We start from the raw sequence: 56,042 nt of genomic DNA, 5'->3' as shown, positions 1-56,042 counted from the left end.
TGTCCACCTTCGCGCGCAGGCGGCTGATATGCACGTCGATCACATTGGTCTGCGGGTCAAAATGGAAGTCCCACACCGATTCAAGCAGCATGGTGCGCGTGACAATCTGCCCGGCATGCTGCATCAGATAGGCCAGCAGCCTAAACTCGCGCGGCTGCAGCTGCAAGGCCTGGCCGCCACGCTCGGCATTGCGCGTCATCAGGTTGATGCGCAAATCTGCCACGAGCATCTCACGCGGCTTGTCGACCGTTTGCAAGCGGCGCGTCAACGCCTCGATGCGCGCCACCAGTTCGGAAAACGCAAACGGCTTGGACAGGTAATCGTCCCCGCCAGCCTTCAGGCCCCGCACCCGCTCGTCGATAGAGGACAGCGCGCTGAGCACGAGCACCGGCGTGTGCTTGCCCATGGCCCGCAAGGCCTGCACGATCTTGAGGCCGTCAAAGTCGTCGGGCAGCATGCGGTCCAGCACGATCGCATCCCAGTCCTGCCCCACGGCCAGCGCCAGCCCACGCAGGCCGTCATGGCAGACGCTGACCTGCGCACCTTGCTGGCGCAGGCCGTCCGCCATGAAGCCCGCATTCAGCGGGTCATCTTCAATGATCAGATAACGGTGGTTGGACAAGCTGCAGGCGACTCCCATGGCTGAAACTATACCTGTGACAGCAGGCCCCAGCGATGCATGTGCACCCACAGCGCCTGCGATGCAACAGACGGGCTCAGGGCTGCACCTGCGGCATGTTGCCGCTCGCCACCCGCAGCCGCCACTGGGCATCCAGCATGTCCTTGACCAGATCGAGGTGGTCCATGCGGCGCTCGCGCAAGGTATCCAGCACGTCGATAAGTTCCAGCACATTGCTCTTGCCCAGCTGGTAGGAATCCTGGGCCATGCGCCGCAGCTGATCGAGCTGCGACAGCGCATCCGACTCGAAGGCCGCCAGCGCATCGTTGGCCATGCGCAGCTGCTGCAGGCTGCGCCACAGTTCTGCCTGCGCTGCGACCTCGGCGGCCTCCTGCTTGTACTGCGCCTGCATCTCGTCCGCACGGGCCTTGTCAATCGCGCCCTGCTTGCGGTCAAACAGCGGAATATCCACCGACACGCCAACGATGCCATAGCGGCCATCCTGCCGGTGGTTGACGCGGGTGTAGCTCAGCGAAGGCGTGGGAATGGCTTCGCGCTGCTGCAGCGCAATCTGCTGGCGCGACTGCTCCAGGTCGGCCGCCGCGGCCTTCAATGCCGGCAGGCGGCTGCGTGCCTGTTCCCACAGTGCTTCACTGCTGGCATAGGCCGCCAGGTCCATTGGCTTGAGCGAGCCTATGGCCACCGGCTCCCAGCGTGGCAGCGAGGCCAGTGCGGCCATCTTGCTGGCCGCATCTTTCAGCGCGGCCTCTGCCTTGCGGATCTGCACATCCATCTGCGCGACCTGCAGCACAATGCGGGCGCCGTCGTACTGGCTGCGCGCGCCTGCCTCGATCTGGCCCTTGACGATCCGGGCCGCGCCCATCAGATCATCGCGGGCGGCCTGCCACAGCGCCAGCCGCCGCTGCGCCACCAGTACCTCGTTGAAGGCCGTGGCGCCCTCGCTGAGCGCATCCTGCACGCTGGCCTCCAACTGCGCTGCGGCCACATCCTCGGCCTGGCGTGCGGTTTTCACGCGCTGGCTCAACTGGCCAAAAATCGGCAGCGGTTGCTGGATGCCCAGGTCCTTTTCCTGCCGCTGCCGGCTGGCCGATACGGTGGGGTTGGGCCAGGTGCCCGCCGTCGTGGTGTCGGCCCGGGCTGCGGCCATGCGCGTGCGCTCGGCCTTGATGCGCGCGCTGTTGCGCGCTAGCAGTTGCAGGTACTCGTTCAGGCTGACCGAGGCGGGCGCAGCCTGCACCCCCACCGGGGTCGGCTGTCCATCGGCAACGGTGGGCAGCTGGGCAGTGGCCATGCCGCCGGACAGGGCCAGCAGCAGCGCCAGGCACAGGGCTCGTGGCAGGGGTTTAGAGGGCCGAACGCTCATCTTCTTCTTCCTGGGTCATCATGGTTTTGGGGCCCAGCGCGGCGTACAGCACCGGCAGCAGCACCAGGGCGATCAGCGGCAGCACCATCATGCCGCCCACAATCACCGACGCAAAAGGGCGTTGGGTTTCACTGCCCACACCGGTAGACATGGCCATGGGCAGCAGGCCCAGCAGCGCCAGCAGAGCCACCAGAATGACCGAACGCATGCGCTCGGCCGCACCCTCCACCAACGCGGGCAACAGTGCCACACCAGCGCGGCGGCGCTCCTCCACACTGGACAGCACCAGCAAGCCCACCAAGGCCACCTGGCCCAGCAGCGCAATAAAGCCGATGGCCGCACTGATCGACAGCTCGATATGCGTCACATGCAAGGCCACGACGCCGCCCACCATCGCAAACGGCGCGCAGAGCATGATCACGCCCGCGCTGCGCGCCCGCCCCAGTGCACCGAACAGCAGCGCATACACGATCAGCAGCGACAGCGGCACCACCACCTTCAGGCGCGCGGCAGCGCGCTGCTGGTTTTCCCATTCGCCGCCCCAGACGGCGGTGTAGCCTTCGGGCATCTTCACGTTCTGGGAGAACGCCGCCAGCGTGTCCTTCACCACCGAGCCGATGTCCCGCCCTTCCACGTTGAACTTCAGTGCCATGTAGCGTGCATTGCCTTCGCGGAAGATGGAGGAGTTGCCGATGGCCACCTGCACGTCCGCCAGCGCATGCAACGGGAACGACTGGCCCTTGGGTGTGGGAATGGCGATGTCGCGGATACGGGCCTCGTCCATGCGGTTCACATAAGGCAGGCGCACACGCACGGGCACCGGGTACTGCCCTTCCCAGAGCGTGGTGACGATATCGCCGGCCAAGGCCATCTCCAGCGTCTTTTGCGCGGTATCCATATCGATGCCATGGCGCGCCAGCGCATCGCGGTTGAAGGTGACATGGACCTGCGGCGCCGGCGCATCGCGGTACAGGCCCAGGTCGACCACACCGGCAATCGGCTGCACCACCTCCAGGGTCTTTTGCAGCAGCGCGCGCAGTTGCGGAATTTCCGGCCCGAAGACCTTGAGCACCACCTGGCCACGCGCACCCGAGCTCGACTCCTCGACGCTGTCGCGGATCGGCTGGGCAAAGTTGAAGGCCACGCCAGGTATCTCGCGCAGGCTCTCGCGCATCTGCTCGATCAGCTGCGGCTTGGTCAGGCCCGGGGTCCATTGCCCATGGGGTTTGAGGCGCACCAGCACCTTGGCCAGGTTCAGGGTTTCGTTGTCGGTGCCCGATTCGGGACGCCCCTGCTCCGAGATGACCGAGACCACCTCCGGGTACTGGCCCAGGCGCATGCGCACATCGCGCAGCACTTCCTGGCCCTTTTCCAGCGATATGGATGCCGGCATTTCCACCAGCACATAGGCATCGCCCTCGTCGAGCTCCGGCAGAAACTCCGTGCCCAGCCAGCGCCCCGAGTATCCGGCCACGGCCAGGACCACCACGGCCACCAGCGCCACCAGCCAGCGCGCACGCGCCGACTGCAGCACCTGGCCCACCCAGCGCTCATAGCCGTGCTGCGCCTGCTCGAACAGCCTGGGCTCCTCCACCATCACATGCCTGGGCTTGAGCAGCAGGGCGCAGAGCGCAGGCACCAGGCCCATCGCAAACACCAGCGCCCCCAGCAGCGCGAAGGTATAGGTCATCGCCAGCGGGCGGAAGATGCGGCCTTCGATGCTCTGCAGCGAGAACACCGGGATCAGCGCCGCAATCACGATCGCCATCGCAAACAGAGTGGGCTTAGCCACCGCCACGGCTGAATCGATGATGATGTGACGCATGTCGGCCTGGGTTTGCGGCTTGCGCTGGCGGGCGTTGCGGATGATGTTCTCGGCCAGCACCACCGCGCCATCGACCATGATGCCGAAGTCGATGGCCCCCATCGAGATGAGGTTGGCAGGCATGCCCAGCCAGTGCAGCCCGATGAAGGCGACCAGCAGCGACAGCGGAATCACCGTGGCCACGATGATGGAGCCGCGCAGGCTGCGCAGCACCAGCCACAGCACGCTGACGATCAGCACCGCGCCAAACAGCAGGTTGTGCTGCACGGTGTCCAGGGTGTGGCCCACCAGCGTGGATCGGTCATAACTCGTCACCAGCTTCATGCCTTCGGGCAGTTCGCCGCCATTGAGCTGGTCCACCTTGAGGTGGATCTGGTCGAGCACCAGCGAGGGGTTCTCGCCCCGCTTGAGCAGCACGATGCCTTCGACCACATCGTCGTGCTCATCCATGCCCACCGAGCCCTGGCGCGGCGTGTGCGACTGGAACACCCGCGCCACATCACCAATCGTCACCGCCTGCTCGCCGCGCATAGCGACCACCACGCGCTGGATATCTTCGGGCTTGCCCAACAGGCCGATGCCGCGCACGATCAGCGATTGCTCGCCCCGGCGCAGCAGGCCGCCGCCGACATTGCGGTTGGACTTGGCCAGCGCATCGCCCACCTCTTCCAGCGAGATGTCGAGGCTGTAGAGCTTTTGCGGGTCGACCTCGACATGGAACTCCTTGACGAAGCCGCCGATGCTGACGATATCGGCCACGCCCTGGATCTGCTTAAGCACCCGGGTGACATGCCATTCCTGCTCGGTGCGCAGCTGGGCCAAGGTGTGGCGGTCGCTTTGCAGGCGGTAGTAGTAGATCTTGCCCAGCGGCGTGTAGTCGGGCGCCATCTGGGGCGTCACGCCTTGCGGCAGATCGGCCTGCGGCAGGCGCTGCGCCACTTCGGCGCGGGCTTTGAAGCTGTCGGCGTTGTCATCGAACACGAGGTTGATCATCGACAGGCCGAAGTAGCTCTCCGAGCGCAGCGACATCAGGCCCGGCGTGCCGTTGAGCTCGCGCTCCAGCGGCTGGGTGACCTGGCGCTCCACCTCTTCGGGCGCAAGGCCGGGGGCTTGGGCAATCACACCCACCTGGACGTTGGTCACATCCGGATAGGCCTCGATGGCGGTGTGCAGGTAGGAATAGATGCCGTAGATGGCAATCAGCAAGGTGGCGCACAGCGCCAGCATGCGGCGGTGTACGACGAAGGAAATCAAGGAACGCAGCACGGTGGTGGTCCTGCTTACAGCATCTGGCTGGCGGCGCCGTCCAGCAGCAAACCGCCGCGGACCACAATGCGGTCTCCGGCCTGGAGGCCGCTTTGTACCGGCACCATGCCGCGCAGCGGCTGGCCCAGCACCACGGTGCGCGCCTCAAAGACGGCATCCCCGGCCTGCACAAAGACCAACGAGCGGTCGCCATCCTTGATCAGCACGGCAGTCACCGGAATCAGCATCTGCTGCGTGGCGGCCAGCGGAATCTCCACCGAAGCCTGCATGCCCGGGCGCAATCCAGCGGGTTGCGCCTTCAGGTCGATCAGCACGGTGGCGCGGCGCGATTCCTTGTCGAGCACCGCGCCAATGTTGCGCACCGTACCCTGCGTGGCCACGGCCAGTTGCTGCACCTTCACCACTGCATCGGCGCCCAGATGGATGCCGGCCAGATCGCCCTCAAAGGCATCGGCCACGATGCGCATGGCGCCCGGATCGCCCACCAAAAAAAGCGCCGCGCCCGACTCCGCTGCCGCACCGGGCACGGCATGGCGCTCCGCAATCACGCCGGCACGCGGCGCACGCAGCACGATCTTGTCGCCGCTGCCGCTGCCCAGCAAGGCGGCCACGCCCTGCGCGCGCGCCAGCTCCTGCGCGGTTTCACGCAGCTTGGACTGCGCCGCACGCAGTTCCATCTCCACGCCCACGCCCTTGGCCAGCATGGTGCGCTGGCGCTGCTCCTCCACCACCGCCAGTTCCTTGGCGGTGCGCGCAGCCTCCACCTCGTAGCGGATGCGCAAGGCCTCCGGGCTGACCAGGGTAGCCAGCGTGTCGCCAAGCTGCACCTTGTCCCCCACCTGCACGTTGACGGTCACCACCCGCCCTTCGACCGGAATGGCGACAGCCGCCACCTTGTCGTCCTGGAAGGCCACGCGCGCGGGCATGGCCACGGTTTGCGCCGCGCCAGACTGGCTCAGGCTGACGATGTCGAGCATCTTCAACGATGCGGGCTGCAGCCTTACCTGGCCGGGTGCCAGGGCAGCGGCCTTGGCGCGGTCAGATTGTGCCTCCGGGGCAGCGGCATCGCTTCTGCCGCTGCAGCCAGACAATGCCAGCACCAGGCTGGCGGCCGTGGTGGCCCAGACCAGCCCCCGGCCGGTGTGGGAGTTGAAGAGAGATCGCATGCTTGCCCCTGGTGTTCTGTGTGTTCATGTCGCCGCGTGGCGCGGGCTCCATGCTAGACAGACACCGGGGGGCGTGGCATTACCGACGCATTACCATTTGGTTAGGTGGACCGAGAGGTTGGCGACTTGCCTCACTGCCCGCTGCCAGCGCCACAGGCAGACTGCACCCGGGTCGCATTGGCAGGTTGCAGCAGCGCCACCAGCCCACAGGCGAGGGCGCCCTGCCAGTGCACATAGTCATGCCCCGTGCTGTGCTCCCGCTGGGTCACCGGGTAGCCTTGGGTCCGCAGCACTTCGCCCAGTTCACGGCTGGTCTCCAGAATGCCTGCCTGCCCGCCGCGTGCGCTTTCATAGCGGCCCGCATCCAGGTAGAAGCGAACGTTCTGGCGGGGCGCTGTCGCCCACCAGCGCGCCATCGCATTGGGCGCTTCGGCCTCCGGCGCCCACCAGTAGGAACCGGACAGGCTCAGCACATTGCCAAAGCGTTCCGGATGGCGCAGCGCCATATAGCTCGATGCCAGGCCGCCATAGCTGGAGCCGGCAATCACTGTGCGTGCGGCGGGCACATCCAGCCCCTGCGTGGCCAGCCAGGGCATCAGCTGCAGCCCCATGAAATCGGCAAATGCCGGGTTGGGCGGCAGCTCGGTATTGCGCAGCTCGCTGCTGGCATTGGCCACCAGCACCACGGCCGTGGCCGGGATCAAGCCCTGCGCCTGCAGCCGCTCCACGATCTGCGGCGTGGGCACCTGGCGCAGATAGGCATGGGCATCGAACAGCACCAGCAAGGCGCGCTGGTCCTGCGGGGTCTGGGCCCAGCCCGCAGGGCGGTAGATCCAGACATCGCGGCCATGGCCCAGGGCCGCCGAATGCAGCCAGTGGCGCTGCAGATCGCCCGGCAACGGCCCGTTGGCCGGCTGCGACCAGGGCTGCGCGGGCGCATCGGGCAGCTGCAGCACCGAGCGGCCCTGGTAATTGTCCACCGCTGCAGCGCCATCTTCCGACGCGGCCCAGCTGCGCGGGTTCAACGGATCGCGCTGCAAGGTCGCCAGAATGCTGCGGCGCTGCTCGGTCGCCGTGCCGTCGATGCCGGGGACATCGGGCGCCATGCCGTAGCTCAGGCGCGCATCGCTGGGCATCACAAAGCTGCTCCACCACACATCCGAGCGGCCCAGGCGCTGCAGCGATTCATGGTTGCCCGAGGGGCTGCCAAACAGGCGCACGCTGTGCTGCGCGCCGCGCCACAGAAAAGTCACCAGCCTCTCCTGGCCGCTCCAGGGCTCCACCAACGGCGTTCCGCGCTGGGCCATCTCCTGCCAGAAAGCATCAGTGGTGCCGCCACGTTCCAGATCGTGCGCCAAGGCCTGCAGGCGCGGGCTTTGCAGCGGCTTGTTGGGCAAGGCCACCGGTGGGTCGGCACGCGGGGCCCAGGCGCGTTGGATCTCTAGGCGGTAGTAGCCTGCGGCCGCCTGCACAGGCAGCTGGCCGGCCTCTGCACTGCTGCTGGCATAGGCCACCGCCGGCTGCGCATTCCAGTGCAACAGCAACTGCTCGCCCGCCTGGGCCTGCCAGGTGATGCCCTCGCCCACGCCATCACTGCGCAGCAGGCGGCGCAGATGCCGGCCTGCCGCATCTTGCAGATCCAGCTGCACACCACGGCCATCGACCTCCGCGCGCACCACGCTGCCGGCGGGCACCTGCAGCGCGTCGAGCTGCCAGCGCTGCTCTGCGCCAGGGGCCAACTGGCCTTGCACCGTCTGCCCGATGCGCAGCAGCTGCGCAGGCGCTGGGCGCTCGGGTGCGCTGGCGCAGCCGCCCAGCACGATCAGCGCCAGCGCTGCGCTGGCAGCGAGCCCGCGCAGACGCGATGGTGGCAGTACAAAGGCGCTGGGCGCTTGGGGAGCATGGCGATCATGGATACTCATGGACAAACAACGGCAAACAGGCCGGCGGCCCTTGCTGGGCATGGGGCCGCTGGCCGGGGAAGAAGGGAAAGATGCGAAGAAAAAACCCACTCCTAAAAGTTAGAAATGGGAATTATTCGCAATTGATACTAGCACAGCGCCTGCGCTGCCAGATCCACCAACTTGCTTGACGAGCCATGTCCCACCGACGATACCCCTGGACCCCGGCCCTCGCCGCGGCCTGTTTGCTGTGCAGCCTGGCCGCCGGCGCGCAGACCGCCAGCAGCGAAACCAGCACCACCGAGCGCGAGATTCAATCGCTGTTCAAGGCCTTGCAGCAGTCGGGCTGTGAATTTTCCCGCAATGGCCAGTGGTACAGCGCCAGCGAGGCCAGCGCGCATTTGCAGCGCAAGTACAGCTACCTGCAAAAAAGAGATTTGGCGCCCACGGCCGAGGCCTTTATTGCGCGCGCGGCCAGCCAAAGCAGCATGTCGGGCAAGCCCTATCTGGTGCGTTGCCCAGGCCAGCCGGAAGTGCGCAGCCAGCAATGGTTTGAGGCCCAGCTGGCCCAGGCACGCACGGCGCAGTAGCGGCATTGCGCCGCTACTCGTTTTTTCTTAGCTGCTTTGCTTAAGCGAACAGCTTGGCCAGTGCTTCGCCCGGTTCATCGGCGCGCATAAAGGCCTCGCCCACCAGGAAGGCGTGGATGCCGGCATCGCGCAAGGTCTTGACATCGTCCGGGCTGGCAATGCCCGACTCGGTCACCAGCAGGCGGTCGGCAGGCACCTGCTTTTGCAGATCCAAGGTGGTCTGGATGCTGACTTCAAACGTGCGCAGATCGCGGTTGTTGATGCCGATCAGCGGCGTCTTGAGCTTGAGCGCACGCGCCAGCTCGGCGCCGTCATGCACCTCGACCAGCACGGCCATGTCCAGGCTGCGTGCAATCTGCTCCATTTCGGCCATCTGGGCGTCGTCCAGGCAGGCGGCGATCAGCAGCACGCAGTCGGCACCCATCGCGCGGGATTCATAGATCTGGTAGGGATCGACCATGAAATCCTTGCGCAGCACCGGCAGCAAGGTGCTGGCGCGGGCCTGCTTCAGAAAATCCGGCTCGCCCTGGAAGAACTGGCGGTCGGTCAGCACCGACAGGCAGGCGGCGCTGGTCTTGCCGTCGCCCACCATGTAGCTCTGGGCAATGTCGGCCGGGTCAAAATCGGCACGGATCACGCCCTTGCTGGGGCTGGCCTTTTTCACCTCGGCGATCACCGCGGCCTGGCCTTGGGCGATCTTGGCGCGCAGCGCGCCGACAAAGTCACGGGTCAGCACACGGCTTTCGGCGTCGCGGCGCATCACCTCAAAGGGGCTGCGCTTTTTGGCCTCGGCCACTTCGATGCGCTTGGCCTCACAGATTTTTTTCAGAATATCGGACATGTGTTTTCCTTGGTTGGGAGGCCGGCTCAGGCGGCAAGCCGGCGCGTCAGGGCCACGAGGTCCTGCAGCTTTTGCAAGGCCGCGCCGCTGTCGATCGCAGCGCGGGCGCGCTGCAGGCCGTCTTCGATCGAACTGGCCACATTGGCCGCATAGAGCGCAGCACCGGCATTGAGGCAGACGATATCGCGCGCGGGGCCTTGCTCGCCTTGCAGGATGCCCATCAGCATCGCCTTGGACTGTTCGGCATTGTCGACGCGGAACGCGCGCGTGCCCACCATTTGGATACCGAAGTCTTCCGGATGGATCTGGTACTCGCGCACCACGCCGTCCTTGAGCTCGCCCACCAGGGTGCTGGCACCCAGGCTGATCTCGTCGAGGCCATCACGGCCATAGACGACGATCGCATGCTCGGCGCCCAGGCGCTGCAGTGCGCGCACCTGGATGCCGACCAGGTCTTCGTGGAAGACGCCCATCAGGATATTGGGCGCGCTGGCCGGGTTGGTCAGGGGCCCGAGGATATTGAAGATGGTGCGCACGCCCAGTTCCTTGCGGACCGGGGCCACGTTCTTCATCGCCGGGTGGTGGTTGGGCGCAAACATGAAGCCGATGCCCACCTCGGCAATGCTCTGGGCGATCTGCTCGGGGCTCAGCTGGATGTTGACACCCAGTGCTTCCATCGCATCGGCACTGCCCGATTTGCTGGAGACGCTGCGCCCGCCATGCTTGCTGACCTTGCCACCGGCAGCGGCAATGACAAACACCGAGCAGGTCGAGATGTTGAAGGTGTTGGCACCATCGCCACCGGTGCCGACGATGTCGACCAAATGCTGGCGATCGGCCACATGGACCTTGTTGGAGAACTCGCGCATCACCTGGGCGGCAGCGCTGATCTCGCCAATGGTTTCCTTCTTGACGCGCAGGCCGGTCAGGATGGCGGCGGTCATCACCGGGGAGAGCTCGCCCTGCATGATCATGCGCATCAGGTGCAGCATCTCGTCGTGGAAGATTTCGCGGTGCTCGATGGTGCGCTGCAGCGCTTCTTGGGGAGTAATCGACATGGAGTTTCTCGCTGTATCAGGGGTCAGGCGCCGGGCTTGTCGGTCAGCGCCAGCTTGAGGCCAAAGCCAATGAACATGGCGCCGGCCGCGCGGTCGAGCCAATGCAGGCGCTGGCGCAACCCGCCCGCGCGCCGGGCCATTCCGGCACCCATCCCCACCCAGAGCATATTGACGGGGATGGCGTTCAGGTTGAAGAGCAGGCCCAGCGCGGCAAAGGCCAGGCTCTTGTGGGCATAGTCGGCAGCGATGAACTGCGGAATAAAGGCCAGAAAGAAGATCGCAACCTTGGGGTTCAGCACGTTGGTCCAGAAGCCGCCCCAGAAGATGCGCGCCAGAGGCGTGCCCGGCTCTGCCAGAGCCGTTGCGTTACCGGCAGGCGACAGCGGCTTGCTGTTGTTTTTGCTACGCAGCATCTGCAGGCCCATCCACAGCAGGTAGGCCGCGCCCAGCCACTTGAGTACGCCAAAGGCGGTGGCCGAGGCGGCCAGCAATGCGCCAACACCCAGCGCAGCAGCCGTCACATGCACCATGCAGCCAGCGGTGATACCGGCGCTGGCCACCAAGCCGGCACGCCAGCCCTGGCGCGCTGCATGGCTGAGCATGTAGAACACGTCCGGGCCCGGGGTGAGGTTGAGCAGCCAGCCAGCTGCGATGAACATCAGCAACTGGTGCGGCTCGGCCATCAGCGCTGCTCCAGAAAGTTCTTCAGCATCGCATGGCCATGTTCGGTGAGGATGCTCTCGGGATGGAACTGCACGCCCTGGATCGGCAGGCTGTTGTGGCGCACGCCCTGGATTTCGCCATCTTCACTGGTCGCCGTCACTTCCAGGCAATCGGGGCAGCTGCTGCGCTCGATCACCAGCGAGTGGTAGCGGTTGACGGTGAATTGCGCCGGCAGACCGGCAAACACGCCTTCTTGCGTGGTCGTGATCACGCTGGTCTTGCCATGCATTTGCTGCACGGCACGCACCACCTTGCCGCCAAAGGCCGCGCCAATGGCCTGGTGGCCCAGGCATACGCCCAAAATAGGCAGCTTGCCGGCAAAGTGCTGGATTGCCGCGATGGAGATACCGGCTTCGGCCGGCGAGCAGGGACCGGGCGAGATGACCAGCCAATCGGGCTGGTGGGCAGCGATGGCCTCGAGCGAGGTTTCGTCATTGCGCACCACCACGACCTCGACCCCCAACTCACCGAAGTACTGCACGATGTTGTAGGTGAAGCTGTCGTAGTTATCGACCATCAACAGTTTTTTCATCGTCACTCCCGGGGTTTGCCGCCCGCTTGCAAGCGGGCCAGTTCGCGGTGTTCGTAGGCGATGTAGGCTTCCATCATCGCGCGGTAGATGGCCTCGATCACATCGGGTTGGCCGCCTTCGAGCGCCGCGCGTTCGCGTACGCGGCTGACGATGGTCTCGATGCGCTCTTCATCACGCACCAGCGCGGGGTTGTTCTTGACCTTGGCAGCCTGGGTCATGTAGCCGCCGCGCTCCACCAGCAGGGGCACCAGGATGTCGTCGAGCGCATTCACATTGCGGCGCACGTCGGCCATGGTGTTGCAGTCTTCTACTTTGTCGATAGCGCGGGTCATTCCAGTCCTTCCTCAACGAGTTCGGCCGCGCGCAGCAGTGCGCGGGCCTTGTGTTCGGTCTCTTTCCATTCCAGCTCGGGCACCGAGTCGGCGACCACGCCAGCCGCCGCCTGCACATAGAGCATGCCGTCCTTGATGACGCCGGTGCGGATCGCAATGGCCAGGTCCATGTCGCCGGCAAAGCTCAGGTAGCCGCAGGCCCCACCATAGATACCGCGCTTGACCGGCTCGAGCTGGTCGATGACTTCCATCGCATGCACCTTGGGCGCACCCGACAGGGTGCCGGCCGGAAACGTGGCCTTGAGCACGTCCATGCTGGTCATACCGTCCTTCAAAATGCCCTCGACATTGCTGACGATGTGCATCACATGGCTGTAGCGCTCCACCGCGAAGGCCTCGGTCACCTTGACGGAGCCGGTCTTGGCAATGCGGCCGATGTCGTTGCGCGCCAGGTCGATCAGCATCACGTGCTCGGCGCGCTCCTTGGGGTCGTTCACCAGCTCCTGCTCGGTGGCCTTGTCCTTTTCCGGCGTTGCAGCGCGCGGCCGCGTGCCGGCCAGCGGGCGGATGGTGATCTTCTGCCCTTCCTCGACCTGCTCCTGGCGCACCAGAATCTCGGGGCTGGCCCCTACCACCTGGAAATCCCCAAAGTGGTAGTAGTACATATAGGGGCTGGGGTTGAGCGAGCGCAGCGCGCGGTACAGCGACAGCGGGTTCTCGGTGTAGCGCTTCTGGATGCGCTGGCCCACCTGCACCTGCATGAAGTCGCCGGCGGCAATCATCTCCTTGGCCTCCAGTACAGCCTGGAGGTAATCGGCCTTGGCAAAGCTGCGCTCGGACGGGTAGCTGTCACCGGCCTTGATTTGCGGCACGCTGACCGAGTAGCGCAGCTGCTCCTTGAGCTGGCGCACGCGCTTCTTGGCCTTGGAATAGGCCTCGGCCTCGGCCGGGTTGGCGTAGACAATCAGGTAGAGCTTGCCCGAGAGGTTGTCGATGACAGCGACCTCTTCGCACTGCAGCAGCAGGATGTCGGGCGTGCCCAGGGTGTCGGGCGGGCAGCTGTTCTCGAGCTTCTTCTCGATGTAGCGCACCGCGTCATACCCGAAATACCCCGCCAGACCGCCGCAAAAGCGCGGCAGACCGGGCGACAGCGCGACCTTGAAGCGCTTTTGGTAGTCGGCAATGAAATCCAGCGGATTGCCCGCATGGGTCTCGACCACCTGGCCATCGGTCACCACCTCGGTGCGGGCATCGGCGCCAAAGCCACTGGCGCGCAGCAGGCTGCGGGCAGGCAGGCCGATAAAGCTGTAACGGCCAAAACGCTCGCCTCCGACCACGGATTCGAGCAGAAAGCTGTGCTTGCCATCGTCATGCGTGTGGCAGAGCTTGAGGTACAGGGAGAGAGGGGTTTCCAGATCCGCAAACGCTTCTGCGACCAGAGGAATGCGGTTGTAGCCTTGGTTGGCCAGACTTTTGAATTCGAGTTCGGTGATCACGAAGAACCATCCCCAGCTTGAGCAGCGCACGCTGGATGTGTGCGTATCGTGCGCTGCAGTTCATCTTTGGTGGGCTGGCCTTGCAACCAGCCCTCGGGCGCACGCTGGGGCGTGTTACCCAGCGGCAATCAAACAGGCATAGATACAGGCTTACGCCAGGGCCAAGCTCCCCGGTCGGAACGACCTGTAATGACTGCGTGATGGATGAACATGGCGCCTAGTGTAGCAAACGAAACCACAAACGACGGTGTAAAAACCAGAAAACCGGGGATTTCAGCGCGGCAAGCCCGCCGCCGTCCCCTGCCCGGTCTGCAGACTGCCCCGCTGCAGCCGCTGGTGCTGGCAGCGCCTGGGCTGCAAAGCGCCCACCAAGGTATCGACGACCTGCTGCGCCTTGGCCGAGTTGTCGCCCGAGAAGTTGCAGACGTAGACATCGAGCGTGACATGGCCCAGCTCCGGCCAGGTGTGGATCGCCACATGCGACTCGGCCAGCAAAACCACGCCGGTCACACCACCGGGCTGGCCGTTGTGGCCGGGAAACGGCACCCAGCTGTCATGCATGCGCGTCAGCCCCGCATCGGCCACCGCCTGGTTGCACAGCGCAGCGAGCGCCTGCGCATCGACCAGCCAGGCCGCTGGGCACTGGCAGTCATACAGGTCGGCGGTCAGGTGCAGTCCGTCCACAGAAAGCGGCCTCAGGCCTGCAGCTCGCTGAGCGCATCGACATAGCCGGCCGCTGCCACCTGGCGAATCGGCTGGCCGTGGTTGTAGCCATAGCTGACCAGCACCACCGGGCAGCCGGCGTTGTGCGCTGCCTCGGCATCGTTGCTGCTGTCGCCCACCATCAAGGTCTGGGCCGGCTTGCTGCCCAGCGCCTCGCAGGTCTTGAGCAGCGGCAGCGGATCGGGCTTCTTGCGCTCGAACGAGTCACCGCCAAACACATGGTCAAAATAGCCGCGCAGCCCCTTGGCGCGCAGCAGCGGCTCGGCAAACGACAGCGGCTTGTTGGTCAGGCACGCCATCTTCAGCCCCTTGGAGCGCCATTGCGCCAGCCCCTTCTCCACCCCGTCATACACGCGGGAGAAACGGCCATTGATCGCCAGGTAGTGGTGCTGGTAGCGCTCCCAGGCCTGGGCATAACGGTTGTCGATCTCGGTGGCCGGCACTGGCTGGCCGCTCGCTTGGTGCACCTGGGCCAGCACATGGGTCAGCACCGCGCGCAGCAGATGCTCCGACCCCTTGCCCACCATCGGCTCGATGGTCTGCACATCGATCACCGGCAGCTGCAGATCCGCCAGCATGCGGTTGAGCGCCTCGGCAAAATCCCCCATGGTGTCGACCATGGTGCCGTCCAGGTCGACGATGACGGCTTCGCAGCGCTGCAGGGTTTTGTTTACATCAGTCATGACACATTCTTTCGGGCCCAGCCGGCGATTGTGCCGCAGATCCCGATCAGCTGATGCCGCATTGAATGCGGTCCGCCGCTTGTCGCACGCGGATAGCCACTTGTCGTCCAGCACCCCTTATTTGCAAAGTATTACTTATGATTCATTTCATGAATTATGGGCATTCGTCACTGCAGCGGCGGGCATCTGGCTTTACCGCGATAGAGCTTTTGGTGGTCATTGCCATCGTGGCGGTTCTCGCGTCGCTGGCAGCACCCAGCTTCAAGGGCTTGATGGAGCGCTGGCGGGTACGCAGCGCTGTGGAAGATCTGCAATCCACGCTCTATTTCGCACGCTCTGAAGCCATTCGGCGTGCAGGGGATGTCGTCATCGTCAAAAAGGCCAATGGCAATGACTGCACGACTGCGAGCGCTGATGCGCAATGGGGCTGCGGCTGGCTGGTATTTCCGGATGTCAATCGCGACGGCTCACAAAGCGGTGATGCCGAAACGACGCTCCGGCAGACCAATGCATCTCCCCGCACGGAGATTGAAGTGAGTGCTGCGGGCACCACGATGACCGGCAAGATCCGTGTGGATCGGTGGGGGAGTTTCAGCAATAACGGCGCATCTGCGCTCACTTTTCGCGCTTGGCCGCAAGGTTCGAGCAGCAGCAATTCCGCAGCCCAGACCCTATGCATCCAGGCCGGCGGCTTGATCAGGCGGTTGAACTCCGGGACTGCAAGCTGCTCCTGACCCCGCTTTTCCAACCTCGCTCAGCGCATGCAGCGCTTGCGAGCTCAGACACAGAAAGAAGTCCTATGCGCCGGTTGACGAGAATCTCTGCCGCACCCCGCCGCCAGCGCGGCATCAGCTTGCTGGAATCGCTGATTGCCCTCGTGGTTGCCGCGCTGGGCATTCTGGGCATCGTGGGCGTGCAGTTGCGCACCCTCAGCGACACGCAGACCAGCGTGCGCCGAGAGCAGGCCATCCGGCTCATTGAGGACCTGAGTGAGCGTATGAAGGTCAATCCCAATGCGATGGCCAACATGAGCAGCTATATCAGCGATTGGGACGATACACCTACCCCCAGCAAAATATGCAGCAACGTTGTTTGCACGGGTGCGGAGCTTGCCGTCTACGATGTATCGCAATGGAAAGCTTTCGTCAGCAGAGCATTGCCGCTGGGGGATGCGAACCTCTTCACGTCTGCAGGCGAAGACGTCGCCGCCAACCGCCGTCAGTTAGGCGTGATGATCCGCTGGCGCGAAAACGAGAGAAAAGGCGCCGACAGTGACTACCGTTCGGCCATCAACGCCGCTGCCGACAGTGGAGCTACTGTGACCTGCGCAGAAGGCTATACCTGCCATCTGCAGTACATCCCCGTCAGCGCCCGCTGCGCGCCCTATAAGGGCACCAGCACAGCTCGTTATTTCTGCCCAGGTACCTGATATGCCTCACAAAACACCTCATGGTTTGCAGATGACGCCCGCAGCCAGCGCCTCTTTCATCGCAACGCGCAGCAAACAAAGCGGCCTCACGCTGGTGGAGCTGATGGTAGGCGTGGCCATTGGGCTGATGGTCGTGGCGGTAGCGGGAGGCGCGCTGATGGTGTCTCGTGGCACTTCGGGCACGGTCAGCGACGCCAGTGCGCTGCAGCAGCAGGCTGGCTATGCCTTTCGCGTGATCGGTCAGCAGCTGCGGCAATCGGGCTCGCTGTATCTCAACCTCAATGCCTCCAAAAATACCAGCACGGACATTGACCGGTATGCGTTGCCAGTGGCTTTCGAGGCCAAGGCCACTTCTTCCACTCCAGGAAGGGCTTTTTCCCCGGCGACCGACACCATCAGCGGTACAAACACCACGCTCAACCTGGGGTACCGGCGTTACAAGGAGCCGGTCTACCCCGTCAACGACACGTCCCCCGCTACGCAGTCGCTGTCACGCGATTGCCAAGGCGGTCCGCAAGACTCGGACACCGCCGACAACAACAGCTTCATGCGCATTTCCAGCGCGTTTGCACTCAACGGCAACAACCTGGTCTGCACCGGCACCACCGGTACGACCCAACCAGTGATTGGCAATGTGGCCAACTTCCGTGTTCGGTATTTGCGAATGACCGATACCGCCAGCGGCGCTCCCAAGATCCAGTATGTCAATGCTGCCGCCGTAGGCACCAACTGGGGGCAGGTCACCGGGGTGGAAGTCTGTCTTGTTCTGTATGGCAACGAACCCATGAACCTGCCCTCGGGCAACGGCAGCGCCACCTATACCGACTGTGATGGAACCACCTCGGTGGACTACACCAGCGCCTCCTCCACTGACATGAGCGGCAGCGCCATTGGAGCGGCCCGTGCCCAACGCATGCACATGGTGTTTCGCAGTGTCTACCAATTGCGCAGCCAGGGGCTGATTGGCAATGTGCTGTAACCCGAACCAAGAGCCCTAAACATGCAAGGCAGATTCTTCATTCGCGACCAACGCCCACCGCTCCGCCAGCAACGCGGCGTGGCCCTGTTCGTCGTCATCATCTTTGTCATGCTGTCGATGCTGCTGGCCCTGTGGTCGGCGCGCACCTCCCTGTTTGGAGAAATGATGGTCAGCAATGATGCGGATTACCAGCGCGCCTTCGAGGCCGGACAAGCGCTGCTGCAGGACGCGGAGCTGGACATCCGCAATGAAAATGCCGACGGCTCCGTGTGCAGTGGTACGGGTGATGTCTGCCGCCAAAGCACCGCAGACCAGATTCCATTGGAGGCGCCGTCGGTGGGCAAGCTGCTGGCCACGCTGGACAGCCAAGCCTACAAATGCCGCAATGGCCTGTGCACCAAACGCCAAGGCAACCAGGATTTTTGGAACAACACGGATGCAAGCCGTGGCGTCACCCTGGCACAGATGACCAGCACCCCCACGGGCGGCGCACCCATTGGTGCGCGCTATGGCCAATACACCGGCGCCAAGCTGGGCAATGCCAGCAACCCGGCCAATCCCATCCTCGCAGACCGCAGTGCTGCCAACCGCGGTGGCTGGTACTGGATCGAGGTGCTGCCTTATGACGAGAGCAGCAAGAACTCGAATTTGATCGTCGCCGAAGACAGTGCCGGCAACAGCATGGTGGCCAATAACTTTTTGGCGCTCAATATGATCCCGAATGTCGTCTATCGCATCACCAGCCTGGCTTATGGGCGAAAGCCCAATACGCAGGTGGTCCTGCAGCAGACCTATGCACGCCAGCGGCTCAAGGACTGAGCTCACCACTCTGGATCTTCAACGCTTTGACAGCAGGACGCTGGCCTGATGGCCATGCTGGCTGAAACCAACTATTCGCACTACCGACAGGAGGCGCTGTGGCTTACAACAACACCCCCCAATTCCGCAAACATCTGCTGGCCTTGGCCGCATGCGCTGCACTGGCACCACACAGCAGCTGGGCCCTGGAGCTGGCCAGCGGGCCGCCTGGCACCAAGGAGCCTTATGTGGCTCCCAATATCATCATCTCTATCGATGATTCGGGCAGTATGCAGTACCGGCTGGATCGGGAAAACCAAACGGGAGCCAGCAATACGCAGGTGCCCAATGCCGATGGCTCCTGGCCCGTGTCTGCACGGCGTATCAATGTGCTGAAGTACGCACTCATCGGTAACGGCGGCAGCGGTGGCGTGCTGCGCGATACGTCCCTGCTGCCTGACGGCAAGGTGCGCATGTCCTGGCAGGCCATGTGGAACAACGGCAATGCATCTGGCGCCGACAGTGTCGACAGCACCACGATGAAGACCAATTCGATGCGCGTGCTGAACACCAGCCACCGCGACAACCTGATCAGCTTTATCAATGGACTGAGCGCCGTGAACGGCACGCCATCGCACAAGATGTTCTCGCAGGCCGATGGCTACATGCGGCGACCTCTATCGACCAACAGCCCCTGGGCATCGGTGCCTGGCACGACGGGATCGCCTTACCTGGCCTGCCGCCGCAGCTACCACATCATCATGACGGACGGACGCTGGAACAGTACCGCCACCAAACCTGCCCAAACGGACAACACGACCAACCTGACCTTGCCGGACGGCACGGTCTACGGCGGCACCACAGCAGCCGACCGCGCCAAGAGTGCTTTGTACCGTGATGCATTTGACTATACGCTGGCGGACTGGGCCTTCTACAGCTGGGCAGTGCCACCGCATACCACGGGCTGGACGGGCACCATGCAGCCCACTTCCGACTACCGCAAAGCGCCCGCCACCGAGACGTTCACCAATGGCAGCACCACCGCCACCTTGGACCGTTATTGGAACCCCCGCTACAACCCTGCCACCTGGCCGCACATGGTGACCTACACCATTGGCTTCAGTGCGCTGTCCTACACCTGGAAGCAGACCTACAACGAGGCCAAGTACAACATCAGCGCTTCGTCCAGCATGGTGCCTTTTGGCTATGACGGCAGCTTCCCCGACCTGGTCAATGGCACCAAGACCTGGCCCGATATGAATAGCGGCGGGGAAGAAGTCCGCGCACTGGATCTGTGGCACTCGGCCATCAACGGCCGGGGCCGCTTCTACGCGGTGCAAAAAGGTGAAGACCTGGAGAAGGCCTTCCGCGAAATCTTTGGCCAGATCAACACGCAGACCGATGCCGATCTGACCTCGTCTGTCAGCAGCGGCTCAAACGCGGCGCGCTACGACGTGGCCACCTTCACAGCAGGCTACCAGCCCGATTCCAGCTGGAAGGGCTATGTGGCGGCCCGAACGGTGAGCAAGAGCGGCACCAGCACACCAGCCTGGGAAAACAAAACGACCGCCGACCTGCTCGATGCGTTGACCGGCGTGACGAACCGCTTGATTCTGGGGTGGAGTGACCAGTGGGTCACCAAGACCAGCACGACATCGGGTGACAAGGGCGGTGTCCAGTTCAAGTGGGCCAGCGACCAGACCTACCTGAGCACCGCACAGAAAGCCAAGATCGGGCTGGCCAGTGCCACGCCCATCGCCACCAGCGGTGAGAGCATTGTGAACTTCATCCGAGGTGATCGCACCTTGGAAGGCTCGGACACCACCGGCTACACCACCGCCAAGCCATTCCGCGAGCGCAAGAGCCGCCAGGGCGATATCATCAACTCCGGCGTCTGGTACACCGGCGCCCCCTCAGGCACCTATGCGCTGCAAGGCTACAGCAGCTTTGTGCAAGCGCAGAAAGACCGCGTCCCCATGGTGTATGTCGGCGGCAATGATGGCATGCTGCATGGCTTCTCCGCGACCGATGGCTCGGAGAAGCTGGCGTACATCCCCAATGGCGCTTTAACATCGCTCAAGAACCTGGCGAGCTCGGGCTATACCCACCAGTACTTTGTCGATGGCTCACCGATGACGGGTGATGTGGAGCTCGGAGGCGTCAGGGAAACCACGCCCGGCAACCAGGCTTACATTGCAGACTGGCGCACCCTGCTGGTGGGCACGATGGGGGCCGGCGGCAAAGGCTACTTTGTGCTGGATGTGACCAATCCCGCAGCCGGCAGCACCTCCAGCGCTCCCAGCTTTACGGCAGCCAATGCCAACACCCTGGTACGCCTGGACCGTACCCGCGGCGTGGCTGACCCTCTGGATTGCACCGCGCTGACCGGAGCGCAACGCACTGCCTGCATTGCCACCGCAGAGGAGGACCGCGACATTGGCCACATCACCGCCAAGCCAGTGATGGATGAAACGGACTTCCTGCGCACCACACAAATCACCCGCATGAACAACGGCCGCTGGGCAGCGGTAATGGGCAATGGCTACAACAGCACCAACCAGCGCCCGGTGCTGCTGATCCAGTACCTGGACAAGGGCCAGGAGCTGGTTCGCATTCCAGTGACAACCGCCACCGCCGGCACCGGCAATGCCAATGACAACGGCCTGTCAGCGCCGCGCTTGATCGACCTGAACGGCGATGGACGCATCGACATCGCCTATGCGGGCGACAACCTTGGCAATATCTGGAAATTCGACCTGACCAGCGATGTTGCCAGCGAATGGAACGTGGCCTTCAGCGGCTCTCCGCTGTTCACCGCGCGTGGTCCCTCGGCCCTCAGTTCCTCCGCCCGCACCAATGTCCAGCCGATCACGGTGGCACCCACGGCGCGCGCCAATGACCGGGTCAAGGAGGTGACCCAGTCCGATGGCACAAAGAAAACCGTACCTGTGGGCGGCATGATGGTCGCCTTTGGCACCGGCCGCAATGTCAGCCGCAATGACCCCAGCGATGTGCTGGTACAAAGCATCTATTCGGTGCTGGACAACACGCGCTACCGGGTAAGAAAAACGGAAGGATCCAGCCAATGGCTGGAAGTGCATCCCGGCAAGCCCTGCACGTCCTCTGCGCCTGCGGAATGTCTGGCAGTGCCGGCACCCGCTGCCTTGGGTACGGGCGTGACCACTGCAGGGCTGGCCAAACGGTCAATCGCCGAGCTCAACATCGCCGGAGGCGTGGGCGGCCGCGTGGACGAAGTGGACACGCTCGACAAGACCACCTGGGGCACCACCTACAACGGCTGGTACATGGACCTTCCGGCAGTGGGCGAGCGCGCGCTGAAGAACCTGGAGCTCTATGACAACACCAATATCCTGCTTGCCTATACCCAGGTCCCTGCGAAGGGACAGGATGTCGATGTCAACCGGGAGAGCTGTGACTCCACGTCGGTCGATAGTGAGCGCCAGTACCGTACGATGGTCAACATCATGGATGGCAAAAAGCCCAGCATCCAGCTGATCAACCTGGGCAGCAATACCTCGTTCAGTGCCTCGGACAACGGCAATGCGTCCCGTGCGCAGGTGGACAAGGGCTCGCACTCGCAGGTCGCCGCATCGGAGACGCAGATGCTCGATATCAGTACCTGTACCGGTGACCGCTGCATCAACAATATGGAGGCACTGCTGCGCATGCCTGAACAAACCTTGCGCCCCACCTGGCGCCAGCTGCAGTAAGAAGGAACAGCAATGAATCCAAGAACCGTGACGAAGCAACGCGGCTTCACACTGATCGAGTTGATGATCGTGGTCGCCGTGGTGGGCATCCTGACGGCGATCGCGCTGCCCAGCTATAACGAGTACATCCGGCGTGGTCACCGCGCCGACGCGCGTGCCACGCTGCTGCAGGCGGCGCAGTGGATGGAGCGTGCGGCAACTGCCAACGGTACCTACCCAACGAGTTTGCCTACCAGCATGAGCACCATGCCTTCGGGACGCTATGCAATCAGCCTGAACTCCAATGGCTCAACCTTCACATTGACGGCGACCGCTCAAAACGCGCAAGCGAACGACAAGTGCGGCAACTACACGTTGACCAACACCGGTCTGCAGGGCGCCAACGGTAAAACCGAAGGAGCATCGGGTTACGACAGCAGCTGCTGGAGCAAATAAACGCGCGCGAGACTTCGGCGAGCTCCGCAACAAAAAAGGCTCCGGCAACCCATTGCCGGAGCCTTTTTATCGCCCATCCTCAGGGCAAAACCATCACCCCAGTGCCACCCGCATCTTGTCGATCACTGCCTTGTAGTCGGGCTTGCCAAAAATCGCGCTGCCGGCCACAAAGGTGTCGGCCCCTGCATCCGCCACGCGGCGGATATTGGTTTCCTTGATGCCGCCGTCGACTTCCAGGCGGATGTCCTTGCCGCTGGCGTCGATACGCTTGCGGGTGGCTTCGATCTTGCGCAGGGTCGAGTCGATGAAGCTCTGGCCGCCAAAACCGGGGTTGACGCTCATCAGCAGAATCAGGTCGATGTCCTCGATCACCCAGTCCAGCACGTCCAGCGGCATCGCGGGATTGAAGACCAGACCGGCCTTGCAGCCCTGTGACTTGATCGCCTGGATGCTGCGGTGCACGTGGGCCGAAGCATCGGGGTGGAAGCTGATATAGTCGGCGCCTGCCTGCGCAAAGGCGGCGGCCAGCTCGTCCACCGGCTGCACCATCAGGTGCACGTCGATCGGCGCCGGCGTGCCGTCAGCCCGGATCGCGTGGGGCTTCAAGGCGGCGCAGACCATGGGGCCGAAGGTCAGATTGGGGACATAGTGGTTGTCCATGACGTCAAAATGTATCCAGTCCGCGCCAGCGGCCAGTACGTTGCGCACTTCATCGCCCAGGCGGGCAAAGTCTGCAGACAGGATCGAGGGGGCAATTCGGTAGGTGGAGCTCATCCCTCTATTGTCGCAGTTAGTATTTCTACCTGACTTCAATCCAGTTTCACATGCCAAAGTTCCAGTTTGAGGTGTCCGTGACACCGCAGTACCTGCCTGAGCAGTCCATGCCCGAGGCCGGCGTGTTTCACTTTATCTATAGCATCATCATCAGAAACAGTGGTGATGTGCCTGCGCAGCTGATTGCACGGCACTGGATCATCAAGGATGCGACTGGACTGGTCCAGGAGGTCAAGGGCCTGGGCGTGGTGGGCCACCAGCCGCTGCTCGCACCCGGCGAATCCTTTGAATACCAAAGCCAGTGCCGCCTGGCCACACCCCAGGGCAGCATGGAAGGCAGCTATCTGTGCATCAGCGACGAGGCACACACTTTTGACTGCCCGATCCCGCGCTTCACGCTCGATGCCACCCAGTACCCCGCCCAAGATGACGACCTGGCGCAAGGACGAGTGCTGCACTGATGTTTCGCAAGAAAAAGCAAGACCCGCTGCCACAGCTGCTGGCGGGTCTCAACCCCGATGCGCCACTGGCCGAGCGCAACCTCTGGATCATCGAGATCTTCGCCTGGATCCGCGGCCAGCAGAACTCGGTCGATGCAGCCCTTGCCCGCGTCAGCCAGCTGCTGGACGCGATCGATGGCAATGCCGCACTGCGAGAGAAAGTACAGCGCTGGTGGGCCGTGCAGCTGCAGACCATCGACCTGACCGCGCTGCTGGCCGACTTTGGTTTTGCACCCCGCACCGCGTTCTTCAATGAGATGGCCGAGCGCCTGCGCTGGAAACTGCTGCCCTCCACGCCGGAGACGATTGATGCAACCGTGCTGTTTTCGATGGCACTGCACACGCCTTTCGATGCGCAGTGGCTCAAGGCCATGGACAAGCCCTTGCTGGAGCGCATCGCCCAGCTGCTGTCGCCCGGCTTTGTGTCGCTGGAGGTGATGGTCGTCCCCACCCAGATCGCCCAAAGCGATGTGGATGCCGGCAGCATTGCCGGCCTGGAGCATTACGGCAACCGGCTCTCGCCGTGGCAGCACCTGGTGCTCAATGCGATCACCTATTGCGCCGGCCAGATTCTGGCGGCCGGCTTTGCGCCGGAGCTGCGCCTGCGCATGAGCGGCAGTGCCAAGAACACGCAGCCCTTCTACAGCCTCATCAGCGGTGTGGAAGAGCTGCGCCGCGCGATGCTGCACCCCAGCCCCAAGGCGGCGGAGGTGCTCGAAGCCGAAGAAACCGTGCGCCGCAGCCTCGATGAGTGCCGCGCAGCCGTCGCCTCGATCTACGAGCATTTTGAGGACAATGGCGTGTCCGTGGGCGTCGTGTTCCGGCTGCGCCAGCTGCGCATGCGCATTCTGCGCGTGCGCGAGCTGCTCGACTGCCTGCTGTCGGCCAACCCCAAGGTCATCACCGCCAAGCTGCTGGCCCACCTGGTGGCCGTCGGCCTGGAGCGGCAGAGCATCCGCGCGCTGATCTCGTCCAACTCGTCCTTGCTGGCCTCCAAGGTGGCCGAGCGCAGCGCCGAGACCGGTGAGCATTACATCACCCGCGACAAGCGCGAATACGCGCAGATGGCGCGCAAGGCGGCCGGAGGCGGCCTGGTGATGGCTTTCACCACCTTGATCAAGTTCTCGTTGCACGCGATTGCCATTTCCGCGTTCTGGGCGGGATTCCTGGCAGGCATCAATTACGCGATCAGCTTTGTGCTGATCCAGCTGCTGCACTTCACCGTCGCCACCAAGCAGCCCGCGATGACCGCGCCGGCGATGGCCGCCAAGCTCAAGGAATCGGGCGATACCGAGGCAGGCATTGCGTCGTTTGTCGACGAGGTCAGCTACCTGGTGCGCTCCCAGGTGGCCGCCGTGCTGGGCAATGTGTTCACCGTCTTCCCCATGGTGCTGCTGCTGACTTGGGGCTGGGCCCGCGCCACCGGCGCGCCCTTTATCGACCAGCATGAGGCCGAGCAGACCTTGAAGTCGCTCAGCCTCTGGGGGCCTTCGGTGTTCTATGCGGCCTTCACCGGGGTGCTGCTGTTCTCCTCCAGCATCATCGCCGGCTGGACCGAGAACTGGTTCGTGCTGCACCACATGGACTCGGCCATCCGCTACAACCCGCGCATCACGCGCTTTCTGGGCAAGGCGCGGGCCGCGCGCTGGGCGGCTTTCATGCGTCGCAATATCTCCGGCTTTGCCTCGAACATTTCGCTGGGGTTCATGCTGGGCCTGATCCCCGTGGTGGCCCAGTTCTTTGGCCTGCCGCTCGATATCCGCCATGTGACCCTGGCCGCCGGCCAGATCGCCGCAGCCGCCACCAGCATGGGCCTGGGCGTGCTGCATTTCCACGGCTTCTGGCTCTGCGTGGCGGCGCTGCCGCTGCTGGGCGGCTTCAACATCCTGGTCAGCTTCTACCTCGCATTCCGCCTGGCCTTGCGCGCGCAAAACGTCAGCAATGTCGAGCGCTCACACATCTACAAGGCGCTGATCAAGCGGGTGCTGACGCGGCCGCTGAGCTTTTTGCTGCCGCTGCGCCTGAGCCGCCACACCCCACCAGGAGAGCACTGACATGGCCCAGGGCGAGTTCGCGCTGATTGCGCAGTATTTCCAACGCCCGGTGCGGCGGGCCGTGCTTGGCGTCGGCGACGACTGCGCGCTGCTCGCGCCGCAGCCGGGCATGCAGCTGGCCATCTCCAGCGACATGCTGGTGCAGGGCCGCCACTTCTTTGCCGATGTGGACCCGCGCACGCTGGGCCACAAGGCGCTGGCCGTCAACCTCAGCGACCTGGCCGCCAGTGGCGCGCAGCCGCTGGCTTTTACGTTGGCGTTGGCCCTGCCCGCTGTCGATGCGCCCTGGCTGCAAGGCTTCTCGGAAGGCATGTTCGCCCTGGCCGATGCCCATGGCTGCGAGCTGGTCGGCGGCGACACCACCCAGGGCCCGCTGAACATCTGCATCACCGTGTTTGGCGAGGTGCCGGCCGGCCAGGCGCTGCTGCGCAGCGGCGCCCAGCCCGGCGATGACATCTACGTCAGCGGCCACCTGGGCGATGCCCGCCTGGCGCTCGAAGCCTTGCTGGGCCACGTGCAACTGCCGCCCGCCGCCTTGGCCGCTGCCCGCCAGCGGCTGGAGAGCCCCAGCCCGCGCGTCGGCCTGGGCATCGCGCTGCGCGGTATCGCCAGCAGCGCGCTGGACCTGAGCGATGGCCTGGTCGGCGACCTGGGCCATATCCTGCAAGCCAGTGGTGTGGGTGCGCAGCTGCAGGCAGACCGGGTCCTGGCGCGCATGGCGGCGATTGCGGGCGTGCAGGGCTCCGCCCTCAAGCTCCCCCCCGATCTTCAACTGCAGTGCTGCCTGGCAGGCGGCGATGACTACGAGCTGTGCTTTACCGCCGCCGCAGACCGGCGCAGCGCCGTACAGCAGGCCAGCCTGGCAGCGAACACACCGGTGCAGCGCATCGGCCGCATCACCGCTGAACCAGGCCTGCGCGTGCACGATGCGCAGGGCCAGGCCATGGCGCAGCGCTGGGCCTCGTTTGACCACTTCGCACCCTGAGCCAGCCAGGTCGGCCGCCACTGCACAGCAGCGGCCTGCAGGCTTATGATGGCGGGCATGAGCGATACGCCCTTTTCCCCTTCCGCGCCCGGCGCCGCCGACCGCAATGCGGCACCGCGACGCGCCCACTGGGCTTTCATGCTGCGCAACCCGCTGCACTGGATGGCGCTGGGCTTTGGCTCCGGCCTGAGCCCCATTGCACCGGGCACGGTGGGCACCCTCTGGGCCTGGGTCGCCTACCTGGTGCTGCAGCTGTGGCTGACACCAGCGGCCATTGGCTGGGTGATTGCGGCCTCCCTGGTGCTGGGCTGGTGGGCCTGCACGGCCACCGCACGCAACCTGGGCGTGGCTGATCCGGGCGCCATCGTCTGGGACGAGATCATCGCCTTCTGGCTCATTCTGTGGCTGGTCATGCCCACAGGCTTTTGGGGCCAGTTGACGGCCTTTGTGCTGTTCCGTTTCTTCGATGCCGTCAAACCCCAGCCGGTGCGCTGGGCGGACCGCTGCTTCAAAGGCTTTGGCTGGGGCGGCGGATGGGGCATCATCTGGGACGATCTGGTCGCCGCCTTCTGCACCTTGCTTGTCATCGCGATAGGGAGACATCTGCTATGAACGCCACCGCCGCCTTGCTGACCAGGGATGGGCTGCCCATCCCCGAAGCCGTCACCCAGCTGGCCCAGCACCTGGTCCAACGGCGCTGGATGATGGCCACTGCCGAAAGCTGCACCGGCGGCCTGATTGCCGGTGCCTGCACCGAGCGGCCCGGCTCCAGCCAATGGCTGGATTGCGGCTTTGTCACCTACTCCAACCGTGCCAAATCGGCGATGCTGGATGTGCCCGCTGCGCTGATTGCCGCCCACGGCGCGGTCAGCGAACCGGTAGCCCGCGCCATGGCCCAGGGCGCGATTGCCCAGTCACAAGCGCAAGTCAGTGTGGCCGTTACCGGCGTGGCAGGCCCCGATGGCGGCAGCGCCAGCAAACCCGTGGGCACCGTCTGGTTTGGCTGGCAGGTCGCTGGCCAGCTGCACAGCGAAGTGCAGCGTTTTGACGGCGACCGCCACGCCATCCGCCAGGCCACCGTGCAGCATGCGCTGCGCCGCCTGCTGGAGCTGGTGCAGGCCGCGCCGGCGCAGTAAGCGCCGTCCGACACCCAAACTTTGACTTCGCCGATGGGGTGGACGGCCGCTCTGCGCGACACTGCAAGCACAGCAATCCGGTTTGCAGCACTCTTCTGACTGACAGCCGATGCGAACAAGAGGAGAACTCAGATGAAACGACTTGCCATCACCACTGCTTCCATCGTTCTGGCGCTGAGCGGCCTGACCGCCTGCTCCAGCAACCCCACCAATGCCCAGATCGGTACCGGCGTCGGCGCCGTAGCCGGTGGTGTATTGGGTGATGCCGTGTTCGGCTCTACGTTGGGCACCATTGGCGGTGCAGCAGCCGGTGCCTATTTTGGTAACCAGGTGGGCGACAACATGGACGGCAACCGCCGCCGCCGTTAAGCGCTGAAGACCAGGGGTTGCAACCCCCTGCATCCGGCCGTCTTAACGGCTGGCTGCCATCAGCAGCACCAGTACCAACAGCACCGCCAGCGCGGCGAACAGAATTTTTACCCAGCTATAGGGTTGCTCACCGGCCAACTGGCCGGTGTAGCCGTTGGCCAGAATCTGGTAGCTCTTGCTGCCATAGGTATAGCCCACCAGCCACACGGGCACCAGCACATGCTTGAAGCTGCGCCCCTGGTACTGGCGCTGCACCTGCAGATTGCGGTAGGTGTCACCCGGTACCTGGCGCGCGCACAGTGCCTGCACCTGCTGGTCCATATCCCCCTCGTTGATCGTCGCAGCCCGGTTCAGATCGACCTGGTAGCGCTCCACCGTCCAGCCGCGCACAAACTCGGGCGAATAGGGTTTCAGGTCGGTCCGGGTCGGAAAAGGCTCGACCTTCTGCAGCAGCCCCTGGTGCACCCCGACCGTGCCTGCCACCAGCTCATCGTCAAAGAAATGCTGCAGGCTGCCCGATGCCGGCTCCCAGCGCACATGGCGTACCTGGCGCGTGCTGATGTTGCCATTGGCATCGCGGTACTGCTCGGTCGTGTAGTAGTAAAAACCGGCATCGGCCCGCCACTGGGCCTGCACATGGGCATCAAAGGTCCAGTACGGCAGGTAGATGCCTTTGAGCGTATCGGTCAGCGCCGCGTTCTTGAACTTGTTGGGCGCAAACCAGCGGCTGCCATACCACTTGCGGATCAGGTCGCGCACCTGCCCGTCGCTGATCTTGAACGGCAGCAGGCTCTGCGGCGTGATCGCATCATTGCGCTCTTCATGCGCCTGGATGGCCGGTGAGCCGCAAAAATCGCAGCGTGATGCCACCCGCCCATCGACAAACACCGAAATCGCCCGGCAGTTCTGGCACTGGTACTCGCGCCGCGCCTCGCCCCAGCCGCGCCCGCTGGCGGGATGGGCCAGTGCTGCAGCCAGGTCCTGCTCGACGATCTCGCCATCCAGCTGCTTTTGCTGGTCGTCCGTCCAGGGCACCACCGTGCCGCAGTACGGGCATTTGAGCGACTGGGCCTTGGCATTCCATTCCAGATTACCGCCGCATTCGGGGCAGACATGCTTGGCCACCATCGAGGTCGGCGGTGGCGCAAAGGGATCAGGGGCGGGCGTCGGTGAATTCACGGTCCAACTCAGCGTTGGCGCACAGCAGGTCTGCGCCACGGGTTCTCAAAATGGGGACACACATACGCGCATGCACCGGCCAAGGCGGCGGGGCATGCGCGAGCAGCGCAGATTTATCCGCGCAGGAATTCGTTCAGCGATTCCTGCGAGATGCGCCAGGCGCTGCCGATCTTGCGGCCCTTGAGCGCGCCCGATTCCAGCTCGGCCACGACGTCCTGCACCGTCACGCCCAGCGCCTGCGCGGCCTGCTCGGGGGTCAGCACCTGCACGCCTCCTGCAGCCGGGGCCGCCGGCGCGGCTTGCGCCGCCTGTGCTGCCGCTGGCGAGAACGGGTCGGCTGCAGCTGCACCCGACGGCTGCTGCATGCCCTTCATCATCTCCTGCGCCATGCCAAAGCCCATCGCCATCGTCGCCGGGATCGTGGCCGCTGCCGCACCTTCGCCGCCATTGGCCATCGCCTGGCCCATCTGGTACTTCACATAGTCGTTGAGGTTGCCGATCGCGCTCATCGACGAGCGCTTGTCGATCGCTTGCTCCACCTCCGGCGGCACCGAGACGTTTTCCAGCAGGAAGCTGGTGATCTCCAGGCCGTACTTTTCAGTCACGGCCGGGTTGATCAGCTGCAGCAGCGCATCGCCCATCTCGGTGTAGCGCTGGGCCACATCGAGCACGGGCACCTGGGCCTTGGCCAGCGCTTCGCTGAAGATGCTGACAATGCGCGAGCGCATCGTGTCGGCAAACTCGTCGAGGCGGAAGTTCTGGTCCGTGCCCGCCACTTCCTTGAGGAACTTGGCCGGCTGCACGATGCGGAAGTCATAGGTGCCGAAGGCGCGCAGGCGCACGACGCCAAAGTCCTTGTCACGCATCATCACCGGGTTGGAGGTGCCCCACTTGTTGCCGGTAAACAGGCGCGTGTTGATGTAGTACACATCACACTTGAACGGCGAGTTGAAGCCGTATTTCCAGCCGCGCAGGGTCGACAGAATCGGGATGTTCTGCGTCGTCAGCTGGTGGCGGCCGGGGCCGAACAGGTCGGCGAACTGGCCTTCCGAGACAAACTGCACCTGCTGCGATTCGCGCACGATCAGCTGGGCGCCGTTCTTGATTTCCTTGTCCTCATCGGGCCAGCGGTACGACAAGGTATCGCGCGAGTCATCGGTCCACTCGATGATCTCGATCAGTTGCTTGGTGATGATGTTCATGAGGTTCATCGGTGATCCTTGGCCAAAAGAGATGAAAACCAGGCCATTCTAGAGCCACTGCCCGCGTGGAGCGATGACGATCTGCGGCCTGATGGCAAAACAGCCGCAAAAGCGGCTGTTGTCAGAGACTTGTTTACATCTGGCGGTCAGGCACCGCAGCACTTCTTGTACTTCTTGCCGCTGCCGCAGGAGCAGGGGTCGTTGCGGCCGGGCACTTCGCCCTTGACGATGGTGGCCTGGCGCGGGCCCATGCTCTTCCAGATCTGGCGCAGGTCATACACCGCCCAGATCGCCTCGCCAAAGGTCTCCACGCGCTCCTGGCTGGTGCTGGCGGGGCCGTTTTCGTCATACATGCAGACGGTGGGCGTGCCGGTGTCGTCCTCGGTCAGCGCCACCACCGATTCCAGCGCATCATTCAGCCAGCGGGCGGCTTCCTTGTCGCGTGGTGCGGCCCACTCGTCGGCCCAGTTTTCGACGACGAACATGAAGCCCAGCGCCCAGACCTGGCCAAAGGATGGAATCTCCTGGCCGTCCAGCTCCTGGCGCTCTTCCTCGGGCAGGCTGGCAATCGCGCCGCGCATGTCCATCGCATCGGGTTGGAAGGTGTCGTCATCTTCCAGGCTCTTCACATCGGCGTCGAGCTGGGCGCTCACCTCGTTCCAGCGGATCTGCCACAGCTCCAGAAAGCGATCCTGCTGGGCCCGGTCCTTGAAGGCCGGCAGCTGCGGCAGCTGGCCGTCGGCATCGCGCTCGATCAGCTCGCCATCACCCACCAGCATCGGCAGGTACTCTTCGACCGGCACCGCGCGGCGCGTGCAGACCAGCGCGGTGAGTGCGCCATCCGCAAACTCCCACTGCGGAATCTCTTCGGCGCGTGTGCGCATGTCTTCCAGGATCTGGTCGATCTCGGTCAACTGGTCGTCATTCAATCCATCGGGGATCTGGGGCTGGGTCATCGGAGCTCTCTCAATAGGGGGCCGCGCAGCTCAAAGCCCTGCGTGCTTGCAATGCCACCGGTGCGCCCTATGATGGGGCTGGTTTTGTAACAACATTGCAATGGCAGACGGCCGCTGCGCCAGGCAGGGCCTGCAGTGTAGCGCCACCACGGCGCCTGTGCTGCAGCCCGGGATTTGCGCGCCGGCCCGGCCGGCCTGACCTGCACCGACTCCCGATGAACCAGCTCCACAAGATTTTTCCCGTCCGCTACACCGTCATGGTGCTGTGCATGCTGTTGCTGCTGGCCGGCATCATTGCGCTGGCACTGCAGGGCAGCCCCTGGTGGTGGCTGGCCGTGCTGGCCGGCGCCGCACTCACGCTGCTGGGTCTGCGCGACCGCCGCCAGACGCGCCACGCCATCCTGCGCAACTACCCGGTCATCGGCCATATGCGCTTTTTCCTGGAATTCATCCGCCCGGAAATGCGCCAGTACTTCATCGAAAGCGACACCGAAGCGCTGCCCTTCTCGCGCGCCCAGCGCTCGCTGGTCTACCAGCGTGCCAAGGGAGATCCGGACAACCGCCCTTTCGGCACCTTGATGGATGTGGGCGCACGCGGCTATGAATGGGTCAACCACTCGATGGCACCCACTCGGCTGGACGGCCATGATTTCCGCGTCTGGATTGGCGGCTCGCCCGATGCGCCATCGCAGTCGGTGGCGCCCTGCACCCAGCCCTACCATGCCAGCGTGTTCAACATCTCGGCGATGAGCTTTGGCGCGCTGTCGGCCAATGCCATCCTGGCGCTGAACAAGGGTGCGCAGATTGGCGGCTTTGCCCATGACACCGGCGAAGGCTCGATCAGCCAGCACCACCGCGTGCATGGTGGCGATCTGATCTGGGAAGTCGCCTCGGGCTATTTCGGCTGCCGCAACGATGACGGCAGCTTCAGCGAAGAGCGCTACATCGCCAACGCTACCCAGCCCCAGGTCAAGATGATCGAGCTCAAGCTCAGCCAGGGCGCCAAGCCCGGCCATGGCGGTGTGCTGCCCGGCGCCAAGGTCACCCCCGAGATCGCGGCGGCACGCGGCATACCGGTCGGCATCGACTGCATCTCGCCGGCCCGGCACAGCGCCTTCTCCACGCCCGAGGAGATGATGCATTTCATCGCCCGGCTGCGCCAGCTGTCGGGCGGCAAGCCCACCGGCTTCAAGTTCTGCCTGGGCCACCCCTGGGAATGGTTTGCGATTGTCAAGGCCATGCTCAAGACCGGCATCACGCCGGACTTCATCGTCGTCGACGGTGCCGAAGGCGGCACCGGCGCAGCGCCGGTCGAGTTCACCGACCACGTCGGCGTGCCGCTGCAAGAAGGCCTGCTCCTGGTGCACAACACCTTGATCGGTGTGAACCTGCGCGACCGCATCAAGCTGGGCGCAGCCGGCAAGGTCATCACCGCCTTTGACATCACCCGCATGATGGCGCTGGGCGCCGACTGGTGCAATGCCGGCCGGGGCTTCATGATGGCGCTGGGCTGCATCCAGGCCCAGACCTGCCACACCGGCAACTGCCCCACCGGCGTGACCACGCAGGATGCCGTGCGCCAGCAGGCGCTCGTCGTGCCCGACAAGGCCACGCGTGTCGCACAGTTCCACAAAAGCACTTTGCATGCGCTGCAGGAGCTGGTGCAGGCCGCCGGCCTGCGCCACCCCTGCGAGCTCAATGCCCACCACATCGTGCGCCGCATCAGCGACACCGAGGTGCGCCTGCTGTCCAACCTGCTCTTGCAGGTGCGGCCCGGCGCGCTGCTCGACGACCTGGCGCACCAGCATGACGTCTTCCGCACCTACTGGCCGCTGGCCAGCGCCGAGAGCTTCCAGCCGCTGGCGCAGCCCCATGTCAAACCGTCGGCGCCGGCCGACCACCACGACATGGTGCCCCAGGCGGCAGGCGGTCGCTGAACGGGCAGCGATAATGCAAGGTTTTCACTGTTGCTGGAGTGGCCGCTGCGGCGTGCGCCCCGCTTGCGCATGACCGATACCGCTCCCCCCTTACAGCCCCCTGCCGCCGCTGGCGCCCCGTCCGGCGCCCTGCCTGCCGGGCGCGCGGACTATGCCGGCTTTTTGCAGCAGCACCTGGCTAGCCAGACCTTCAATGTGGTGCGCTACGAGCTGCCCGGCGAATCCGTCTGGCTCAAAAAGGCGGGCCCGGCGATTGCGGCCTGGCGCTACCGGACCTTGGGCCTGCTCTCGCGGCTTCTCGATGTGCCGGTGCTGCAGCCCGTCGTCAACCCCGGCGGGCGCACGGCCATTGCCACCGAAGTGCGGCGCCTGCGCGACCTGCATGCGCGCGGCCTGCGCGTGCCGATGGTGCTGGCCGATGCACCCGATGGCTTTCTGATGCGCCACCTGGGCCTGCCTGGCGGCAATACGCCATCGCTCAGCGACGAGATCGAAGCAGCAGCCCGGCAAGCGCCCGCCAGCACCCTGGTGCTGTGGCAGCAGGGCTTTGCGGCCTTGCAGCGCGTGCATGCCAGCGGCACCTGCCTGAGCCAGGCCTTTGCCCGCAACATGGTGCGCTGCCCCGATGGCGTCATTGGCTATATCGATTTCGAGGACGACCCGCTGGCGACCCTGCCTCCTGCGCTGTGCATCGTCAAGGATGCGCTGTGCTACGCGCATTCCACCGCGCTGTTCCTGGACAACGCCGGCACCCTGGAGGCCGCCCGTGTTGACTGGCAGGCCTGGCTCGCGCAGACCGAGCCTGCGGTGCGCACAGCGCTCGAGCGCACCGTGCAGCAGATGCGCTGGGTCGGCAAGCTGCCCAACCAGCGCAAGCTGGGGCGCGATACCTTGCGGCTGCGGGCGATGGTCGGCCTGCTGCGTCCGCTGCCTTAAGAGCCTGCTCCAGGCATCTCACAGACGAAAAAATGGCCTGCATCTGCAGGCCATTGTTTTTGGAGCGGGTGGCGATCAGCCCTTGGCGGTCTCCACCACGGGCACCTGTACCGGCACATTCTCCAGCACCGGCTCATTGTTGAGCACGGCGTTGAGCTTGGTGTAGTCCAGCGCGTTCTCCCAGCGCGAGACCACGACGGTGGCGACGGCATTGCCGATGAAGTTGGTCAGCGAACGGCATTCGGACATGAAGCGGTCCACACCGAGGATCAGTGCCATGCCGGCCACGGGCACTTCCGGCACCACGGCCAGCGTAGCAGCCAGGGTGATGAAGCCCGCGCCGGTCACACCGGCAGCGCCCTTGGAGCTCAGCATCGCCACCAGCAGCAGTGCGATCTGGTGTCCCAGGGTCAGGTGGGTGTCGGTCGCCTGGGCGATGAACAGCGCCGCCAGGGTCATGTAGATGTTGGTGCCGTCGAGGTTGAACGAGTAGCCGGTAGGAACCACCAGGCCCACCACCGACTTGCTGCAACCGGCCTTTTCCATCTTGTGCATCAGCGAAGGCAGCGCCGATTCGGACGACGAGGTGCCCAGCACCAGCAGCAGCTCATCCTTGAGGTAACGGATCAGCTTGAGCACCGAGAAGCCGCAGGCACGGGCCACGGCACCCAGAATCACCAGCACGAACAGCAGCGAAGTGATGTAGAAGGTCAGCACCAGCTCGGCCAGGTTCAGCAGCGAGCCCAGACCGAACTTGCCGATCGTGAAGGCCATCGCACCGAAGGCACCGATGGGGGCGAGCTTCATCACGATGTTGACCAGCTTGAAGACGGGCTTGGTCAGGGATTCGAGCAGGTTGAGCACCGGCTTGCCACTGTCGCCGACCATCGCCAGCGACACGCCAAACAGCACCGCCACCAGCAGCACCTGCAGAATGTTGTCGCCGACAAAGGGGCTGATCAGCGTCTTGGGGATGATGTCCATCACAAAACCGCTCAGGGTCATGTCATGCGACTTGGCCACATAGGTGCTGACTTCCTTCTGGTCCAGATCGGCCACATTGATGTGCATGCCGGCGCCCGGCTGCATCACATTGGCCACGATCAGGCCCACGATCAAGGCCAGGGTCGAGAAGGTCAGAAAGTACACCATCGCCTTGCCGAACACGCGGCCAACCGCGCTCAGGTGCGTCATGTTCGCAATGCCCGTCACGATGGTCAGAAAAATCACCGGTGCGATGATCATCTTGATCAGCTTGATGAAGGCATCGCCAAAGGGCTTCATCGCCGCACCATACTGGGGCTCGAAATGCCCCAACAAGACGCCGATGATGATGGCCACGATCACCTGGAAGTACAAAGTCCGGTAAAAAGGCGGTGCCTGTACGGGCGCCAGGCTGGCGTTGGAATCGATCTGCATGGTGGGGCTCCAAAGATACGCAGCACCAAGTCGGTGCACTGAGGCGCGTTTGTATCCCAGCCCTTACAGATTGCCCATTAGACATTAGTATTAGGCGCCGCCTTCCCAGAGCTACGGAAAACCCAAACCCAGGGAAACTACCTAGCCAGTTGTACAACCTCCTCTATGATTGCCCGCCGCTCCCTGCGATCCCTGTGGACCTTCTGCGCCGTGCTGCTGAGCACGGCCGCTGCTGCTGCGGGCGCCTGGCACTGGATGCTGCAGCACAGCCTGGCCGAGGAGAATATGCAGGCCCACCGGCAGCTGGGCCTGTACGCCCAGGCCATGGGCCAGCGGCTGGACCGCTACCGGGTGCTGCCCGATGTGCTGGCGCTCGATGCCGAGCTGCGCGAGGCGCTGACCCATCCGCAAAGCCCCGAGCAGGTGCTGCGTCTGAACCAGAAGCTGGAGCAGGCCAATGGCGCCAGCCTGGCCTCCACCCTCACCTTGATCGATGCCCATGGCGTGGCGCTGGCCGCCAGCAACTGGCGCGGCCCCTCCAGCAACGTCGGGGAGGACTACAGCTTTCGCCCCTATGTGCAGCTGGCGCTGGCCCAGGACAAAGGCAGCTTCTACGGCATCGGCATGACCACTGGCGAGGCCGGCTATTTCCTCTCGCGCGCCATCACCAGCGATGCCGGCGGCCAGCACCGGGTGCTGGGGCTGATCGCCATCAAGATCGTGCTGCTGGAGCTGGAGCGCGAGTGGATCCAGAACCCCGATATCGTGCTGGCCAGCGATGCCAATGGGGTCGTGTTTCTGGCCAGCAATGACGACTGGCGCTACCGCACGCTCAAGACCATCGATGCCAGCGCGCAGCAGGAGATGGACCGCACCCAGCAGTACCGCAGCCAGCCGCTGCGGCCGCTGCGCCACGCGCAGATCACGCCGCTGGCCGAAGGTGGTGCGCTGGTGCAGTGGCAGGATCCCCCGGTGGGCCGCAAGCTCTGGCAAAGCATGACCTTGCCCGAAACCGGCTGGCAGCTGCACATCCTGCACGATGTGGACATCAGCGAGGCAGCGGCCTGGTGGGCCGCTGCGGCTGCCGGCGGTGGCTGGCTGGCGCTGTCGCTGCTGCTGCTGTATGCGCGCCAGCGCCAGCGCCTGTCTGCGCTGCGCCAGCGCAGCCGCGAAGAGCTCGAGGCACTCCTCAAGCAGCATGCGCAGGAGTTGCGCACCGCGCAGGATGGCATCGTGGCCGCCGCCCACCAGGCCGATGCCGGCCACAGCCAGAGCCTCGAGCACCTGCCCCAGGGCGTGGTGGTTATTGATGCCGCGCTGAACCTGGTGGCCTGGAACTCCCGCTACATGGAGCTGTTCCGGCTGCCGGCCGGCCTGCTGAAAGTGGGCATGCCGGTCGAGGAGCTGTACCGCTATAACGCGCGCCGGGGCCTGCTGGGCTCGGGCGACATTGACGAGGCCATCGAGCGGCGCATGCAGTTTCTGCGCAGCGGCAAGCCCCATGCGCGCGAGAGCGAAAAGGCCGACGGCACCGTGCTGGAGATCCGTGGCAACCCCTTGCCCGATGGCGGCTTTGTGACCAGCTATGCCGACATCACCAGCTACAAGAATGCCGCGCGCGAGCTGCGCTCCCTGGCCGATGCGCTGGAAAAGCGCATTGCCGACCGCACCGAAGACCTGGCCCAGGCCAAGCGCGAAGCCGAACAAGCCAACCGCTACAAATCCAAGTTCGTGGCCGCCGCGGTGCATGACCTGCTGCAGCCGCTGAACGCCGCGCGGGTGTTTGTGTCGCTGCTGCGCCAGCATGTGCAGGGCGACAAGGCCTTGGAGCTTGCCAGCGATGTCGAAGGGGCGCTGGCCTCTCAGGACGATATCCTCAACAGCCTGCTCGACATCGCACGCATGGAATCGGGCCAGCTGGAGGTCCAGCGCCGTGACTTTGACATCCAGCCGATGCTGGCCCAGCTGGGCAGCAGCCTGGGCGTGCTGGCCCAGGGCCATGGCCTGGAGCTGCAGGTCATCCGCTGCCGCGCCAGGGTGCACAGCGACGAGGCGCTGCTGCGCCGCATTGTGCAGAACTTTCTGTCCAACGCCATCCGCTACACGCGGCGTGGCCGCATCGTGCTGGGCTGCCGGCGCGTCGGCCGGCATCTGCGCATCGAGGTGCATGACCAGGGCCCCGGCATCCCCGAGAGCCTGCACCGCGAGATCTTTGAAGAATTCCGCCGGCTGGAGACCGGCCGCCAGCATGAGCGCGGTGCCGGCCTGGGTCTGGCCATCGTCGACCGCCTGGGGCGCCTGCTGCAGCACCCGATTGGCCTGCGCTCGACCTTGGGCCGGGGCTCGGTCTTCTGGGTCGAAGTGCCGCTGAGCCAGGCCGCACTGCCGCAGGCGCTGTCTCACCAGGCCGCCGAAACCACCGCGGCGAGCGGCCAGGCCGCACCGCTGCAAGGCGCCAGCGTCTGGTGCATTGGCCAGGCCGCCATTCAAGGCACCGCGCCGCTGCTGCAACGCTGGGGCTGCCAGGTGGCGCAGCATGCCGATGCCGAGGCGGCGTTGGCGCAGGCCCGGAACGGCCCAACGCCGTGGCCTGCCTTTGTCGTGGTCGATGCGGCGCATGCCAGCCCGGCCACAATACGCGCCTTGCTGGCCTGCGGGCCCAAAACGCCGGGCGTCGTCTGGCTCAGCACCGATGCCGGCCACCAGGACGCCGCCAGCCAACAGGCCAGTGCGTGGGGCTGGGGGGTGCTGACGCAGCCTGCGCGGCCTGCCGCTCTGCGTGCGCTGGTCGGCCAGCTGCTGCTAAGAGCCGGTAACACGACCAGCAAACCGAAGGTTTGCGGTTGAGACTAGGCGTCAAGCCGCAGGCAGTACAGTAGTACGACAAGGCTTGGCGCGGCCGGCGAGGCAACGACGTATCAAGGGTTGTGTTAGCGGCTCTAAGGCAGCGCTGAGTCGTCCGTGGGCATACCGCCGTCCGCCTCCAGGTTGCGCACCAGCACGGCAACCTGGGTGCGGCTGTGGCAGCCGAGCTTTTTCAGAATCGCGGTCACATGCACCTTCACGGTGTGTTCGGTCACGCCCATCTCCTGCGCAATCTGCTTGTTGAGCAGGCCATCGGCCAGGTACAGCAGGGTCTTGAACTGGTGGGGCGTCAGCTGCGCCAGGCGGGCGGCCAGCTCGGCGTCTTCCTGCGACAGCTCGGCAGCCATCGAGGGGAAGACGGTGTCCCCCTCCATCACCGCCTCGATGGCTGCAGTGATGGCATCGGCCGATGCCGCCTTGGAGATAAAGCCCGAGGCGCCGAACTGCTGGGCGCGGCGGATGATGCGCGGGTGGTCGTTGGACGAGATGACCACCACCGGCAGCTGCGGGTAGGCGCCGCGCACATGCAGCAGCGCCGAGAAACCATGGGTGCCGGGCATCGTCAGGTCAAGCAGCACCAGCTCGATGCCGGGGTGCGCCGCCAAGGCTGCGCTGAGCGAGCTGGCACTGGAGGCTTCCAGCACCTCTAAGGCAGCAAAACGCCCCCGGATCACCTGCACCACGGCAGCGCGAAACAGGGGGTGGTCATCGGCAACAAGCAGAGCGGGAGGGGACATAGGCGATAGTCTGCCATTTGCGTGGACCTGTGCGGCGCCGCCCACCTGAAGTCCCGCTGACCTGCTGTGTTTTCGCGTCAATCCATCGAGATCTTCGCCGCATCGACAATCGATTTCCAGTGCGCCGCATCGCGGGCCAGCAGCGGCTTAAACTCCGCCGGCGTCGAGCCCACGGGGATCAGGCCCATGTCCAGCAGGCGCTTGCTGATCTCGGGCATCCTGACAATGGCGGCCAGCTCGTTGCCCAGCTTGTCCACAATCGGCTGCGGTGTGCTGGCCGGCACAAAGTAGCCAAACCAGCCATTGGCCTCAAAGCCGCTGTAGCCGGCCTCGGCCATCGTCGGCACATCGGGCAGCGCGGGGTGGCGCTGCGAGCCGGTCACCGCCAGGATGCTGACCTTGTCCGATTTGATATGCGGGTAGGCCGCAGCTGCATCGATGAAGGCCGACTCCAGCTGGCCGCCCAGCATGGCCGCCATCTCCGGGCCCGAGCCCTGGTACGGCACGTGGACCATGTCAATGCCGGCCTTGAGCTTGAGCTGCTCGCCATGCAGATGCGAGGAGGTGGCATTGCCGTACGAGCCGTAGTTGAGCTTGCCCGGCTGGGCCTTGGCCTTGGCGACGAACTGCTGCAGGCTGGTGATGCCCGCGCTGCGCGGCACGAACACCAGGTCGGCCGACTTGGCCGCCTGCGACACCGGCGCCAGGTCGCTCAACTGGTAAGGCACCTTCTTGTACAGCGCTGGGATCTGCACCAGCGCGGTAATGCCCAGCAGCACCGTGTAGCCATCGGCGGGCGCCTTGGCCACCAGGTCGTTGCCCATCATGCCGCTGGCACCGGGCTTGTTGTCCACAATCACCGGCTGGCCCCAGCGCTGCGACAGCTGGGTGCCCATCAAGCGGGCAATGATGTCGGTGCCGCCCCCTGCCGGGTAGGGCACCACCAGGCGGATGGGCTTGCTGGGGTAGTGGTCGGCGGCCAGGGCGCTGCCGGTGGCAAGCACCAGCGCAGCGCAGGCAGCAGTGGTGAGCACACGGCCCAGGGCCGAGCGGCGGTTTTGCATGGTTTGTCTCCTATTGCTGGTTATGCCGCTGGCGCGCTCTGTGGCGTGCGCGGGGCGCTGGTCATGGTCAAAGCGTTCGGGCAATGATTTCCTTCATGATCTCGTCGCTGCCGCCGTAGATGCGGCCAATGCGGGCATCGGTCCAGGCCCGGCCGACCTGGTACTCGGTCATGTAGCCGTAGCCGCCGTGCAGCTGCAAAAATTCGTCGAGTAGCTTGTTCTGCAGCGCCGTCGCATTGAGCTTGACCATGGCTGCACGGTCCGGTGTCAGCTCGCGCGTCAGGTGCAGGCGCATGCAGTCGTCGACAAACACGCGCAGCATCGTCGCCTGGGCCTTGGCCTCGGCCAGCTTGAAGCGGGTGTTCTGGAACTCGAACACCGTCTGGCCAAAGGCCTTGCGCTCGCGGGTGTAGTCCACCGTCTTCTGCAAAAAGGCCTCGATCGACATGGCAGCCCGCACCGCCACCACCAGGCGCTCCTGCGCCAGCTCGTGCATCAGGTACTTGAAGCCCATGTTCTCTTCGCCCAGCAGGTTGTCCACCGGCACGCGCACGTTGTCAAAGAACAGCTCCGAGGTGTCCTGCGCCATCAGGCCGATCTTCTCGAGCTTGCGGCCCTTGGCAAAGCCGGGCGTGCCGTCTTCCACCACGATCAGCGACACGCCCTTGGCACCCAGCTCGGGCGCCGTCTTGCAGACCACCACGACGATCTCGGCATTGATGCCATTGGTGATGAAGGTCTTGGCGCCATTGATCACATAGTGGTCGCCGTCGCGCCTGGCCGTGGTGCGCACCGATTTGAGGTCGCTGCCCGCGCCGGGCTCAGTCATCGCGATCGCGCCGATCATCTCGCCGGCCGCCATCTTGGGCAGCCAGCGGTCTTTTTGCGCGGTGCTGCCATAGGCATGGATATAGGGCGCGACGATGTCCGAATGCAGCGGAAAGCCCAGGCCGCTGGCGCCCGTGCGGGCAATCTCTTCGATCAGCACGGCGGCATGGCCAAAATCGCCCCCGCTGCCATAGGGCTCGGGCAGCATGGTGTTCAAGAGGCCCTCGCGGCCGGCCTTGCGCCAGACCTCCTTGGGGACGATGCCATCGCGCTCCCACTGCGCATGGAAGGGCACGATCTCCTTGTCAAAGAAATGGCGGACGGCATCACGAAACTGCAGATGGTCTTCGCGGAACACGCTGCGTTGGGTCAGATCTTGCATGGTGGTCAGAGGGTGGAACGAAGAAAAATGAATGGGGGGCATCAGCCCTGGGCACCGCTGGTACTGCGCAGGCCAAAGCCCGCCTGCGGCGACGCCTTGAACCGATCCTTGAGCACGCGGCGCAGCAGCTTGCCGGTCTCCAGCCGGGGCAGGCTGGGCTCGAACACCAGGCGCTGGGGCCGCTTGACCTTGGACAGGCTGGCGGCCGCGTGGTCAACGATCGCGCGCGCCATGGCCTCGTCGGGCGCAAAGCCGGGCTTGAGCACCACGACGGCCAGGGTCTGCTCGCCAAAGTCCTCATCGGGCACGCCGACGACGGCCACCTCTTCCACGGCGGCATGCTGGGCCAGCGCGTTCTCGATCTCCTGCGGGTAGAGGTTCACCCCGCCCGACAGGATCAGGTCGGCGCGCCGGTCGCTCAGGAACAGAAAGCCGTCGGCATCGACATGTCCGATGTCGCCATAGGTGGCCCAGCCGCGCGCATCGATGGCCTCGCGCGTCTTGCGCTCGTCATTGAGGTACTGGAAGGCACCGCCGCCCGAGAAATAGACCCGGCCGACCTCGCCCACGCCCAGCTCCTGCCCGTCGTCGCCGACGATATGCAGCTGGCCGCTGATGGCCCGGCCGACCGAGCCTGGCCGTGCACGCCATTCGGCCGAATCGATCAAGGTGGTGCCGCAGCCTTCGGAGCCGGCGTAGTACTCCAGCAGGATGTCGCCCCACCAGTCCAGCATGCCCTGCTTGACGGCCACCGGGCAGGGCGCTGCCGCATGGATGGCCACGCGGTGGCTGTCCAGCCGGTAGCGGCGCTTGACCTCGTCGGGCAGCTTGAGCAGGCGCCCCAGCATCGTCGGCACCCACTGGCTGTGGGTGACCTGGTAGCGCTCGATCAGCGCCAGCGCCTGCTCCGGATCGAAGCGGCTCATGATGATGGCCGAGCCGCCGACATCCAGGGTGCGCAGGCTGTAGCGCAGCGGTGCCGCATGGTAGAGCGGCGCGGGCGAGAGGTAGACGGCGTCTTCATCAAACCGCATGCTGCGCATCCATGCGGCTACCTCGGGGTCGCGCTGCGTGCGGTAGGCTGCGGCCAGCAGCGGCTTCTTGATGCCCTTGGGCCGGCCGGTGGTGCCGCTGGAATAGAGCAGATCGCGGCCCAACGGGCGCGTGGCCAGGTCGATCGGCGCGCGCTGGGGTACGGCGGCCAGCGCATCGGCCAAGGGTGCCACACCCGGCGTATCGCCATCGACGGAATAGCAGGCCAGCGCCAGGCCCTGCACGGCCTCCTGCGCGGTGGGCCAGGTCTTGCTGGACACCAGCAGCACCTTGGCACCGCTGTCCTGGGCGATATAGGCCACCTCGGCCGCGGTCAGGTGGGTGCTGATGACGGCGGCATACAGGCCGGCCAGCCGCGCGGCCAGTACCAGCTGCATGATTTCATAGCGGTTCTCCAGCAGCACCGCAATCGTCTCCTCGGCCTGCAGCCCCTGCTGCGCCAGCCACTGCGCCATCTGCTCGGCGCCCTGCGCGATCTCGCCTGCGGTGTAGCACCGGCCGGTATCGGCCTGCGTCAAAACCACCCGCTCGGGCTGGGTCTGGGCCCAGCTGAAGAAGTTGTGCATCTCCTCGGTCTCCGTGGTGCACAGGGGATCGCTGCACGCAATCACCTGTGTTACATCTTTACTTTAATTTTGAATCACTCGTCTCGAATTTCGAGATTTCACAGACAGTATCTGGCGTTTGCTGCGAAATTTACTGCGGGTAAATACCAGTAGGTATTCGGTTTTTTGAAACCTATCATTAATTTAATGATCCACAAGTCTCATTAAATGATGAAAACACCTGTCATTGTCGATGCCATCCGCAGCCCCATGGCCCGGGCCAAACCCGATGGCGCGCTGGCTGAAGTCCACCCGGTCGACCTGCTCTCCCAGGTGCTGGAGCAGCTGGTGGCCCGCAACCAGCTCGACCCCGCGACCGTCGATGACGTGATCTGCGGCTGCGTCAGCCAGGCGGGCGAGCAGGCCGGCACGCCCGGGCGCCTGGCCTGGCTGGCCGCCGGCCTGCCCACCCATGTGCCCTCGACCACGATTGACCGCAAATGCGGCTCCAGCCAGCAGGCGGTGCACTTTGCCGCCCAGGCCATCATGTCCGGCACGCAGGACATCGTCATCGCCTGCGGTGTCGAATCGATGAGCCGGGTGCCGATGGGCAGCTCACGCATGGGCAAGAACACGACCGGCGCCCGCTTTGACGAGCGCTATGCACCGGGCCTCGTGGGCCAGGGGGTGTCGGCCGACCTGGTGGCCGCCAAATGGGGCCTGTCGCGCAGCGATCTGGATGCCTATGCCGCCCGCTCGCACCAGCGCGCCCATGCCGCCCAAAGCAGCGGCGGCTTTGCGCGCGAGATCGTGCCCATCCGCAGCCCGCTGGGCCTTGTCAGTGCTGACGAGACCATCCGCGCCAGCACCACGGCCGAGAAGCTCGCCGGCCTCAAGGCCGTGTTCGAGAGCGAAGAACTCTCGGCCCGCTTTCCGCAGATCCAGTGGAGCACCACGGCCGGCAATGCCTCGCAGATGACCGATGGCGCCAGCGCCATGCTGATCATGAGCGAAGAGCGCGCGCTGCAATTGGGACTGCGACCACGCGCCCGCTTTGTGGCCTTTGATGTCGTGGGCGACGACCCGCTCTACATGCTGACCGCCCCCATCCCCGCCACCCAGCGCGTGCTGGCCAAGGCGCGCATGCAGCTGGGCGACATTGCGCACTACGAGATCAACGAGGCCTTTGCCTCGGTGCCACTGGCCTGGCAGAAGGAGCTGGGCGCCGATGGCGAGCGCCTGAACCCGCGCGGCGGCGCGATTGCGCTGGGCCACCCGCTGGGCGCGTCGGGCCTGCGGCTGATGACCACGATGCTGCATGCACTGGAAGACAGCGGTGAGCGCTATGGCCTGCAGTCGATGTGCGAGGCCGGTGGCATGGCCAACGCCACGATTATTGAAGTGCTGCGCTAAGCGCCTCAGAGAGCCGTCACAACGGCTCCATCGGATTGAACCTTTGAACTGACAAGGATTTTTGAGATGCAATTGACCCAAGGAATGACCGCCCTCGTGACCGGCGGCGTATCGGGGCTGGGCGAAGCCAGCGCTGTGGCCCTGCTGGAGCGCGGCCTGAACGTGGTGGCGGTGGACCTGAACGAAGAGCGCGGCGCCGCGATGGAAAAGCAGTACGCCGGCCAGCTCCGGTTCATCAAGGCCGATGTGGCCGATGCCGAGCAGATGCAAAAGGCCGTGTCTGCCGCGCAGGCCTGGGGCCAGTTCCGTGCGCTGGTGCATTGCGCCGGCATCGGCGGCCCGGTGCGCCTGATCGAGAAGGACGGCAGCCCCGGCTCGCTGGAAAAGTATACGAACATCATCCGCATCAACCAGATCGGTACCTTCAACACCTTGCGCCTGTCGGCCGTCGCGATGGCGCAGAACGAGCCGCTGGAAGGCGAGCGCGGCGCCTGCGTGCTGACCGCCTCGGTCGCAGGCTATGAAGGCCAGATCGGCCAGATCCCCTATGCCTCGTCGAAGGCCGCCGTCATCGGCATGACCATCGTCGCCGCGCGCGATCTGGCCTCCAAGATGATCCGCGTCTGCACCATTGCACCGGGCCTGTTCGACACCCCCATCCTCGCCAAGCTGCCCGAGAACGTGCGCCAGTCGCTCGCCGCGTCGGTCCCCAACCCGGCACGCCTGGGCCGCCCGCCCGAGTACGCGATGACGGCGCTGCACATTCTGGAGAACCCGATGCTGAACGGCGAAACCATCCGCCTGGACGGCGCCATCCGCATGCAACCACGCTGAGGCACTAACACAGCCCTTGATACGTCGTTGCACGCCTTGTCGTACTCTTGTACTGCCTGCGGCTTTGCGCCTCGTCAGGGGCGCTCAGCCTCAACCGCAAACCTTCGGTTTGCTGGGCTGTCTTAGCGCCTCAAAACCCCCTGCCCTGCAGCACCCTTTGAAAGGTCCCCATGTCTGGCTCTGACACCGCCGAACTCCTGGTCGAAACCCGTGGCCCGGTGCTCATCATGCAGCTCAACCGCCCCCAGGCGCGCAATGCCGCCACCTTGGAAATGGCCGAGGCGATGGCCAGTGCGCTCGACGCGCTGGACAGCCGGCCGGACCTCAGGGTAGGCATCATCACCGGCGCAGGCGGCAGCTTTTGCGCCGGCATGGACCTCAAGGGCTTTTTGCAGGGCAAGCGCCCCAGCCTGCCGGGGCGCGGCTTTTGCGGGTTGACGATGCGGCCACCTGCCAAGCCGCTGATCGCGGCGGTGGAAGGCTATGCGCTGGCTGGCGGCTTTGAGGTAGCGCTGGCCTGCGACCTGGTCGTGGCCGCACGCAATGCCCAATTTGGCCTGCCCGAAGTCAAGCGGGGCCTGGCTGCATCGGCCGGTGGCCTGCTGCGCCTGCCCAAACGCCTGCCCTACCACGTGGCGCTGGAATGCATCCTCACCGGCGACATGTTCGGCGCCGAGCGATTTACCCAGCTGGGCCTGGTCAACCGCCTGACCGAGCCCGGCGGCGCACTCGATGCCGCACTGGCGCTGGCGCAGACCATTGCCGCCAATGGCCCGCTGGCAGTCGCCGCGAGCAAGCAGGTGGCCAGCCAGTCCGGCGAATGGCCGCTGGCGGAGATGTTCGAGCGCCAGTCCGCCATCACCGCGCCGGTGTTCAGCTCGCAGGATGCGCGCGAAGGCGCGGCCGCCTTTGCGGAAAAACGCGCACCGGTCTGGAAGGGTGCCTGAACCCCGTCCAGCAACTCTGCGTTGTACAGCCCTTGGACGCGCCACAGAAGCGCGCAGCAGGAGACAAACCCATGCCACGTACCCAGCCTCTTCGCCAGCCCCTGCGGGCCTTGGCGGCCCTGGCGCTGCTCGCCAGCGCGCTCCACGCCCATGCCGAGGCCAGCTGGCCCACGCGCACCATCACCTTGGTGGTGCCCGGCGCCGCCGGCGGGTCGACCGATATTCCCGCACGCCTGCTGGCCCAAAAGCTGGGCCAGCGGCTGGGCCAGCCGGTGATCGTCGACAACAAACCCGGCGCCGGCGGCAGCCTGGGGGCCAGCCTGGTCGCCCGCGCCCAGCCCGACGGCTACACGGTGCTGGTGGGCAACAGCGGCTCCAATGCGATCAACTACACGGCCTATAAAAAGCTCAGCTACCAACCCGGCGACTTTGCCCCGCTGACCGACATGATCTCGTTTGCCAACGTGCTGGTCGTGCCCGCCAAGTCGCCCATCCAGAGCCTGGATGCGCTGGTGGCCGCTGCCAAGGCGCAGCCGGGCAAGCTGTCGTTCTCGTCCGCCGGTGTGGGCCAGACCACGCACCTGATGGGCGAGCTGTTCAAGGAGCGCACCGGCACCGATGTGGTCCACATCCCCTACAAGGGCTCGGCCCCCGGCACGATGGCGATCGTGACCGGCGAGACCCAGTTCATGTTCGACAACATGACCGCCTCGCTGGTCCATATCAAGGACGGCAAGCTGCGCCCGCTGGCTGTCACTGGCGACCAGCGCGAGCCCGATCTGCCCGAGGTGCCGACGATGACCGAGCTGGGCATGCGCAACTTCAACCAGGTCGGTTGGATGGGCTTCTTCGTGCCCGCCAAGACCCCGCCCGAGGTGCAGAAAAAACTGGCCGAGAACCTGCAGGCTGTGCTGCATGACCCCGACATCATGCGCCGCTACCGCGCGCTGGGCGGCCGCCCCGGCGGCATGCCCCAAGCAGACTTTGCCAAGCTGGTGGCCGATGACCAGCAGACCTGGGGCGCGCTGATCCAGAGCCAGCAGCTGCAGCTGGACTGATGCGACCTGCCGATGTTTGACACGCCCACCTCCACCGCCTCTCCCCGCCCAGCGCTGCCTTTCTACTGGCCCAAAGGGGTCTCGCGCGATCTGCGCGTGCCCCGCATCAGCCTGGATGACAACCTGAGCGCCTCGGCCCAGCGCTACCCGGCCAAGCCCGCCATCATCTACGCGGGTGCCAGCACCAGCTATGCCCAGCTGCTGGCCCAGGTGGAGGCGCTGGCCGGCTTCCTGCAGCAGCGCCTGCAGCTGGCACCGGGCCAGCGCGTGCTGCTGCAAAGCCAGAACTGCCCGCAGTTCGTCATCGCCTGCTATGCGATCTACCGCGCCGGTGGCGTGGTGGTGCCGGTGAGCGCAATGACCACCGCCACCGAGCTGCGCTACTACGCCGACAACAGCGGCGCCCGCCTGGCCATCGCCGCCCAGGAGCTGCTGGCCAGCGTCCGGCCCTGCGTGGATGCGGGCCTGCTCGATGCGGTGCTCGTCCATGCCTACAGCGATGCGCTGCCCACCACCCCGCCGCCCGATGCGCTGCCCGAGGTGGTGACGGCGCCGCGCCAGCCGCTGCCCGCCGGGCCCTACCATGGCTTTGCCGATGCATTGGCGCTGCAGCTGGCACCCGGCCCGCGTGTGGCGCAGGCCGACATGCTGGCCACCATCCCCTATACCTCGGGCACCACCGGCCATCCCAAGGGCTGCATGCACAGCCACCACTCGGTGCTGGCATCGCTCACCGGCTCAAGGCTGTGGCGCGGCTTCAATGACGACCTGGTGTTTCTGTCGGTCGCGCCGATGTTTCACATGCTGGGCACGCAGTACGGCATGAACATGCCCATTGCCGTCGGCGGCACGGTGGTGATGATGCCGCGCTGGGATGCGCTGCTGGCCGCGCGGCTGATCGAGCGCCACCAGGTCACCGCCTGGACGGCGCCGCCCAGCATGGTGATCGACCTGTTCAGCCAGGCCACTGCCCATGGGCTGGACCTGTCGAGCCTGGCCATGCTGGCCGGTGGCGGCGCGGCCATGCCCGAGGCGGTATCGCAGATGCTGGCCGAGCGTTATGGCCTGCACTACAGCGAAGGCTATGGCCTGACCGAGACCGCCGCCTTTTTGCATGCCAACCCGCCGGGCCACGCCAAGCGCCAGTGTCTGGGCGTGCCTACCCAGGGCGTGCATTCGATGATCGTCGACCCCGAGACCCTGCAAGAGCTGCCCGCAGGCCAGGTGGGCGAGCTGGTCTCCAGCGGCGAACAGGTGATGCAGGGCTACTGGCGCAATGACGAGGCCAACCGCGCGGCCTTTTTCGAGCGCCATGGCCGGCGCTACTTTCGCACCGGCGACCTGGCCTCGGTCGACGAGGACGGCTACTACTTCATGCGCGACCGCTTGAAACGCATGATCAATGCCAACGGCTACAAGGTCTGGCCCGCCGAAGTCGAAAACATGCTGTACAGCCACCCGGCCGTGCTGGAGGCCTGCGTGATCGCCGTGCCCGATGCCAAGCGCGGCGAATCGGTCAAGGCCCTCGTGGTGCTGCGCCCTGGCGCGCAGGCGACGGAGGACGAGATCATCGGCTGGAGCCGTGAACAGATGGCCGCCTACAAGGTGCCACGCGCGGTGGACTTTCTCGCCGCGCTGCCCAAATCCGCCACCGGCAAGATCCAGTGGCGCGCATTGCAGGAGGCGGCGCAGCAAGCCGCTGCCTCCTCCCCTTCTTTGCATACGGAACACCCATGAGCTCTTTTTCCTTTCGCCACCAGCATGTGTTTGTCGCAGGCGGCAGCAGTGGCATCAACCTGGGCATTGCCAAGGCCTTCGCCCGCGCCGGCGCCCATGTCGTGGTCATGAGCCGCTCGGCCGACAAGGTGGCCCAGGCCGCCGCCGAGCTGGAGGCGCTGGGCGCCCAGGCCCTGGGCCTGAGCGCCGATGTGCGCGACCCCGCCGCCGTGCAGGCCGCGCTGGAGCAGGCGCATGCCCGCTTTGGCCCCATCGATGTGCTGGTCTCGGGCGCTGCGGGCAACTTCATTGCGCCGGCCAAGGACCTGTCGCCCAATGGCTTCAAGACGGTTGTCGACATCGACCTCAATGGCAGCTTCCATGTGCTGCGCCTGGCCTACCCGATGCTGCGCAAGCCCGGCGCCAGCGTCATCAACATCTCGGCGCCGCAAGGTGTCAACCCGACGATGTACCAGGTCCATGCCTGCGCGGCCAAGGCCGGCATCGACATGATGACCAAGGTGCTGGCGCTGGAATGGGGCGAGGACGGCATCCGCGTCAACAGCATCTCGCCCGGCCCCATCGGCGATACCGAGGGCATGCGGCGCCTGGCGCCCACGGCCGATGCGCTCGAGCGCGCCGTCTCCACCGTGCCGCTGCGGCGAATGGGCAGCACCGACGATGTCGCCCACGTGGCGCTGTTCCTGTCGTCCGAACTGGCCAGCTATGTGACCGGGGCCATCATCCCCGTCGATGGCGGCGCTGCACTGCGCGGCGGGCGCGACATGCGTGCCTCCTACGTCCCCAGGAGCGCCGCATGAACCAAAGCTACGAACGCATCATTTTTGAGCGCCAGGACGGCGTGGCCACCTTGCGCTTCAACTACCCGGCCAAGCGCAATGCCTTCGACCCGCAGATGCGCGAGGAGATGGCCGAAGTGGTGCGCCTGGTGCAGACCGACGCCAGCCTGCGTGCGCTGGTGCTGACCGGCGTTGGCGACCATTTCTGCTCGGGCGGGGACCTGGGCAATATTGCGGCATCGGGTCTGGACAATGCCGGCTGGCGCGCGCGCCTGTCCAGCCTGCACCACTGGCTCAAGGACCTGATGCTGCTGGACAAGCCGGTGATTGCGGCGGTGGACGGCGCTGCCTATGGCGCGGGCTTCAGCCTGGCACTGGCGGCAGACTTCATCATCGCCTCGGACCGGGCGCGCTTTGCGATGTCCTTCATCCGCGTTGGCGTCGTGCCCGACTGCGCAGCTTTCTACACCTTGCCGCGCGTCGTCGGCGTGCAGCGCGCGCGGGAGCTGATGCTCTCGGGCCGCGAGGTCTCTGCCCAGGAGGCCTTGCAGCTGGGCATTGCCAGCGAGTTGGCCGCCCCCGAGCAGCTGCAGGCGCGTGCCCAGGCGATTGCGCACAGCTTTGTCGGCGCATCGCCGGTGGCGCTGAGTCTGATCAAACGCTCGCTCGCGATGGCCGCCAACGACTTGCCTGCGCTGCTGGAGCAAGAGGCGAACGCCCAGGCGCTGGCGATGGGCACGGCCCAGCACCGCGAAGCCGTGCAGGCCTTTTTGAACAAGCAGCCTGCGCCCTTCCAGTGGCCGGCGCGGACCTGAAAAAACCGGTTTATTCGTTGCTGGCGCTGCCGCGTTTCTTGGGCGGCTCCATCGCGTTGCGGCGGCTCATCCCGGCCCGCCCGGCCTTGCTCCAGTCATAGTGTTCGCCATCGGGCGTGCGGCCGTCTTCAACGGCAGCCACCCCTATCTGCCCGACCATGTCGCGCAGCTCGGACGACATCACCACATGCGCATGGCGCGGATCGGCGCGCAGGCGCTGGCATTGCGCCAGTGCCTCGCTCATCTGCTGGTCGCTGTAGGCCAGGCACTGCGGCTGCCAATCGGGCGGCACGCCCTCGGCATCCTCGGCGTTGTTGCGCAGATAAAAAACCACAATGCCCATCGGCAACTCCCTGTGTCGGTGCCCGGCCAGGCGCAGCCCGGGCAGGGCCGCATTGTCGCACTCTGACGCACAGGACGCCTAGCGGCGCCAAGCCGCGCTGGCATCCCCTGCGTTCACCTGCGCGAGTACGGCCTCGGTATGGGCGCCTGCGGCGCACATCGCCGGCGTGTCATAGGCCTGGCCGTCAAAGCGCGGCGCCGGGGCTGCCTGCAACACGCCGCCCTGCGCGTGGTAGACACCACGCGCCTGCATATGCGGGTGCGCTGCGGCCTCCAGCGGGCTCAGCACAGCGCCGAAGCAGACATCACTGCCCTCGAACACCTGCTGCCAATACGCACGCGGCTCGGTGATGAACAGCGCCTGCAGGCGCGCACGGCGGCGCGGCCACAGCGCCTTGTCCCACTGCGACTGGGGCGCGGCAAAATCCGGGTCGTCCGCCAGGCCCAGCGTCTGCAGCAGCAGCGCGTAGAACTGCGGCTCGATGCTGCCGATGGTGATGTGCTCGCCATCGGCGCAGACATAGGTCTCATAGAACGGTGCGCTGTCATGGATGCTCTGGCCGCGCACATCGGCCACAATGCCGCGCTGGCGGGCGCTCAGCGCCAGGTTCAGCATATGGGCCGCGCCATCGACGATGGCCGCATCCACCACGCAGCCCCGGCCGCTGCTGCGCGCCTGGATCACGCCGGCGAGCAGCCCGGTCATCAGGTAGAGCGCGCCGCCGCCGATATCGCCCACCATCGCAAACGATGACACCGGCCGCGCATCGGCCGGGCTGCAGCCCCAGAGCGCGCCCGAGACGGCGGCGTAGTTGTTGTCATGGCCGGCGCGCGGGGCCAACGGGCCGCTCTGGCCCCAGCCGGTCATGCGGCCGTAGACGAGGGCCGGGTTCAGCGCCTGGCACTCGGCCGGGCCCAGGCCCAGGCGCTCCATCACGCCGGGGCGCATGCCTTCGATCAGCACATCGGCATCACGCACCAGCGCCAGCACCAGGGCCTTGCCCTCGGGGCTTTTCAGGTCCGCGAAAACCGAGCGCTTGCCACGGTTGAGCAGGTTGCCGGTGGGGGATGCGCCTTTTTCCTCGCGCACGATGGAGATCACATCGGCGCCCAGGTCGGCCAGGTGCATCGCGCAGAATGGGCCCGGTCCCAGGCCACCAATCTCCAGCACCTTGATGCCGTCCAATACTTTCATGCTTGTCTCCTGTGGTTGTTTTTTGCGATGCGCCGCCTGACGCGGCCAGGTCAGGCCCGGCCAGATCGGACCCGATCACGACAGGCTGGAGGTGCCGATCAGCCCTTCGAGCGAGCGCACCAGGGTCACCAGGCGCGGGCCGATGTCGGTCTCCAGCTCGCGGCTCTTGGGGTTGTAGGTCGGCACCGAGGCGCCAAACACCCAGCGCTCGCCATCGATGGGCTGCGACAGCGGCACGGCGATCGACAGAATCTCGCGGTGCAGATCGCCATGGCTCCGGCAAAAGCCGTGCAGGGCCAGGTCCTGGCGCGCATCGTCCAGGCGCTCGCGCAGCAGCGCAGCGCGCTCGGGTGCGCGGCCATCGAGCTCGTCCAGATAGGCCTGGCGCTCCGCCTCGCTTTGGCCCAGCAGGTAAGCGCGGCCAGTCGCGGTGCGCACCAACGATACGGCCACCCCGATCTCGGGCGTGAACACCTTGTTGTCCATGCCGTTGGCCAGCTCGGCCAGTACCAGGCGCCGGCCCTCACCCACCGCCAGCTGGATCTGGCCGCCCATGTAGTTGGCCAGCTCCTGCATCTGCGGGCGGGCAAACTGACGCACCGTCATGCGCGACAGCAGTGGCGAGGCCAGGTTGAGCACCCCGATGCCCAGCACGTACTTGGACAGGCGCTCCGAATAGCGCAGCAGGCCCAGCTCGCACAGGGTTTCGGTCAGGCGGAACAAGGTCGGTTTGGGCAAACCCGTCAGGTCCATCAGCTCTTTGCCACTGAGTTCTTGCTGCTTGTTGTTAAAGCACTGCAAAATACTGACGCCGCGCACCAGCGCGCTGACCAGTTTTCCATCCGCTTCAGAATTCATATTTCAGTATATAAGTTACTTATTACGAGACCAATGTCTCGATTTATGAAATTCTAATCGGGATTGGTCCGATATGGGCAGCTTGCAGCTTGGCTTGGTGCCCCCAGCCGCCCAATGGCGGCAATCTGCAACACTCCCCACCTGCCATGAGCCTGAACCAACACGGTCTGCCCACCCGCGTACCCGCGATCGCCGCCATCGGCCAAATGCTGGCGGACCGGCAACTGCCCGCCGCCGAACGCCAGCAGGCCCTGGATCTGCTGGTGCAGGACCATGCCGATCTGGACGAGGTGGAAAGCCAGGCCGCCCTCTGGGCCATCGCCCAGATGGGGCGCGAGCAAGCGGCGTGCACTGCGCTGCTGGCTTGCGCCGATACCTGGCTGCAGAACGCTGAGATGGCGCAGCCGTTTCTGGATGGCTATGCCCAGGTCTGCGGCAACCGCATCGTGCCCGCTGCAGCGCCGGCCTTTGCCCAGCTGCAGCAGCTGGCGCAGCACGATGCCGAACTGGCCGCCCGCCTGCCCACCTTTACGAAAGCGTCTTGATGTCTCTGCTGACGACCACCGCCTTGTTTGTGCTGACGGCCATTGCCGAGATCGTGGGCTGCTACCTGCCCTATCTCTGGCTCAAGGACAAGGCGCCGGCCTGGGTGCTGCTGCCGGCGGTGCTGGCGCTGGTGGCCTTTGTCTGGCTGCTGAGCCTGCACCCGACCGCATCGGGCCGGGTGTATGCCGCTTACGGCGGCGTCTATGTGACGACGGCGATTGCCTGGCTGTGGCTGGTCGATGGCATCCGCCCCAGCAGCTGGGACATCGCCGGCGTGCTGCTGTGCCTGGCCGGCATGGGTGTGATCATGCTGGGCGCGGCGCAGCGCTGAGCCGCCTGACTTGTCTTAGCCCTTGTTGGCAGCGCGGCGCGCCTGCACCGCTTGCGCCAGCTGGGCCAGCACCGGCAGGGTCTGCTCCATGCTGATGCAGGCATCGGTGAGCGAGACCCCATAGGCCAGCGGCTGGCCTTCGACGATGTCTTGCCGGCCTTCGTGGATATGGCTCTCGATCATCACACCGGTGATGCGGCGGTCGCCCGCTGCGACCTGCTGGGCCACATCGGCGGCCACATCGATCTGGCGGCGGTGCTGCTTGCTGCTGTTGGCATGCGACAGGTCGATCATCACCTGCTGATGCAGGCCGGCCTTGGCCAGCACCTCGCAGGCGGCCTGCACATCGGCCGCGCTGTAGTTGGGCTGCTTGCCGCCGCGCAGGATGATGTGGCAGTCCTGGTTGCCACGGGTCTCGAAGATGGCGCTCTGGCCCATCTTGGTCATGCCCATGAAGGCATGCTCGGACTGGGCCGCCAAAATGGCGTCGCTGGCCACCTTGACGCCACCATCGGTGCCGTTCTTGAAGCCCACCGGGCAGGACAGGCCACTGGCCAGCTGGCGGTGGCTCTGGCTTTCGGTGGTGCGCGCGCCAATGGCGCCCCAGCTCACCAGGTCACTGATAAACTGCGGCGACAGCAGATCCAGAAACTCGGTGCCCGCCGGCAGGCCCAGCGCCAGAATGTCGAGCAGCAAGCGGCGCGCCAGCTCCAGCCCCTCATTGACGGCAAAGCTGCCATCGAGGTGCGGGTCGTTGATATAGCCCTTCCAGCCCACGGTCGTGCGCGGCTTTTCAAAGTACACGCGCATGACCACCAGCAGGTCGTCCTTCAATGCTTCGGCCTGCACCTTGAGCTGGCGCGCATAGTCCATCGCCAGGTCATGGTCGTGGATGGAGCAAGGACCCACGACGACGACCAGGCGGTCGTCCTGGCCATGCAGAATCCTGGAGATGGCCGCGCGGCTCGACTCCACCAGCTGGTAGGCCTCGTCGGTGATGGGCAGCCACTCCTCCAGCAAGGCGGGCGTGATCAGCGGGCGCACCACCTTGATGCGGGTGTCATCGATGCGGGTCTTGTCAACCGTGGAAAGCCGGGACGGGGACTTGCGAGGCACGGTGCCTGCAGCAATAGAAGAATCGGTCATCCCGCTATTGTCGCAGGGCCTGCAAACACGTTCGCAGGCCTAAGGCATGCAGAATCAGGAAGAGGACAGCTTCATCAGCACCAGACCGCTGACAATCAGCAACGCCGCCACCACGCGCATTGGCGTCAGCGCCTCGCCCAGCACCGTGATGCCAACGAGGAACGCACCCACGGCGCCAATGCCGGTCCAGATGGTGTAGGCCGTGCCCAGCGGCAGGCTGCGCATCGCGACCGACAGCAGGCCAAAGCTGGCAATCATCGCAACGAGGGTGATCGCGCTGTATTTGATGTTGGTGAAGCCATGGGACTGCTTCATCGTGAACGCCCACACCACCTCCAGCACACCGGCAACCAGCAAATAGACCCAGGCCATATCGAACTCCTTGAAAAACGGAAATTTGGAATGGCCAGGCCGTCCTGGCGGTGGTGCGCGCCGCTGCTGCAGCGCCATGCAGGGCCGTCCCTGCGCAACTGTGTCCCATGATAGCGGCGCGGCCTGCGCAGGGCCAGGTGGCGGCTGGATCGCCCGCGGCGCTGTGGGTGGTTGGCGCGCCACAGTGGGCAGCGCGATCAGGCCAGCGATTCGGCCTCGGTCTCGGCGGGCTCCATC

General features: G+C 65.2%; 53 protein-coding genes (2 of these 53 running past the window's edge). 25 read left to right on the top strand and 28 right to left on the bottom strand.

Annotated elements, in window-relative coordinates:
• The 5 genes from MJ205_RS22800 to MJ205_RS22780 all read right to left on the bottom strand — a co-directional run.
• Window positions 1-640: the 5' portion of a response regulator transcription factor gene (locus MJ205_RS22800; protein WP_239810500.1), read on the bottom strand. The gene continues 92 nt to the left of window position 1, outside the view; 640 of the gene's 732 nt are visible here — the first part of the coding sequence; its start codon is at window positions 638-640; its stop codon lies beyond the left edge, outside the window.
• Window positions 641-716: 76 nt separating this feature from the next.
• Window positions 717-2,003 (bottom strand): TolC family protein, encoded by a 1,287-nt coding sequence (locus tag MJ205_RS22795; RefSeq protein WP_239810499.1) that lies wholly within the window; start codon window positions 2,001-2,003, stop codon window positions 717-719.
• Window positions 1,984-5,094: an efflux RND transporter permease subunit gene (locus MJ205_RS22790; RefSeq protein ID WP_239810498.1), complete on the bottom strand. Its 3,111-nt coding sequence runs from the start codon at window positions 5,092-5,094 to the stop codon at window positions 1,984-1,986. The genes MJ205_RS22795 and MJ205_RS22790 overlap by 20 nt, the downstream gene beginning before the upstream one ends.
• A 14-nt stretch (window positions 5,095-5,108) precedes the next feature.
• On the bottom strand, window positions 5,109-6,260 hold the full coding sequence (locus MJ205_RS22785) for an efflux RND transporter periplasmic adaptor subunit (protein ID WP_239810497.1): 1,152 nt from the start codon (window positions 6,258-6,260) through the stop codon (window positions 5,109-5,111).
• A gap of 131 nt (window positions 6,261-6,391) precedes the next feature.
• Window positions 6,392-8,182: an enterochelin esterase domain-containing protein gene (locus MJ205_RS22780; protein ID WP_239810496.1), complete on the bottom strand. Its 1,791-nt coding sequence runs from the start codon at window positions 8,180-8,182 to the stop codon at window positions 6,392-6,394.
• Window positions 8,183-8,358: 176 nt separating this feature from the next.
• Between MJ205_RS22780 and MJ205_RS22775 the strand changes: the two genes are divergently transcribed.
• Entirely contained in the window at window positions 8,359-8,751 is a 393-nt protein-coding gene (locus MJ205_RS22775) for a DUF5329 domain-containing protein (protein WP_239810495.1), read from the top strand.
• Between the two features lie 40 nt (window positions 8,752-8,791).
• Here the strand turns inward: MJ205_RS22775 and trpC are convergent, their stop codons facing one another.
• From trpC to gph, 8 genes are all read right to left on the bottom strand, one after another.
• Window positions 8,792-9,592, bottom strand: coding sequence for an indole-3-glycerol phosphate synthase TrpC (gene trpC, locus MJ205_RS22770; protein ID WP_239810494.1), 801 nt, complete (start codon window positions 9,590-9,592; stop codon window positions 8,792-8,794).
• 26 nt (window positions 9,593-9,618) lie between these two features.
• Window positions 9,619-10,650, bottom strand: coding sequence for an anthranilate phosphoribosyltransferase (gene trpD, locus MJ205_RS22765; protein WP_239810493.1), 1,032 nt, complete (start codon window positions 10,648-10,650; stop codon window positions 9,619-9,621).
• Between the two features lie 23 nt (window positions 10,651-10,673).
• Window positions 10,674-11,333: a LysE family translocator gene (locus MJ205_RS22760; protein ID WP_239810492.1), complete on the bottom strand. Its 660-nt coding sequence runs from the start codon at window positions 11,331-11,333 to the stop codon at window positions 10,674-10,676.
• The gene (locus MJ205_RS22755; RefSeq protein ID WP_239810491.1) at window positions 11,333-11,905 is read right to left on the bottom strand and encodes an anthranilate synthase component II; all 573 of its coding nucleotides are present in this window, start codon (window positions 11,903-11,905) and stop codon (window positions 11,333-11,335) included. Before MJ205_RS22755 ends, MJ205_RS22760 begins: the two co-directional genes overlap by 1 nt.
• Window positions 11,906-11,907: 2 nt before the next feature.
• The gene (locus tag MJ205_RS22750) at window positions 11,908-12,237 is read right to left on the bottom strand and encodes a chorismate mutase (protein ID WP_239810490.1); all 330 of its coding nucleotides are present in this window, start codon (window positions 12,235-12,237) and stop codon (window positions 11,908-11,910) included.
• Window positions 12,234-13,733, bottom strand: a complete 1,500-nt coding sequence (trpE, locus tag MJ205_RS22745; RefSeq protein ID WP_239810489.1) for an anthranilate synthase component I — start codon at window positions 13,731-13,733, stop codon at window positions 12,234-12,236. The genes MJ205_RS22750 and trpE overlap by 4 nt, the downstream gene beginning before the upstream one ends.
• A gap of 273 nt (window positions 13,734-14,006) precedes the next feature.
• Complete coding sequence (gene speD, locus MJ205_RS22740) at window positions 14,007-14,417, bottom strand: adenosylmethionine decarboxylase (RefSeq protein ID WP_239810488.1); 411 nt, start codon at window positions 14,415-14,417, stop codon at window positions 14,007-14,009.
• Between the two features lie 11 nt (window positions 14,418-14,428).
• Window positions 14,429-15,139: a phosphoglycolate phosphatase gene (gph, locus tag MJ205_RS22735; RefSeq protein ID WP_239810487.1), complete on the bottom strand. Its 711-nt coding sequence runs from the start codon at window positions 15,137-15,139 to the stop codon at window positions 14,429-14,431.
• A gap of 137 nt (window positions 15,140-15,276) precedes the next feature.
• On the opposite strand from gph, the gene MJ205_RS22730 reads away from it, so the two are divergent.
• From MJ205_RS22730 to MJ205_RS22705, 6 genes are all read left to right on the top strand, one after another.
• The gene (locus MJ205_RS22730) at window positions 15,277-15,873 is read left to right on the top strand and encodes a GspH/FimT family pseudopilin (protein WP_239810486.1); all 597 of its coding nucleotides are present in this window, start codon (window positions 15,277-15,279) and stop codon (window positions 15,871-15,873) included.
• A 65-nt stretch (window positions 15,874-15,938) separates the two neighbouring features.
• Window positions 15,939-16,568 (top strand): type IV pilus modification protein PilV, encoded by a 630-nt coding sequence (gene pilV, locus MJ205_RS22725; RefSeq protein ID WP_239810485.1) that lies wholly within the window; start codon window positions 15,939-15,941, stop codon window positions 16,566-16,568.
• Window position 16,569: 1 nt separating this feature from the next.
• Window positions 16,570-17,547 (top strand): PilW family protein, encoded by a 978-nt coding sequence (locus tag MJ205_RS22720; RefSeq protein ID WP_342395172.1) that lies wholly within the window; start codon window positions 16,570-16,572, stop codon window positions 17,545-17,547.
• Window positions 17,548-17,568: 21 nt separating this feature from the next.
• Window positions 17,569-18,366: a pilus assembly PilX family protein gene (locus MJ205_RS22715; protein WP_239810484.1), complete on the top strand. Its 798-nt coding sequence runs from the start codon at window positions 17,569-17,571 to the stop codon at window positions 18,364-18,366.
• A gap of 98 nt (window positions 18,367-18,464) precedes the next feature.
• Window positions 18,465-22,076 carry a pilus assembly protein gene (locus tag MJ205_RS22710; RefSeq protein ID WP_239810483.1) on the top strand — a complete coding sequence of 1,204 codons (3,612 nt, stop codon included), beginning with the start codon at window positions 18,465-18,467 and terminating at the stop codon, window positions 22,074-22,076.
• Window positions 22,077-22,088: 12 nt separating this feature from the next.
• Complete coding sequence (locus tag MJ205_RS22705; RefSeq protein WP_305852708.1) at window positions 22,089-22,511, top strand: type IV pilin protein; 423 nt, start codon at window positions 22,089-22,091, stop codon at window positions 22,509-22,511.
• A gap of 93 nt (window positions 22,512-22,604) precedes the next feature.
• Here the strand turns inward: MJ205_RS22705 and rpe are convergent, their stop codons facing one another.
• Window positions 22,605-23,285, bottom strand: coding sequence for a ribulose-phosphate 3-epimerase (rpe, locus tag MJ205_RS22700; protein ID WP_239810482.1), 681 nt, complete (start codon window positions 23,283-23,285; stop codon window positions 22,605-22,607).
• A gap of 50 nt (window positions 23,286-23,335) precedes the next feature.
• Between rpe and apaG the strand changes: the two genes are divergently transcribed.
• The 6 genes from apaG (at window position 23,336) to MJ205_RS22670 (ending at window position 28,329) form a co-directional block, all read left to right on the top strand.
• A complete protein-coding gene (apaG, locus tag MJ205_RS22695) occupies window positions 23,336-23,746 on the top strand; it encodes a Co2+/Mg2+ efflux protein ApaG (RefSeq protein WP_239810481.1) in 411 nt (136 codons plus the stop codon).
• Window positions 23,746-25,839, top strand: coding sequence for a site-specific recombinase (locus tag MJ205_RS22690; protein WP_239810480.1), 2,094 nt, complete (start codon window positions 23,746-23,748; stop codon window positions 25,837-25,839). Before apaG ends, MJ205_RS22690 begins: the two co-directional genes overlap by 1 nt.
• Window position 25,840: 1 nt before the next feature.
• On the top strand, window positions 25,841-26,824 hold the full coding sequence (gene thiL / locus MJ205_RS22685; RefSeq protein WP_239810479.1) for a thiamine-phosphate kinase: 984 nt from the start codon (window positions 25,841-25,843) through the stop codon (window positions 26,822-26,824).
• A 138-nt stretch (window positions 26,825-26,962) separates the two neighbouring features.
• Window positions 26,963-27,436 carry a phosphatidylglycerophosphatase A family protein gene (locus MJ205_RS22680; protein WP_230778748.1) on the top strand — a complete coding sequence of 158 codons (474 nt, stop codon included), beginning with the start codon at window positions 26,963-26,965 and terminating at the stop codon, window positions 27,434-27,436.
• Window positions 27,433-27,960, top strand: a complete 528-nt coding sequence (locus tag MJ205_RS22675) for a CinA family protein (protein WP_256460950.1) — start codon at window positions 27,433-27,435, stop codon at window positions 27,958-27,960. Before MJ205_RS22680 ends, MJ205_RS22675 begins: the two co-directional genes overlap by 4 nt.
• Before the next feature lie 132 nt (window positions 27,961-28,092).
• On the top strand, window positions 28,093-28,329 hold the full coding sequence (locus MJ205_RS22670) for a glycine zipper domain-containing protein (protein WP_027010612.1): 237 nt from the start codon (window positions 28,093-28,095) through the stop codon (window positions 28,327-28,329).
• Between the two features lie 42 nt (window positions 28,330-28,371).
• Here MJ205_RS22670 and MJ205_RS22665 read toward each other — a convergent pair whose 3' ends face one another.
• The 3 genes from MJ205_RS22665 to MJ205_RS22655 form a co-directional block, all read right to left on the bottom strand.
• The gene (locus tag MJ205_RS22665; RefSeq protein ID WP_342395187.1) at window positions 28,372-29,457 is read right to left on the bottom strand and encodes a TFIIB-type zinc ribbon-containing protein; all 1,086 of its coding nucleotides are present in this window, start codon (window positions 29,455-29,457) and stop codon (window positions 28,372-28,374) included.
• A 164-nt stretch (window positions 29,458-29,621) separates the two neighbouring features.
• The gene (locus MJ205_RS22660) at window positions 29,622-30,719 is read right to left on the bottom strand and encodes an SPFH and helix-turn-helix domain-containing protein (protein ID WP_230778516.1); all 1,098 of its coding nucleotides are present in this window, start codon (window positions 30,717-30,719) and stop codon (window positions 29,622-29,624) included.
• Between the two features lie 137 nt (window positions 30,720-30,856).
• The gene (locus tag MJ205_RS22655) at window positions 30,857-31,666 is read right to left on the bottom strand and encodes a UPF0149 family protein (protein ID WP_239810477.1); all 810 of its coding nucleotides are present in this window, start codon (window positions 31,664-31,666) and stop codon (window positions 30,857-30,859) included.
• 215 nt (window positions 31,667-31,881) lie between these two features.
• Here MJ205_RS22655 and MJ205_RS22650 point away from each other — a divergent pair, with 215 nt between their 5' ends.
• Window positions 31,882-33,603 carry an FMN-binding glutamate synthase family protein gene (locus MJ205_RS22650; RefSeq protein ID WP_239810476.1) on the top strand — a complete coding sequence of 574 codons (1,722 nt, stop codon included), beginning with the start codon at window positions 31,882-31,884 and terminating at the stop codon, window positions 33,601-33,603.
• 69 nt (window positions 33,604-33,672) lie between these two features.
• On the top strand, window positions 33,673-34,539 hold the full coding sequence (locus MJ205_RS22645) for a hypothetical protein (protein ID WP_239810475.1): 867 nt from the start codon (window positions 33,673-33,675) through the stop codon (window positions 34,537-34,539).
• Between the two features lie 75 nt (window positions 34,540-34,614).
• On the opposite strand, the gene MJ205_RS22640 is transcribed toward MJ205_RS22645, so the two are convergent.
• Window positions 34,615-35,958, bottom strand: coding sequence for a dicarboxylate/amino acid:cation symporter (locus tag MJ205_RS22640; protein ID WP_239810474.1), 1,344 nt, complete (start codon window positions 35,956-35,958; stop codon window positions 34,615-34,617).
• 165 nt (window positions 35,959-36,123) lie between these two features.
• Between MJ205_RS22640 and MJ205_RS22635 the strand changes: the two genes are divergently transcribed.
• Window positions 36,124-38,805 (top strand): sensor histidine kinase, encoded by a 2,682-nt coding sequence (locus MJ205_RS22635; RefSeq protein ID WP_446715039.1) that lies wholly within the window; start codon window positions 36,124-36,126, stop codon window positions 38,803-38,805.
• 92 nt (window positions 38,806-38,897) lie between these two features.
• Here the strand turns inward: MJ205_RS22635 and MJ205_RS22630 are convergent, their stop codons facing one another.
• From MJ205_RS22630 to MJ205_RS22615, 4 genes are all read right to left on the bottom strand, one after another.
• Window positions 38,898-39,560: a response regulator gene (locus MJ205_RS22630; protein WP_239810473.1), complete on the bottom strand. Its 663-nt coding sequence runs from the start codon at window positions 39,558-39,560 to the stop codon at window positions 38,898-38,900.
• A 77-nt stretch (window positions 39,561-39,637) separates the two neighbouring features.
• Complete coding sequence (locus MJ205_RS22625; RefSeq protein ID WP_239810472.1) at window positions 39,638-40,624, bottom strand: Bug family tripartite tricarboxylate transporter substrate binding protein; 987 nt, start codon at window positions 40,622-40,624, stop codon at window positions 39,638-39,640.
• A gap of 67 nt (window positions 40,625-40,691) precedes the next feature.
• Window positions 40,692-41,834, bottom strand: a complete 1,143-nt coding sequence (locus MJ205_RS22620; protein WP_239810471.1) for an acyl-CoA dehydrogenase family protein — start codon at window positions 41,832-41,834, stop codon at window positions 40,692-40,694.
• A gap of 41 nt (window positions 41,835-41,875) precedes the next feature.
• Window positions 41,876-43,453 carry an AMP-binding protein gene (locus tag MJ205_RS22615; RefSeq protein WP_239810470.1) on the bottom strand — a complete coding sequence of 526 codons (1,578 nt, stop codon included), beginning with the start codon at window positions 43,451-43,453 and terminating at the stop codon, window positions 41,876-41,878.
• A 210-nt stretch (window positions 43,454-43,663) separates the two neighbouring features.
• Between MJ205_RS22615 and MJ205_RS22610 the strand changes: the two genes are divergently transcribed.
• The 7 genes from MJ205_RS22610 (at window position 43,664) to MJ205_RS22580 (ending at window position 51,015) form a co-directional block, all read left to right on the top strand.
• Window positions 43,664-44,845: a thiolase family protein gene (locus MJ205_RS22610; RefSeq protein WP_230778741.1), complete on the top strand. Its 1,182-nt coding sequence runs from the start codon at window positions 43,664-43,666 to the stop codon at window positions 44,843-44,845.
• A 66-nt stretch (window positions 44,846-44,911) separates the two neighbouring features.
• Window positions 44,912-45,679 (top strand): SDR family NAD(P)-dependent oxidoreductase, encoded by a 768-nt coding sequence (locus tag MJ205_RS22605; protein WP_239810469.1) that lies wholly within the window; start codon window positions 44,912-44,914, stop codon window positions 45,677-45,679.
• A 170-nt stretch (window positions 45,680-45,849) separates the two neighbouring features.
• A complete protein-coding gene (locus MJ205_RS22600; RefSeq protein ID WP_239810468.1) occupies window positions 45,850-46,626 on the top strand; it encodes a crotonase/enoyl-CoA hydratase family protein in 777 nt (258 codons plus the stop codon).
• Between the two features lie 71 nt (window positions 46,627-46,697).
• Window positions 46,698-47,684 (top strand): Bug family tripartite tricarboxylate transporter substrate binding protein, encoded by a 987-nt coding sequence (locus MJ205_RS22595; RefSeq protein WP_239810467.1) that lies wholly within the window; start codon window positions 46,698-46,700, stop codon window positions 47,682-47,684.
• Between the two features lie 12 nt (window positions 47,685-47,696).
• Window positions 47,697-49,421 (top strand): long-chain-fatty-acid--CoA ligase, encoded by a 1,725-nt coding sequence (locus MJ205_RS22590; protein ID WP_239810466.1) that lies wholly within the window; start codon window positions 47,697-47,699, stop codon window positions 49,419-49,421.
• A complete protein-coding gene (locus MJ205_RS22585; protein WP_239810465.1) occupies window positions 49,418-50,221 on the top strand; it encodes an SDR family oxidoreductase in 804 nt (267 codons plus the stop codon). Before MJ205_RS22590 ends, MJ205_RS22585 begins: the two co-directional genes overlap by 4 nt.
• The gene (locus MJ205_RS22580; RefSeq protein WP_239810464.1) at window positions 50,218-51,015 is read left to right on the top strand and encodes an enoyl-CoA hydratase/isomerase family protein; all 798 of its coding nucleotides are present in this window, start codon (window positions 50,218-50,220) and stop codon (window positions 51,013-51,015) included. Before MJ205_RS22585 ends, MJ205_RS22580 begins: the two co-directional genes overlap by 4 nt.
• 10 nt (window positions 51,016-51,025) lie before the next feature.
• Here the strand turns inward: MJ205_RS22580 and MJ205_RS22575 are convergent, their stop codons facing one another.
• The 3 genes from MJ205_RS22575 to MJ205_RS22565 form a co-directional block, all read right to left on the bottom strand.
• Window positions 51,026-51,358 carry a hypothetical protein gene (locus tag MJ205_RS22575; protein ID WP_239810463.1) on the bottom strand — a complete coding sequence of 111 codons (333 nt, stop codon included), beginning with the start codon at window positions 51,356-51,358 and terminating at the stop codon, window positions 51,026-51,028.
• A 78-nt stretch (window positions 51,359-51,436) separates the two neighbouring features.
• Complete coding sequence (locus tag MJ205_RS22570) at window positions 51,437-52,552, bottom strand: CaiB/BaiF CoA transferase family protein (RefSeq protein ID WP_239810462.1); 1,116 nt, start codon at window positions 52,550-52,552, stop codon at window positions 51,437-51,439.
• 75 nt (window positions 52,553-52,627) lie between these two features.
• Window positions 52,628-53,410 (bottom strand): IclR family transcriptional regulator, encoded by a 783-nt coding sequence (locus MJ205_RS22565; protein ID WP_116926261.1) that lies wholly within the window; start codon window positions 53,408-53,410, stop codon window positions 52,628-52,630.
• Window positions 53,411-53,556: 146 nt separating this feature from the next.
• Between MJ205_RS22565 and MJ205_RS22560 the strand changes: the two genes are divergently transcribed.
• Window positions 53,557-53,955, top strand: a complete 399-nt coding sequence (locus tag MJ205_RS22560) for a hypothetical protein (protein WP_239810461.1) — start codon at window positions 53,557-53,559, stop codon at window positions 53,953-53,955.
• On the top strand, window positions 53,955-54,287 hold the full coding sequence (locus tag MJ205_RS22555) for a YnfA family protein (RefSeq protein WP_239810460.1): 333 nt from the start codon (window positions 53,955-53,957) through the stop codon (window positions 54,285-54,287). Before MJ205_RS22560 ends, MJ205_RS22555 begins: the two co-directional genes overlap by 1 nt.
• A 15-nt stretch (window positions 54,288-54,302) precedes the next feature.
• On the opposite strand, the gene MJ205_RS22550 is transcribed toward MJ205_RS22555, so the two are convergent.
• The 3 genes from MJ205_RS22550 to MJ205_RS22540 form a co-directional block, all read right to left on the bottom strand.
• Window positions 54,303-55,433 (bottom strand): 3-deoxy-7-phosphoheptulonate synthase, encoded by a 1,131-nt coding sequence (locus MJ205_RS22550; protein WP_239810459.1) that lies wholly within the window; start codon window positions 55,431-55,433, stop codon window positions 54,303-54,305.
• A gap of 54 nt (window positions 55,434-55,487) precedes the next feature.
• Window positions 55,488-55,805, bottom strand: coding sequence for a DMT family transporter (locus MJ205_RS22545; RefSeq protein WP_239810458.1), 318 nt, complete (start codon window positions 55,803-55,805; stop codon window positions 55,488-55,490).
• A 197-nt stretch (window positions 55,806-56,002) separates the two neighbouring features.
• Window positions 56,003-56,042, bottom strand: partial view of a putative toxin-antitoxin system toxin component, PIN family gene (locus MJ205_RS22540; RefSeq protein WP_239810457.1) — the end only. 461 nt of this gene lie beyond the right edge of the window; 40 of the gene's 501 nt are visible here — the last part of the coding sequence; the start codon falls outside the window, past its right edge — the gene reads right to left on this strand; its stop codon occupies window positions 56,003-56,005.

Source organism: Comamonas sp. B21-038, from assembly GCF_022387135.1.
Taxonomy (GTDB): Bacteria; Pseudomonadota; Gammaproteobacteria; order Burkholderiales; family Burkholderiaceae_C; genus Comamonas; species Comamonas sediminis.
Note: the sequence above shows the minus strand (reverse complement) of the source record. Positions and strands in the feature narration are given on the sequence as shown.

Excerpts from the sequence above, each read along its gene's own strand:
- MJ205_RS22585 (WP_239810465.1), top strand. The coding sequence starts at position 49,418 with ATGAGCTCTTTTTCCTTTCGCCACCAGCATGTGTTTGTCGCAGGCGGC.
- MJ205_RS22660 (WP_230778516.1), bottom strand. The coding sequence starts at position 30,719 with ATGAACCTCATGAACATCATCACCAAGCAACTGATCGAGATCATCGAG.
- MJ205_RS22705 (WP_305852708.1), top strand. The coding sequence starts at position 22,089 with ATGAATCCAAGAACCGTGACGAAGCAACGCGGCTTCACACTGATCGAG.
- MJ205_RS22750 (WP_239810490.1), bottom strand. The coding sequence starts at position 12,237 with ATGACCCGCGCTATCGACAAAGTAGAAGACTGCAACACCATGGCCGAC.
- MJ205_RS22610 (WP_230778741.1), top strand. The coding sequence starts at position 43,664 with ATGAAAACACCTGTCATTGTCGATGCCATCCGCAGCCCCATGGCCCGG.
- MJ205_RS22570 (WP_239810462.1), bottom strand. The coding sequence starts at position 52,552 with ATGAAAGTATTGGACGGCATCAAGGTGCTGGAGATTGGTGGCCTGGGA.
- MJ205_RS22675 (WP_256460950.1), top strand. The coding sequence starts at position 27,433 with ATGAACGCCACCGCCGCCTTGCTGACCAGGGATGGGCTGCCCATCCCC.
- trpC (WP_239810494.1), bottom strand. The coding sequence starts at position 9,592 with ATGTCCGATATTCTGAAAAAAATCTGTGAGGCCAAGCGCATCGAAGTG.
- MJ205_RS22650 (WP_239810476.1), top strand. The coding sequence starts at position 31,882 with ATGAACCAGCTCCACAAGATTTTTCCCGTCCGCTACACCGTCATGGTG.
- gph (WP_239810487.1), bottom strand. The coding sequence starts at position 15,139 with ATGACTGATGTAAACAAAACCCTGCAGCGCTGCGAAGCCGTCATCGTC.
- MJ205_RS22720 (WP_342395172.1), top strand. The coding sequence starts at position 16,570 with ATGCCTCACAAAACACCTCATGGTTTGCAGATGACGCCCGCAGCCAGC.
- apaG (WP_239810481.1), top strand. The coding sequence starts at position 23,336 with ATGCCAAAGTTCCAGTTTGAGGTGTCCGTGACACCGCAGTACCTGCCT.
- MJ205_RS22555 (WP_239810460.1), top strand. The coding sequence starts at position 53,955 with ATGTCTCTGCTGACGACCACCGCCTTGTTTGTGCTGACGGCCATTGCC.
- MJ205_RS22630 (WP_239810473.1), bottom strand. The coding sequence starts at position 39,560 with ATGTCCCCTCCCGCTCTGCTTGTTGCCGATGACCACCCCCTGTTTCGC.
- MJ205_RS22640 (WP_239810474.1), bottom strand. The coding sequence starts at position 35,958 with ATGCAGATCGATTCCAACGCCAGCCTGGCGCCCGTACAGGCACCGCCT.
- MJ205_RS22730 (WP_239810486.1), top strand. The coding sequence starts at position 15,277 with ATGATTCATTTCATGAATTATGGGCATTCGTCACTGCAGCGGCGGGCA.
- MJ205_RS22550 (WP_239810459.1), bottom strand. The coding sequence starts at position 55,433 with ATGACCGATTCTTCTATTGCTGCAGGCACCGTGCCTCGCAAGTCCCCG.
- MJ205_RS22605 (WP_239810469.1), top strand. The coding sequence starts at position 44,912 with ATGCAATTGACCCAAGGAATGACCGCCCTCGTGACCGGCGGCGTATCG.
- MJ205_RS22775 (WP_239810495.1), top strand. The coding sequence starts at position 8,359 with ATGTCCCACCGACGATACCCCTGGACCCCGGCCCTCGCCGCGGCCTGT.
- MJ205_RS22680 (WP_230778748.1), top strand. The coding sequence starts at position 26,963 with ATGCTGCGCAACCCGCTGCACTGGATGGCGCTGGGCTTTGGCTCCGGC.
- MJ205_RS22755 (WP_239810491.1), bottom strand. The coding sequence starts at position 11,905 with ATGAAAAAACTGTTGATGGTCGATAACTACGACAGCTTCACCTACAAC.
- trpD (WP_239810493.1), bottom strand. The coding sequence starts at position 10,650 with ATGTCGATTACTCCCCAAGAAGCGCTGCAGCGCACCATCGAGCACCGC.
- MJ205_RS22715 (WP_239810484.1), top strand. The coding sequence starts at position 17,569 with ATGCAAGGCAGATTCTTCATTCGCGACCAACGCCCACCGCTCCGCCAG.
- MJ205_RS22625 (WP_239810472.1), bottom strand. The coding sequence starts at position 40,624 with ATGCAAAACCGCCGCTCGGCCCTGGGCCGTGTGCTCACCACTGCTGCC.
- pilV (WP_239810485.1), top strand. The coding sequence starts at position 15,939 with ATGCGCCGGTTGACGAGAATCTCTGCCGCACCCCGCCGCCAGCGCGGC.
- MJ205_RS22760 (WP_239810492.1), bottom strand. The coding sequence starts at position 11,333 with ATGGCCGAGCCGCACCAGTTGCTGATGTTCATCGCAGCTGGCTGGCTG.
- MJ205_RS22565 (WP_116926261.1), bottom strand. The coding sequence starts at position 53,410 with ATGAATTCTGAAGCGGATGGAAAACTGGTCAGCGCGCTGGTGCGCGGC.
- thiL (WP_239810479.1), top strand. The coding sequence starts at position 25,841 with ATGGCCCAGGGCGAGTTCGCGCTGATTGCGCAGTATTTCCAACGCCCG.
- MJ205_RS22645 (WP_239810475.1), top strand. The coding sequence starts at position 33,673 with ATGACCGATACCGCTCCCCCCTTACAGCCCCCTGCCGCCGCTGGCGCC.
- MJ205_RS22545 (WP_239810458.1), bottom strand. The coding sequence starts at position 55,805 with ATGGCCTGGGTCTATTTGCTGGTTGCCGGTGTGCTGGAGGTGGTGTGG.
- MJ205_RS22670 (WP_027010612.1), top strand. The coding sequence starts at position 28,093 with ATGAAACGACTTGCCATCACCACTGCTTCCATCGTTCTGGCGCTGAGC.
- MJ205_RS22665 (WP_342395187.1), bottom strand. The coding sequence starts at position 29,457 with ATGGTGGCCAAGCATGTCTGCCCCGAATGCGGCGGTAATCTGGAATGG.
- MJ205_RS22690 (WP_239810480.1), top strand. The coding sequence starts at position 23,746 with ATGTTTCGCAAGAAAAAGCAAGACCCGCTGCCACAGCTGCTGGCGGGT.
- MJ205_RS22620 (WP_239810471.1), bottom strand. The coding sequence starts at position 41,834 with ATGCAAGATCTGACCCAACGCAGCGTGTTCCGCGAAGACCATCTGCAG.
- MJ205_RS22560 (WP_239810461.1), top strand. The coding sequence starts at position 53,557 with ATGAGCCTGAACCAACACGGTCTGCCCACCCGCGTACCCGCGATCGCC.
- MJ205_RS22635 (WP_446715039.1), top strand. The coding sequence starts at position 36,124 with ATGATTGCCCGCCGCTCCCTGCGATCCCTGTGGACCTTCTGCGCCGTG.
- MJ205_RS22655 (WP_239810477.1), bottom strand. The coding sequence starts at position 31,666 with ATGACCCAGCCCCAGATCCCCGATGGATTGAATGACGACCAGTTGACC.
- rpe (WP_239810482.1), bottom strand. The coding sequence starts at position 23,285 with ATGAGCTCCACCTACCGAATTGCCCCCTCGATCCTGTCTGCAGACTTT.
- MJ205_RS22600 (WP_239810468.1), top strand. The coding sequence starts at position 45,850 with ATGTCTGGCTCTGACACCGCCGAACTCCTGGTCGAAACCCGTGGCCCG.
- MJ205_RS22780 (WP_239810496.1), bottom strand. The coding sequence starts at position 8,182 with ATGAGTATCCATGATCGCCATGCTCCCCAAGCGCCCAGCGCCTTTGTA.
- MJ205_RS22575 (WP_239810463.1), bottom strand. The coding sequence starts at position 51,358 with ATGGGCATTGTGGTTTTTTATCTGCGCAACAACGCCGAGGATGCCGAG.
- MJ205_RS22580 (WP_239810464.1), top strand. The coding sequence starts at position 50,218 with ATGAACCAAAGCTACGAACGCATCATTTTTGAGCGCCAGGACGGCGTG.
- MJ205_RS22795 (WP_239810499.1), bottom strand. The coding sequence starts at position 2,003 with ATGAGCGTTCGGCCCTCTAAACCCCTGCCACGAGCCCTGTGCCTGGCG.
- MJ205_RS22615 (WP_239810470.1), bottom strand. The coding sequence starts at position 43,453 with ATGCACAACTTCTTCAGCTGGGCCCAGACCCAGCCCGAGCGGGTGGTT.
- MJ205_RS22785 (WP_239810497.1), bottom strand. The coding sequence starts at position 6,260 with ATGCGATCTCTCTTCAACTCCCACACCGGCCGGGGGCTGGTCTGGGCC.
- MJ205_RS22595 (WP_239810467.1), top strand. The coding sequence starts at position 46,698 with ATGCCACGTACCCAGCCTCTTCGCCAGCCCCTGCGGGCCTTGGCGGCC.
- MJ205_RS22590 (WP_239810466.1), top strand. The coding sequence starts at position 47,697 with ATGTTTGACACGCCCACCTCCACCGCCTCTCCCCGCCCAGCGCTGCCT.